The following is a 46,838-nucleotide window of genomic DNA, read 5'->3' as shown; positions in this document are numbered from 1 at the left end:
CCCTCTCCCCTTGTGGGAGAGGGTGGCTCGCCGCGCAGCGGCGAGACGGGTGAGGGGTAGCCACGAACTCCGACCTCGCTTGGGGCTACCCCTCACCCCAACCCTCTCCCACAAGGGGAGAGGGGGCGCAGTAGAGTGCGCGGCACCACCTCGGATACATTCAACGCGCGCGAGGAGCTCCCCATGCTGACCATGATCGGCAAGCGCCTGATGTTCGCGATTCCCTCGCTGATCGGCGTCGTCATCGTCACCTTCCTGCTGACGCGCGCGCTGCCCGGTGATCCCGCGGCGTATTTCGCCGGCCCCGCCGCCACCAAGGAAGCCGTCGAGCAGATCCGGAAAAAGCTCGGCCTCGACAAGCCGCTGATCGAGCAGTTCTTCCGCTACACCAACGACCTCGCCCACGGTGATTTCGGCAACTCGCTCACCACGGGCCAGCCGGTCGCCGCCGAAATCCGCAATCGCCTGCCGGCCTCGGCCGAGCTGACGCTGCTCGGCCTGATCGTCTCCATCGTCATCGCCATTCCACTCGGCGTGCTCGCCGCGACGCGGCCGGGATCATGGATCGACCATCTCTGTCGCATCACGACGACGGCCGGTGTCTCGCTGCCGGTGTTCTTCACCGGCCTCGTGCTGGTCTATGTCTTCTATTTCAGGCTCGGCTGGTCGCCCGCGCCGCTCGGCCGCCTCGACGTGTTCTACAGCGCGCCGCCGACGGTCACCGGCTTCTACCTGATCGACACCCTGATTGCGCGCGACTTCGAGGCGTTCCGTTCGGCGCTGAGCCAGCTGATATTGCCGGCGACGACGCTCGCGATCTTCTCGCTGGCGCCGATCGCGCGCATGACGCGCGCCTCGATGCTGGCGGTGCTGTCGTCGGAGTTCGTGCGCACCGCGCGCGCCAGCGGCCTGTCGCCCGCGACCGTCATCGTCACCTACGCCTTCCGCAATGCGATGCTCCCCGTCATCACCACGCTCAGCATGGTGTTCTCCTTCCTGCTCGGCGCCAACGTGCTGGTCGAAAAAGTGTTCGCCTGGCCGGGCATCGGCTCCTACGCGGTGGAAGCGCTGATTTCGTCCGACTTCGCGCCGGTGCAGGGTTTTGTCCTCACCATGGCGGTGATGTACGTGCTGCTCAATCTGATCATCGACATTCTCTACGGCGTGATTGATCCACGCGTGCGGTTGGAGGGCTGAACCATGAGCTCCGTTGCGCCTGCCGTTGAACCCGTCGGTCCCGCGCGGACGTCGGGACTGACTGCGATCCTTGAGCAAACGCGCTATGTGCTGAGCGAGAACAAGGTCACGGGCTTTTCCTTCGCCCTGTTGATCGTCATTCTCCTTGCCGCGATCTTCGGCCCCTATGTAGTGCCATATGATCCGCTGGCCTCCGACACCGCCGCGTCGCTGAAGCCGCCTTCGGCCGCGCACTGGTTCGGCACTGACCAATTGGGCCGCGATATCTTCAGCCGCGTCGTCGTGGCCACGCGTCTCGATACCTTCATCGCGGTCGCCTCCGTCGTGCTGGTGTTTTTGATGGGCGGCCTCGCCGGCATCGCGGCCGGCTATTTCGGCGGCTGGACCGACCGCATCGTCGGCCGCATCGCCGACACCATCATGGCCTTCCCGCTGTTCGTGCTGGCGATGGGCATCGTCGCAGCCCTCGGCAACACCGTGCAGAACATCATCCTGGCCACGGCCATCGTCAACTTCCCGCTCTATGCCCGCGTCGCGCGTGCCGAGGCCAATGTCCGCCGCAACGCCGGCTTCGTGCAGGCCGCGCGCCTGTCCGGCAACGGCGAATTCCGCATCCTGCTGGTGCACATCCTGCCGAACATCATGCCGATCATGATCGTGCAGATGTCGCTGACCATGGGCTACGCCATCCTCAACGCCGCCGGCCTGTCCTTCATCGGCCTCGGCGTCCGCCCGCCGACCGCCGAATGGGGCATCATGGTCGCCGAAGGCGCGGGCTTCATGGTGTCAGGGGAATGGTGGATCGCACTATTCCCGGGCCTTGCGCTGATGATCGCCGTGTTCTGCTTCAACCTCCTCGGCGACGGCCTGCGCGACATCGTCGATCCCCAGCGGAGGACGTGATGGCAAGGGTGCGGCAGGAATTCTCCAATGATTTCAGTGGAGCTTCTACTGTGCATGGGGTTGTTTTCGCGCTTTTGAGTGACCGGAGCCGTCCATGACCGCCCAGCCCCTGCTCGACGTCCAGGATCTCACCGTCGAATTCACCACCCGCCGCGGCATCGTCAAAGCCGTCCAGCACGTCAACATCTCCGTCGCCAAGGGCGAGACGCTCGCCATCGTGGGCGAGTCCGGCTCGGGCAAGTCGGTGACCTCCTACGCGGTGATGCGCATCCTCGACCGCGCCGGCCGGATCGCCGAAGGCTCGGTGATGTTCTCCGGCATCGACGTCAAGGCCGCGAGCGAAGACCAGATGCGCGACCTGCGCGGCCGCGAAGTCTCGATGATCTTTCAGAACCCGCGTGCGGCACTGAACCCGATCCGGAAAGTCGGCGACCAGATCGAGGACGTGCTGCGCACCCATGTGCAGCAGGCCACGGTTTCGGACCACGGCGAAAAGGCGATCGAGGCGCTGGAGCAGGTCAAGATCGCCCGCCCGCGCGAGCGCTACCACGCCTATCCGTTCGAGCTGTCGGGCGGCATGTGCCAGCGCGTCGTCATCGCGCTCGCGCTCGCCTGCAATCCGCAATTGCTGATCGCCGACGAGCCGACCACCGGCCTCGACGTCACCACCCAGAAGGCGGTGATGGATCTGATCGTCGAGCTCACAAAACGCAAGGCGATGTCGACCATCCTGATCACCCATGACCTCGGCCTCGCAGCCGCCTATTGCGACCGCGTCGTGGTGATGGAGAAGGGAAGGGTGGTGGAGACCGCCAAGGCCGCCGACATCTTCGCCAACCCGCAGCACCCGTATACGAAAAAGCTGATGCGCGCGACGCCGCGGCTCGGCGTGTCCTTGCGGGACCTGCTGCCGGAAGAGGAGGGCGCTTCCTTCGCCTCTCCCAGCACCGTGCTCGCGCAGACTTCCCCTCACCCCGACCCTCTCAGCGCGAGCGAAGCTCATCGCGACCCCGCAAGCGGGGAGAGGGAGAAGAAGCCCCTTCTCCTCATCGAGAAGCTGGTCAAGGAATATCCCCGCCAGGGCGCCACCGCCGTGCTCGGAAAACTGTTCGGCCGCAAGCCTGCGCCGGAGCCGGATGTGTTCCGCGCCGTCGACGGCATCAGCTTCTCGATCGGCCATGGCGAGAGCGTCGGCCTGGTCGGCGAATCCGGCTGCGGCAAATCGACCACGTCGATGATGGTGATGCGCCTGCTCGACCAGACCTCGGGCCTGATCCAGTTCGACGGCGAGGACATCGGCGCCATCCCGCCGGCCGGCTTCGCGCGCCTGCCGCAGCGCAGCCGGATCCAGATGGTGTTCCAGGACCCGACCGACAGCCTCAACCCGCGCTTCACCGCGGTGCGCGCCATCGCCGACCCCATCATGCAGCTCGGCGACGTCAGGGGCCGCGATGCCCTTCGCTTCCGCTGCGAGGAGCTGGCCACGATGGTCGGGCTGCCGCACAATCTGCTCGACCGGTTTCCGCACCAGCTATCCGGCGGGCAGAAGGCCCGCGTCGGCATCGCCCGCGCCATCGCGCTGCATCCCAAGCTGGTCATCCTGGACGAGCCGACCGCGGCCCTCGACGTCTCGGTCCAGGCGGTGGTCCTGAACCTGCTCCAGGACCTCAAGGCGCGGCTAGGTATGAGCTATCTGTTCGTCTCGCATGATTTGAACGTAGTGCGCTTGTTGTGCGATCGTGTCATTGTGATGCGGACGGGTCGAATCGTCGAGGAAGGTTCTTCCGAGAGGGTTTTGAGCGATCCGCAGGACGACTACACCAAGGAGCTGCTGACGGCGATCCCGCATCCGCCGTTGCCGGTTCACTAAGAGCGCATTGATTGTTTGGGAGCGTGATGGCCGAGCCGCTGGACGATTATATCGACGCCGTATCGAAAGCGCTGGCATTGCCGATCGAGGAGGCCTGGAGGCCGGCGGTTCGCGCCAATCTCGAAGTCTCGCTGCGGCTTGGCCGGCTCGTCGATGAATTCGCGCTGCCGGACGAGACCGAGCCGGCGCCCATCTTCACCGTCTGACGCCGCCATGACCACCACGCCAGAGATGAGTGCTGCCGACATCGCGAAAGCGGTGGCCGGCGGCCGATTGTCCGCGCTCGATGCCACTGAAGCTGCGCTCGCGCGCGTCAAGCAGCACGACACCACCCTCAATTCCTTCACCGACGTCACTGTAGAGCGCGCCCGCGCCAAAGCGCGCGCCATCGACGCCGACATCGCCGCCGGCAAGACGGTCGGCCCGCTCGCCGGTGTGCCCTTCGCGGTGAAGAACCTGTTCGACGTTGCGGGTCTGCCAACGCGTGCCGGCTCGAAGATCAATCGCGACCTCGCACCCGCCAAGCGCGACGCGACGCTGATCGAGCGCATGGAAGCGGCCGGCGCCGTTCTCGTCGGCGCGCTCAACATGGGCGAATACGCCTACGACTTCACCGGCGAAAACGTTCACGATGGCCCCTCGCGCAACCCGCACGATACCACGCGGATGAGCGGCGGCTCCTCCGGCGGTTCGGGAAGTGCCGTTGGCGGCGCGCTTGTGCCGATCGCGCTGGGCTCGGACACCAATGGCTCGATCCGCGTGCCGTCCTCGTTCTGCGGCATCTTCGGTTTGAAGCCGACCTATGGCCGGCTGTCGCGGGCGCGCTCGTTCCCATTCGTGGCGAGCTTCGATCATCTCGGCCCGTTCGCGCGCTCCGTCACCGATCTCGCGCTCGCCTATGATGCGATGCAGGGCCCGGATGCGGATGATGCCGCCTGCACCACGCGCGGTCTGGAGCCGACCGTGCCCCTGCTCGCCAATCCGGTGTCGGATCTGCGCATCGCCATCGCCGGCGGTTACTTCCAGAAGAACGTGTTCCCCGAAGCTGTCGAAGCCGTCGGCCGTGTCGCCAAGGCGCTTGGCGCGACGCGCGTCGTCGAAGTGCCCGAAGCCGCGCGCGCCCGCGCGGCGGCTTACGTGATCAGCACCACCGAAGGCGCCTCGCTGCATCTCGATCGCCTGCGCAGGCGCCCGAACGACTTCGATCCCGCCGTGCGCGACCGGCTGATTGCCGGCGCGATGGTGCCGGCGCCGCTGGTCGACCGCGCGCAAAAATTCCGCCGCTGGTACCGCGCGCAGCTCGCCGAGATCTTCAAGACGGTCGATGTGCTGATTGCGCCCGCCACGCCATGCACCGCGCCAAAACTCGGCCAGGTCAATTTCAACCTCGACGGCGTCGAATTGCCGGTGCGCGCCAATATCGGCATCCATACTCAGCCGATCTCGTTCATCGGCCTGCCTGTCGTCGCCGTGCCGGTGCCGCTCGAGCCGCTGCCGATCGGCGTGCAGATCATCGCCGCGCCCTGGCGCGAGGACATCGCGTTGCGCGTCGCGCATGCATTGGAGAAGATGGGCGTGGTATCTGCGCCGTCGCCGAGAGGATTCTGAGATGGAGATCGATCTTCCCGAGGTGATCGCGGAAGTCAAAGCCGCGTTCGATCGCTATGAGCAGGCCCTCGTCAGCAACGACGTCGCCGTGCTCGGCGAGCTGTTTCGCAACGATCCCCGCACGCTGCGCTACGGCATCGGCGAGAACCTCTACGGCTATGAGGCGATCTCCGGCTTCCGCGCCGGCCGCTCGCCGGTCGGGCTGAACCGCCGCACCGCGAAAACCGTCATCTCCAGCTATGGCCGCGACACGGCGGTCGCCTCCACCCTGTTCTATCGCGACACGGCTCCCGGCAAGGTCGGCCGGCAGATGCAGACCTGGATTCGCTTCCCGGAGGGCTGGCGCGTCGTCGCGGCCCATGTCAGCATCATCGACGAGTCGAAAGAGACCTGACCGTATGACGCTTGACGATTTTCCGCCCGGGACGCTGCCGGCCGAGCCGGTGGTGCCACGGGTCGACCGGGCGCAGCCCAGCGTGCACAAGGTCACGCGCGCCGAGGAGCTGCGGCTTCAGCTTGCCGACGAGATCGTGCGCGGAACCCTGGCGCCCGGCGCGCCGCTGGACGAAACCGACATCGCGCGCCGCTTCAGCGTGTCGCGGACGCCGGTGCGCGAGGCTCTGCGGCAGCTGGTGGCGAGCGGCCTGGTCGAGGCAAGGCCCCATCGCGGCGCGGTGGTGGCACAGCCGTCGATCGAGCGGCTGACCGGCATGTTCGAGGCGATGGCGGAGCTCGAGGCGCTATGCGCCGGCCTTGCCGCCGAGCGCATGTCGGCCGCCGAGCGCCACGGCCTCGAGGCGGTCCACGAAGAGCTGCGCGTGCTCAGCTACGCCGGCAATCCCGACCGCTTCCACGAGGTCAACGAACGCTTTCACAACGCGATCTATGCGGGCTCGCAGAACGGCTACATCGCCGAGATCACGCTGGCGACGCGCGTGCGCGTGCAGCCGTTCCGGCGCGCCCAGTTCCGCAACCTCGGCCGGTTGGCCAAGTCGCAAGCCGAGCACGACCGCGTCGTCGTCGCCATCATGCGCGGTGACAAGCAGGGTGCGGCCGCCGCGATGCGCGCCCACATCGAGCTGGTACGCGGGGAGTACGAGATCTACGCGGTGTCGGTGTGATGTCGTAAGGTGGGTTAGCCGAAGGCGTAACCCACCACTTCTGTCTCTGCGGAAATTAACGAGGTGGGTTACGCTACGCTAACCCACCCTACGGCACCTACGCCGTCGCAGCGTCCGCCATGAACTTTCGCCAGCCGCCATAGCTCGTGATGTCGCGCGCTTCGCCCAGCACTTCGGGCTCCACGAGAAAACCCTTCACGCTGCGGCCGTCGGCCAAGCGAACAGTGCCGATCGCCATCGGCGCCGGAATCGCATTGACGAATTTGCCGAACGCCGCCGACGACAAAGACCAGATCTCCAGCTCGATCGCCGCGCCCTTGCCGGCTTCGACGCGCAGCATGCCGGGCTTCGGCGGCGTGGTTTGAAGCGCGTAGAGCTTGTAGTCGGCAGCCGTCCTGGTCGCCTCGACCAGCTTGCCGTTCAGCGCGGTCAATTCACCGTTCAGCGCCATGCCGGACAGATGCGCGCCGACCACGGCGACCGGAATCTCGTCGCCCCCGTTTGCAGGCAGCGGCGCGAGCGGTGCTTGCGGCACGCCTCTCGCGCCAACGGTCAGCTTCGTGTCCGCATGGAAGGCGCGGCCGATGCTGGCCAGCATCGCATCGCGGCCGGCAGGTGCAAGCAGCGTGATGCCGAACGGAATGCCGTCGGCGCGCATCGCTGCCGGCACGGCGAGGCCGCAGAGGTCGAGCAGGTTGACGAAATTGGTGTAGGTGCCGAGCCGGCTGTTGAGCTCGACCGGGTTGGCCAGCACCTGTGCGGTCGTGTAGGCCGTCGGCGCTGTCGGCAGCACCAGCGCGTCGATATTGGCAAAGGTGCGCTCGGCGATCTTGCGCAGGCCCTGCAGGCGATAGAGTGCGGAGAAGGTGTCCGCCGCCGTCAGCCGCGCACCGGCCGCGGTGATCTCCCGCGTCACGGGATGGATCGTGTCAGGCGCGGACGCCAGCAAATTCTTGATCACGAGGTAGCGCTCGGCGACCCAGGGCCCTTCGTAGAGCAGCCGCGCCGTCTCGTAGAACGGCTCGAGATCGAACTCGACCAGCGTGGCGCCGAGCGCGGTCCAGCGCTTCAGCGCGTCGGCGTAAGCGGCTTCCGATTTCTTGTCGCCGAAGAAGATCAGCTGCCCGTTGCGCGGCACGCCGAGGCGCAGATTGGTGGGGAACGGCGTGATCGCGCCAAGCGGCCGGTCGCGCGAGAACGGATCGGCCTGGTCGGGGCCCGCCATCACGGACAGCGCCAGCGCGGCATCGTCAACCGTCAGAGCGAATACCGAGATGCAATCGAGCGTGCGGCAGGCCGGCACCAGACCCGCGGTCGAGATCATGCCGAGGCTCGGCTTCAGCCCGACGATGTTGTTGAGCATCGCCGGCACGCGCCCGCTGCCCGCGGTGTCGGTGCCGAGCGACAGCGGCACCAGCCCGGCGCCGACGGCGGTCGCCGAGCCCGAGCTGGAGCCACCGGGAATGAGGTCGTCGCGGATCGAATTTCTGGGAATGCCGTAGGGCGAGCGCACGCCGACGAGGCCGGTCGCGAACTGGTCGAGATTGGTCTTGCCGATGATGATGGCGCCGGCCGCACGCAGGCGTTCCACCGCGGTCGAATCGTGCGTCGGCGTATAGGCGAAGGCCGGACAGGCCGCGGTGGTCGGAAAGCCCAGTGCGTCGATATTGTCCTTCACCGCCACCGGCACGCCGTAGAGCGGCAGGCTGGCGGCATCTTTCGCGGCAAGCTTTTCGGCCTCCGCCATTGCGTCCTTTTCGTCGCGCAGGCTGATGAAGACCGCGGGATCATTGTGGTCGCGGATGCGCCGATAGGTCCGCGCGACCGTCTGCGCAGGCGTGACGGTGCCCGCGCGATGCGCGGCCACAATCGCGGCGATCGTTTCAGGCTGCTCAGCCCCCATCTCAGCCCTCATGGCGACAAAACTCCGGCAACAGGTCTTACCCCGGATTGAAGCAAGCGATGTGCCATTGTGTACAGAATCCGGGCACGGTGATTGCTCCGGATGTTATCGCAGGATCAGTAGGTTGGGTGATATTTCGATGGCCGGGAGGGTCGCCTTGCCAGCGCCCTGTTACGGGCATGTGCACAAATCGCAGGCAGACGGGGTCAGGTGAAGCCGGCGAGGATCTCAAGCAGCCGCTCCCGGTTCGCCTTGCCGATCTTCTCCTCGACGTGCCGCTCGTGCTCGGCGGCGAGCCGCTTGAATTTGGCCAGCGCCGTCTCGCCCGGCGCGGTGAGATGAAGCGCGTGCGACCGCCGGTCCGCCTTCGACTTGATCCGCTTCACCAGCTTGCGCTGCTCGAGGCTGTCGAGCAGGTGCACCAGCCGGGCGCGCTCGATGCCGAGGCGCTTGGCCACCGCCATCTGCGACAGGCCGGGATTGGCGCCGATCACCGTCAGCACCGAATATTGCGTCGGCCGGATATCGACCGCGCGAAGCGTCCTGACGAAGTCCTGGAAAATCCAGATCTGGAAGCGCCGCACCGCGTAGCCGGCGTGCCCGACCAGGGCGTCGAGCCCGATCTCGTCCGCGTCGATCCGCCGCGCGGCGTCGTTACCGGCGTGTTTGCGCGGGGAGGGGCGGGTGTCGGCTCGGGCTGCGCTGGCTGTCACGTCGTGTCTCCTGCCGGTCAACCCTAGCGCCACGACGGCCAAAGTGGAAGATTGTTGTTGACGACAACAATTGTCGTGCCCAACATTATGGCCAGAGCAGCCCGGAACGAGGCTGCGGCCGATCCCGGCTTCCGGGCGAGGAGGAAACACATGACAGCCGCCCCACGCGGTGACGCGTCAAGTCTGTTCGCAGCGCCAAGGACGATCGCCGAGCATCGCGCCGACGGCAGCATCGTGCTGCGCTCGGCAGAGCCCCTGGGCGACAGCGCGCGCTGTGTCGGCGACTGGCTGGAGCATTGGGCGCGGCAGACGCCGGACACGATCTTCCTCGCCGAGCGCGACAGCGCCGATACGCCGTGGGCCACCATGACCTACGCAGGTGCCCTGCGGCGGGTCCGCGCGGCGGCGTCCTGGATCCTGGCGCAGGAACTCAGCGCCGAGCGCCCCGTGGTCATACTCTCCGACAACAGCATCGACCATGCGCTGCTCGCGCTGGCCGCCCAGCATGTCGGCGTCCCCTCGGCCGGGATCTCGCCGGCCTATTCGCTGATGTCGAGGGATTTCGACAAGCTCAAGAGCATGATTGCGCTGCTTCAGCCGGGCGCGATCTATGTCTCCGCGACCAAGCCGTTTGCCGCGGCGCTGGCCGCGATCAGGCCGCTGCACAGCGCGCAGATCATCAGCGGCAATGCCGGCGATGCCGATGCGCTCGCCTTCCGTGACATCGCGGCGACGCCTGAAACGGACGATGTCGAAACGGCCTTCGCCGCAGTAACGCCTGACACGATCGCGAAATTTCTGTTCACCTCGGGCTCGACCGGCACGCCCAAGGCCGTCATCAACACCCAGCGCATGCTGACCACGAGCCAGCAGGCCAAGGCGCAGACCTGGACCTTTCTCGAACAGGGCCACGATGATCTCGTCATTCTCGACTGGCTGCCCTGGAGTCACACCTTTGGCGCCAACCACAATTTCAATCTCGTGCTGCGCAACGGCGGTTCGCTCTATATCGACGGCGGCAAGCCTGCACCCGGCCTGTTTGCGACCTCCCTTGCGAATCTGAAAAGCGTGATGCCCACGGTCTATTTCAACGTGCCGCGCGGCTTCGATATGCTGATCGCGGCCCTGCGCGGCGACGAGGCGCTGCGCCGCCGTTTCTTCGCCGAGGTGAAGTTCGCGTTCTATGCGGGCGCCGCGCTGCCGCAGAACCTCTGGGACGCGCTCGAAGAACTTTCGATCAAGACTGTCGGCCGTGCACTGCCGATGGTCTCGGCCTGGGGTTCGACCGAGACCTCACCGCTCGCCACCGACTGCCATTTCCTCGCCGAACGCTCCGGCAATATCGGCGTGCCGATTCCCGGGACGGAGCTGAAGCTCGTCGCGTCGGGCGACAAGCTGGAAGTGCGGGTGCGCGGCCACAACGTCACGCCGGGGTACTGGAAAGCGCCGGAGCTGACGAAGCAGGCTTTCGACGAGGAGGGCTTCTATCTCATCGGCGACGCCGTGAAGCTTGCCGACCCCGAGCGCCCCGAGCGCGGCCTGTTCTTCGACGGCCGCGTTGCCGAAGACTTCAAGCTCAATTCCGGCACCTGGGTCAGCGTCGGCACGCTCCGCGTCGCCGGCATCGCCGCGCTGGCGCCGCTCGCGCAGGACATCGTCGTCACGGGGCACGGCGGTGACGAGGTACGGTTTCTGGTGTTCCCGAATATTGCGGCGTGCCGTGCCCATGCCGGTTTGCCAGAGACGGCAGATGTGAGTGACGTGCTGGCGCATGACAAGGTCCGGGCCGCGACTGCGCAGGGCCTGGCAAAACTGAAGCAGCAGGGCGCCAATTCCTCCGGCCACGCCACGCGCGCGCTGTTGCTGGCCGAACCGCCTTCGGTCGATGGCGGCGAGATCACCGACAAGGGCTACATCAACCAGCGCGCCGTGCTGACGCGGCGGGCGGATGCGGTGGCGCGGCTGGACGATGATGCGTCGGCGGAGTGGATTGGTCTGTAGCCACCCGCTGATCAAGCCGGAGTGAGGTCACGCTCTCTCCACATCGCTCGCAATGACGGGGATGGGCCCGGCAGCTCGCAAAATAAGCCAGCCAACCTGCCGCATTATCCCCGCATGATTCTTTTGTTGCTTAAGCAACTAATTCGTGCGAACCGTTTCGAACAAGGATGACGGCGGGGGAACCGCTGCGCCTGATCTCGGAGGAAACGATGCTCGGCAGGAACGGTGCCGCGGGCAAATGCCTGCGCATGCCTGAAGGTGGCAACACGGCGCGCCTCACGCCCATCGCGTCAGCTGGTGCTGCTGCCCGTCACCGCGCCGAGATTTTCGTGAAGCCGCCGCAGCAAATCGATCAGCACCTCGCGCTCGTCCTTGCTCAGACACGACAGCAGCCGCCGCTCGCGCTCGAACGCGGCGACGATCACCTTGTCATGGGTGGCACGGCCCCTTGCCGTCAGCGAGATCGAATGGGTGCGGCCGTCGTTCGGGTCGGTGCGGATCGACACCAGTCCGCGCTTCTCCAGGCCCGCGAGCGTGCGGCTCACCGGTCCCTTGTCGAAGCCGATGACGTGGCAGATGCGCGAGGCCGGAATGCCGGGCTCGATCGCCAGCAGCGACATGATCCGCCATTCCGTGACGTTGACGCCGAACTGCTTCTGGTAGAACGCCGTCGCGCTGTTCGAGAGCTTGTTGGCGATGAAGGTGATGAACGCCGGAACGTAACGGTCGAGATCGAGCGTCGGCCCCGTTTCGACGGGGGCGGGCTTCTGGCGGGCTCTGGTCGAAGACGGCGGCATATCGGACTTCTTCATCGCGGCGTGTCAGCAGACCTAAGGATAAGCGCGGCCCTTTCACAAGATCAAAATGAGGGAGGACCTTTATGAGCGCACCCGACTCGACTGTATCGGGCGTCCCGCATCTCGACGTCGACCCCTTCGACATGAAGTTTTTTGTCGATCCCTATCCCACCCATGAGAAGCTGCGGGAGGCGGGGCCGGTGGTCTATCTCGACAAATGGAACGTCTATGGCGTGGCGCGCTATGCCGAGGTCCATGCCGTGCTGAACGATCCCGCGACGTTCTGCTCCGGTCGCGGTGTCGGTCTGTCCGATTTCAAGAAGGAGACGCCATGGCGGCCGCCGAGCCTGATCCTCGAGGCCGATCCGCCCGCGCACAGCCGCACCCGCGCCGTGCTGTCAAAGGTGCTGTCGCCGACCGTGATGAAAGGGCTCCGCGAGCGCTTCGCCGCGGCGGCCGAGGCGCGGGTCGACGTCCTGCTGGAGATGCGCAGCTTTGACGCCATCACGGATCTTGCGGAAGCCTATCCGCTCTCGATCTTTCCGGATGCGCTGGGGCTGAAGCCGGAGGGCCGCGAGCATCTCATTCCCTATGCGAGCGTGGTGTTCAACGCGTTCGGTCCGCCGAACCAGCTGCGCCAGGAGGCGATCGCGCGCGCGGCGCCGCACCAGGCCTATGTCACCGATCAATGCCAGCGCGACAATCTCACGCCCGGCGGCATCGGCGCCTGCATTCACGCCCATGTCGACGAGGGCGCGATCACGGCGCCCGAGGCGCCGCTTCTGGTGCGCTCGCTGCTCTCCGCCGGCCTCGACACCACCGTCAACGGCATCGGCGCCGCCGTCTATTGCCTCGCGCGTTTCCCGGACCAATGGCAGCGTTTGCGCGGCGATCTCACGCTGGCGCGCAACGCGTTCGAGGAAGCGATCCGGTTTGAAAGCCCGGTGCAGACCTTCTTCCGCACCACGACGCGTGAGGTCGAGCTGTCAGGCGCGACGATCGGCGAAGGCGAGAAAGTCCTGATGTTCCTCGCCGCCGCCAATCGCGATCCCAGGCGCTGGGACAAGCCTGACAGCTACGACATCACCCGCCGCACCTCCGGCCATGTCGGCTACGGCTCCGGCATCCACATGTGCGTCGGCCAGCTCGTCGCGCGGCTCGAAGGCGAGACGATGCTCTCGGCGCTGGCGCGTCGCGTCGCCGGCATCGAGATCACGGGCGAACCAAAGCGCCGCTTCAACAACACGCTGCGCGGGCTCGACAGCCTGCCGGTGACGATCATTCCGGCCTGACGCGACCGGAAACGAAACAAGAGGGGAGGGACCAATGAAGAACCTGAAATGGACGCTCGCGCTCGCCGCAAGCCTGATCGGCGGCGCGGCCCATGCCGAGATCTCCGACAACGTCGTGCGCATCGGCGTGCTCAACGACATCTCCGGCATCTTCCAGGACACCAACGGCATGGGCTCGGTGGAGGCCGCGCGCATGGCGGCCGAGGATTTCAACGGCGGCGGGAAGAACATCAAGGTCGAGATCGTCTATGCCGACCACCAGAACAAGGCCGATGTCGGCAACGCCATCGCGCGCAAATGGCTCGACGTCGAAGGCGTCGACGCCATCGTCGACGTGCCGAATTCGGCCGTCGGCCTCTCCATCAACACGCTGCTGCGCGACAGCCGCATGACCTTCCTGGCGTCCTCGACCGCGAGCTCCGATCTCACCGGCAAGGCCTGCTCGCCCAACACCATCCAGTGGGTGAACGACACCTGGGCGACCGGCAACACCACCGCGGCCGCGATGATGTCGCGCGGCGGCAAGGACTGGTATTTCCTCACGGTCGACTATGCGCTCGGCAAGGGCATCGAGGCGGAAGCGCAGAAGTACATCGAGGGGCACGGCGGCAAGGTGCTGGGCTCGTCAAAACATCCGCTCGGCACCTCCGATTTCGCCTCGTTCCTGTTGCAGGCGCAGGGATCGAAGGCGCAGGTGATCGGGCTTGCCAATGCCGGCGGCGACACCATCAACGCGGTGAAGCAGGCCGCCGAGTTCGGCATCCAGCAGGGCGGCCAGAAGCTCGTCGCCTTCCTGCTCTTCATCAACGACGTCCACGGCATGGGCATCAAGGTCGCGCAGGGCCTCCAGCTCATGGAAGCCTTCTATTGGGACATGAACGACGACACCCGCGCCTTTGCAAAACGCTTCGCCGCGCGGCCCGGCATGAACGGCAAGATGCCGAGCGGCAACCAGGCCGGCGTCTATGCTTCCACGCTCGCCTATCTCAACGCGGTCGCGGCCACCGGCAGCGACAACGCAAAGCAGGCCGTGCCCGAGATGAAGAAGTTCAGGGGCAAGGACAAGCTGTTCGGCGACACCACCATCCGCCAGGACGGCCGCGTCGTGCATCCCATGTACCTGTTCGAGGTGAAGAAGCCGGAGGAGTCGAAATATCCCTACGACTATTACAGACTGGTCTCGACGATCCCGGCCGAGCAGGCGTTCCGGCCGATCGCGGACGGCGGCTGCGAGCTGGTGAAATAGGGGTTTTGCCTCGCCTGGCATGTTTCTGGCGGGAAGCGCGCCTGCATCGCACGCTCAGGTCGCGCTTCCTCACGCATCCGTAACTCACCTTACCTTCCACCCCTCGCCAAACTGGCCTAACCTCGTCGCGTTCAACGGAGGCCGGCCATGCGGTTTCGTGTTCGCAAAGCAGCCCATGTGTTCGAGCGCGTCGGCCTGGCGATGGCAGGCGCGGCGTGCGGGCTGTTCGTCGGCGCCTATGTCGGCTCGGCGATCCCGTCGCTGACCACGCAAGGTTTCCTGATCCTGATGATGGGCCTCGGCGCCATCGGCTTCTATCTTGGCATCGACACGCCGCAACTTCCCTTCGACGAGGCGCACAGCGCCATCGACGCCGCGGAGCTGCTGAGCTCGGCCGGCACGCTCTGCGCCACGCTGATCGCGCTCGGCTCCGTCGCCGTGATCGTGCTCAGGCTCGAGCCGCATATCCTCTGGACCTGGCTCGCTCTGCTCGGCTGGATCGCCGGCGTCGCCATGCAGATCGTCGCAGGCGCCAAGGCCAGGCTGCGGACGTCGGTCGGCGGGAGAGATCACGCGCCCTAAAACACCACGCCGACCCGCGTGCCGCGCTTCCAGGCGATGCGGCAGCGCTTCCTGGTGTTGACGTGCAGCAGCTCGAACCGCTCGGGAATGCTCACCTGGCCGCCGAGATCGACGCAGGCGCCGCCGGGCGAATAGTCGATCAGCGTGCAGGGGATTACGGCCGCGCGCGGATCGGTGATGATCTTGGCCTGGCGGGACACCAGGCCGGCGGGTTTCACGCGGGCGAACTTTCGCGGATGCATTGGCACATCTCCTCCAACTCCGCAGATATCGCGGCGGGCTTGGCGGGGATGATGCGGAGCAGATGATGCGATCCGGCTAAAGCGGGCGCGAGAATTTTAATGAAAAGTAGCGGTGATGGGGGAAAGCGGAGGTAGTGGGATGCTCCGCCGCCGCTCCAACCTGCGCAATGACGAGCGCCCGTCGCCAGCTTCACCCCGTCACGATCTCATCCGCTTCCGCACCCGCGCCCACATGCGGCGGCACCGGCATCGGCACGGTCTCGTACCGCGCCGGCAAATTCACCGGCTTGTACGTCGGATCCGCCTCCTTCCGCTTCAACACGCTCTCATGCACATGCGCGCCCTCGGGGATGAGGCGCGGCTCGCAGCAGGGGATGTATAGGCCGAGAAACACCTTCCGCTCCGGCCATTCCCGGTACTTCGCGCTTTTCGGGATGACCTCCAGCACGCGCCAGAGCGCCGTCATCGAATTGTGCAGCTCGCCAACCTTGCCGGTGTAGGCGGGGGCTACGTATTTGAACGGCGAGTTCTTGCGCTGGATGCCCCAGGCGAGCTGGTTCACGGTGCGCTTGTTGAAGTTCAGCCCGGCCTTTTCGGCCTCGTCGATCATCCAGATCAGCGGATATTTGGACTCGCCGCTCTCGGCCTCGGCATAGCCGCCCCCGACGTCGCTGTGCACGCCGGCGAACCACACCTGCATGATGTCCTGCGGCACCTTCTTCTCGTCGGGCACGTAGCGGTTGCTCCAATAGTCCTGCGGCTCCTCGTATTTGTTGAGGCGGAACATGCGCCGCCGCTCGTCGATCGCGATCGCCTGCCGAAAGATGGCGACGCTCGGATTGCGCCGCGTGAAGGCGAGCTCCTCCAGGCTGAACACGAAGAATAAATTGTCGCGCCGCGGCACGATCACGCTCGCCACCGTGTCCCACACGCCGATGAAATGGATGGTCGCCCAGCGCGTCGAGGTGATGCGCGCGAACTGGGCGGCGAGGTCGAACTCGTCCTTCGGCAGTGGCCCCTGCTCGTCGACGGCGACGTCCTTGAGGTCCTCGACGTCGTTGCCGCGCCCGGTGCCGGAATATTGCTTGTAGGCGACCATGCCGGAGCCGGCGAGGTTCGACTGCTCCGGCGAGATCAGTCCGATCTTGTGGATCAGCCCCGCCAGCACGCGCACCGTGTAGGCGCCGCGCGAAAAGCCGAACAGATAGATCTTGTCGCCGGGCGCGTAGTGCTCGACCAGGAAGCAATAGGCCGACAGCACGTTGTCATCGAGCCCGTAGCCCGTGGCGAGCCCCAGCACCAGGTTTACGTCCGCCTTGATCTGGTGCCACGTCGTCGGCTCCGTCACCGTGCCGACGCCGGGATCGTAGAACACCATCTGCCGCGGCTGCGTCTTGTCGGTCTTGCGCAGGCAGCGATACAGCTTCAGGACGTTGGAGATGTTCTCCGAGATCTCGTTGCCGGTGCCGTCGCAGCAGATGACGAGGTTTTTCGGTTCGGTTCTGGCGTCGGTCTTGTGCTCGTGCTCCACGGTATGCCCCTCCCGGTGATGCTACCGGAACGAGTATAGCCGAAAAGCGCGACGGACAAGAGACGATGGTGGTTCTTGCCCTCTCCCCTTGCGGGAGAGGGTGGATCAATCGCGCCACGCGCGATTGAGACGGGTGAGGGGTCTCTCTCCGCGCATTCATCTCTCTATTTGAATTCCCGGAGAGAGACCCCTCATCCGGCGCTTCGCGACACCTTCTCCCGCAAGGGGAGAAGGGAAGGCAGAACCGCAGCCCTACTTCTTCTTGCCCGGTCCGAAATCCGGCTGCCATGCCGCGTCCTTGCGGCTCGGTGCCGCGGCGATGACCTTGGCCTTGTCCTTCTTCGGCTTCTTGGTCTCGCGATTGCCCTTTTGCTGTCCCTTGGCCATGGTGTCGGTCTCCTGTGGGGGTTTGAGTTCGTCCAGTTCGTCCGATTGCAGCACGCGGCCGCGCGGCGTGCAGACGCGCACGTCCATGTAGCCCTCGCGCAGCAACTTGCGCGCCAGCCGCAGCGCCACGGTCGCGCTGCCGCGACCGACATTGGCGCAGCCATATTCGTTCGTGCCGCTGACGAGATAAGCCACGCGCACCGCCCTAGCCATTTAAGATCGCCGCCGCGCAGACGAGCAGCAGCAGGAACAGCGGAACGACGATTGGCGGAACGATCCATTCCGAAGCGCGAAAACGCGACATCGCATGCCCCCGCAAGAGCATGACGAGGTCATGCCCTGATGACTGGTTTCTCGGCGGGAGCGCGCGTGACCCTCAGTCACCGGTCGATGCCGTAGCGGAAGATGCGGTGATGCCGGCGAGCCTACGCCTGCCTCCCGCCGATAGCGAGGACTAATACGCCGCGCGCGGCCTGGAGCGATAGTGCTGGCTATTGCGGCGGGATGGGCGCATGCTTGGGGGAAGCAGCGTCGGTTGGGGCCGCTCTCGCAGGAAGGCAGGCATGCATGACCATCCGCTCGCGGCGCGAAACCGTCACGTTCAGGCATCCGTTCTACATCCGCGGCGTCGATCGCGAATTGCCGCCGGGCTGTTATGAGATCGTCACCGACGAGGAGGCGATCGAGGGCCTCACCTTTTCCGCCTATCGCCGCATCGCCACCTCGATCATGGTGCCCGCGGAAGGCGCGCACCACGCCATGGAGACGGTGTCGATCGGCTCGGTCGATCTCGCCAACGCGCAGGCCATCGACGCGTGCGCCGGCCCATGAGCGACCATCCCGTTGATCTGGACAAGCACCGCGGCATGGCTGCGCAGAAGGCGACCGATCTGCGCCGCGCGCTGGCCGACGTCGAGACCCATGTCAGGGAGCTGCGCGAGCGCGAGGCCGATCTCGAAAACCGCATGATGACGGTGCCGGCGATGTCGTGGCCGGAGGCCGCGGTGAAGGCGCGCCATCTGCTCAACCTCTATGCCGCGAGCCTGCCCGTCGAGGACACCCGCCACCGCGCGCTGGTGGCGGCGCTGCTGGATGATTTCGCCCGGCTGTCGGGGGAGAGCTGAGGCGACCCACGGCCGCTCGCGTCCCGCCCCGCGCGTGCCGCGGACGGCACGCGGGCGGCCGGCCAAGGGGCTGCCATGATGTTTGACGGCGATCGCCCTGGAAGCAATCGCGTAAGGAGTAAGCCATGACACTGACCAGCAGCCGCTTCGTCGGCTACGAACAGGACCGGGGCATCGTCCAGTTCCTGATGCAGGACGGATCGAAGGAGATCGCTTGCGCGATCTCCACCTCCGCGATGGACTATCTTGAGCGCGGTCCGCAGACGAAGCCCGAGCAGCGCGAAGCCCAGTTCACCCGCCTGCGCGACCGCATCGAGGCGCAAGCCGCGAGCAAGTATCGCGCGACGGAGTTCGAGGGGACACCGCCGGGGATCGTGCTGCGGAGCATTGATTTTCGGGGGTAGGGGGGAGGGCGCTCTTTGTCGACTTGGCGCAAGCAGCGCCCCCAAAAAAAATTACGCCAGATTGTGGGAGATTTCCTCTCCTGTTGCCGGCGCGGAAGCGCAGATGAGAAACGCGCCGTTCCTATGCCGCTTTCCTGACCTTCCGATCGGCCGCCCGAAGAGCCTCGATGAATCCCGCCGGAACGCGGAGTCCTCCAGCAAGAACTCGCTCAATGAAGCCGTCCAAGGCACGATCGGACAATCGTGACCAATCGCCATTTCGAAATTCTGCAATTGATCTCGGTGGAAGGGCTACCGGCCAGTCACTCGCAATAACCGCAATACGCTCGCCAGCGACATTCCAAGCCGCGCTGGGCCATTTCCCTGAAACGATCTTTTCTTGCCGAAAATTGAGAACGTCTCCGGGATGCACGATGCGCTTCGCGATCCATTCGGCAACGGGCACCGAGATGGCATTGCCGAGCATCCTCCACTCAGGCCGTCGACTATGGTTTAGCTCGATGTCTGTCCATCCCTTTGGAAAGCCTTGAAGCGCTTCGCAAGCCCCCAAACCCGGAGTCAGCACTTCCCCGTCGGGGAAGAGAACAGCTGGGGCGGAAGGAATTCCGAGAGCCGATCCAACCTTCAGAGGAGGGATGCCATCTACAGTCAAGCCGATGCCCGAACGACCTTCGGTCCAATAAAACCCAAGCGGTTTCGACAAAGTCGGCTCTTCCTGCGCCGGGGCCCCGTGCTCATCGGCAAACAGAACAGAGCGGGGATCGATCGTCCGACTCGCGATCATGTACACTCGGCGCCGCCGCTGGGGCAATCCAAATGCTGCAGAATTCAGGATTCTATAGGCCCATTTGTAGCCCAGCGCTTCAAATCGATCAGCCAGCCATCGCATGCCATTTCCGCGGTCTAGCTGAAGCATAAAGTAGACGTTCTCGATTACGACTGTCTGGATATGGGATGTCTCGATCAAATCGAACATCTTTTCCACAACCCCGGACTTGGTGCCCGCAATCCCGGACTTGTCGCCGGCCATGCTAAGATTTTGGCATGGGAACCCCGCGGTCATGATGTCGGCATCTTCTGGAAGTTTTCCGAGTGTGGCGACATCTCCCCGAAGTTCAATCTCTGGGAACCTCTCTCTTAAGACGGCGGAGGCTGCTGGCTCTATCTCAGCCATTAAGCTTGTCTTAAAGCCGGCTCGGGCGAACGCCAATTCGAAGCCGCCGATCCCGGAAAAAAGTCCTACCACTGACATTGTGTTAATAAGATCAAGAGGGGCAATGCACCATCATTGTGGCGGTTCGCGCTCAGTAACCCTATATTAAGGTTTGGCCGCCGGCACTATGACTGAAATTGCCTTTCGACAGATATCTCGCGCTCCCGGCTCCTCTGCGAGAAAGAGGAAGCTGGAGATCGAGGCGCTACACGGCCGTTGCGGGATCTACACCAGGCCTGACGTTGTGGCCCGCATTCTGGATGCGGTCGGTTGGTTAGATTCCGCAAAGATCTATCAGGGGCGCCTTCTTGAGCCCGCCGCGGGCGACGGGGAGTTCGTTCTTCAGGCGGCCCAGCGCCTAGTAAGATCTTGTCGGAATCACGGCGTCTCTCCTGGCCTTAGGTTGCTGCGGAATTCAATTTGCGCGTTTGAAATTCATCCGCGCGAAGCCCAAAAGGCGCGGCGCCGCGTATCCGATGCGCTTCAAGCCGATGGATTGCGGCGTCAAACCGCGACCGAGTTAGCCCGTTCATGGATAAGGACGTCGGACTTTTTGCTGGCAGCCGAGTTTGCCGCGAATTTCACGCATGCTGTTGGAAATCCGCCCTATGTGCGTTGGTCGCGAATACCTCGGGGTCTGGAGAGCGAGTACCGGCGCGTTCTTCCAAAGCGGATGACCGGGGGTGACATATTCATACCCTTTCTCGATCGAGCCTTGGAGGCTCTTCAACCTGGCGGTAAGTGCGGGTTCGTTTGCTCTGACCGTTGGCGCTATACGGCGTTCGCCGAGGGTTTTCGGGCGAAGTGGCTCAGCCGAATCGAAGTCTCATCCGAAGAAGAGTTGCTTGCCACGCAGGCCTTCAAGAAGGAGGTTGACGTTTATCCTACAATTCTGATTGCAGTGGTCTCTAAATTCTCAAGATCAGCTCCCAAGTCACCCGTCGTTCACGCGCGAAAGACGTTGTTGGAGCGTGGGTATCAAATCAAGGTCGGCCCAGCTCTTGGTTGCACCCCTGCCTATGTGCTTGAACCAGGGGAACCACAGGTTGAGGAGAGCTTGTTGTGGCCATGGGTAGATGGATCAGAAATAGTGGATGGTCGCGTAGATTGGCGCGGACGGCGGATAGCTGCTCTTTATGATGATGCCGGCGCTCTTCTTAAGCTCGGTCGATTTCCTCTGCTGGCCAAGCGATTGAGACGGTTCAAGCCAAAATTGGTGCAGCGTTCGATCGTCAAAAGCGGTGGTGCGCAATGGTTTCAGCCGATCGATCGAGTGAAGCCTTCGGATTGGGCCAAGCCCAAGTTGTTGATTCCCGAGATTGCCAAGGTCCCGCGCGTTGCGCTGGACTTTTCGGGGGCAATTCCGTCCCACGGGGTTTATGCTATCTTTGCTCCTCAGAACGAGATCGGTTCGGTCTACGGACAGTTGTCCGCGGGGGGGCTGGCTAGGGCTCTAGAAGGCATCGCTCCCAAAATCAAAGGCGGATACGTACGTTGCTATAAGCGGTTCTTAGCTCAAATCAGGCTATGAGTGTCCAGAGTTCGGACACCAACATCTTTCTCGTGGTCCACAGATGATCGCGCAGCTCTTGGTGGAGTAGGATGGCTACATTTGAAGTCGATACCAAGCTGTTTGGTGAGCTAGGCGAATTGTTGGTAGGACGAGATTCTACCGCGCTTGTTGAGTTGATAAAGAACGCTTACGACGCCGACGCGAGTAAGGTCGAGATTTTGGGACGGAATCTTTCTGAGCCCGAAAAGGGAGAGATTATCATTGCAGACGACGGCGTCGGAATGGATGCGGAGGATTTTTCTCGGGGCTTCTTGCGAATCGCTGGTCGGACCAAAACGGAGGCTGATCGACGTTCTCCATGGTTCAAACGTCGATACACCGGTGAGAAAGGCATAGGACGGCTTGCCGCTCATAAGCTGGCAAGGCAGTTGAGCGTTGTCTCCAGGAAGTGGGATGGGCGCGGGCGCGACAAGGTCAAGAGCTTTGTAGCTGGGAGCGGTGTGAAGGCGACTATTGATTGGGAGCGCATCGAGAAGCTCGAAACGCTCGCTGATGTTGCCAAATCTCGCGCTATTCAGGTTGACCCACTCCCGAGATCCGAGCTCACCAATCGATCATCTGGAACGCGTCTGAATCTGAGCAGGCTCAGAAAGCCGTGGACCCAACAGACGTTGAACTCATTCTTCGAGGAGGTGGCAACCCTGACGCCGCCTCCGTTGGTTACGGCTCCGCTGCCGCCGGGACTTATCAAGGAGCGGAGCATACTGCCCGAGATTACTATTCGTGATGCACGGAAGGAGGCAGGATTCGAGATCGTTTTCGCTGGAGATCTTTCGCTTCATGAGCTTGAGTTGGCTGCTGTCCCACAGAGCGCAAACTGGATCATTGAAATTGATTGCGACGCAGATGCGAGATACTTGACGATACTCGTGGCCCCAACCAAAGCTGGGTTGGCGGAAACCCCTAACGCCGAAGCATTCAAGTTGAAGAAAAAGTTGCCGGAAGCTATGGCAATAGTCGGTTTCCAGGCGAGAATCTTTCAGAAGCAGAACAGCGCCTGGCCAAGGTCGCTTATCGGTGTCCGCGTATACTACGAAGGATTCCGTGTGCTTCCATACGGTGACATATCATCCTACGATGATTGGCTTGAGCTTGATCGAGATTACCGTTCTCGCGGTAAAGGCGAGCTGGGGCGTTTGCGTCAGTACGCGAAGTGGAATCTTCCGGAGGGGACTGATCGCGAAGGTTTAGTGCTGCAAGGAAATAGGCAGTTTAGCGGTGCTGTATTCTTAACGCGCGAGAACGCGCAAGACCTAAAAATCCTGGTTAACCGCGAGGGCTTCCTGCCTGGACCGCAGTTTTCCTTCATTCGAGAGATGACGCGTCTCGGAATTGATTTGCAGATACGCCAAAATTCGGCAGCGCGCGGAGAAGTTCAGCATGCGCGTAAAGTCGATCAGCTTCGACAGCAGCGTGCAGTTGAGCGCGCTGACGCTTCGGCGCCGCCGTCGGCGTTTCTGCTTACTTCGCTTCAAGACAGTGCCTTGGATTCACTTAAGGACGTTAGGGCAGCTATCTCGCGAGGCGATGTCAGGGCGGCGCGGGCAACATTAGACAATGTAGAAAAGAGCCTACAATCGGCGAAGGAGTTCTCTGAAGAGACGGCTTCGGAAGCAACGATGTATCGTGTGCTCGCTTCGATGGGTCTAGAGCAGGCCGCTTTTGTCCACGAGGTAAACGCAATCGCTATTCTTGCGCAGGGAGTTGCTCAGGCTCTTGACGCAATCGTTAAAGAACTAAAAGATCAGAAATTGTCTCGTAGGCTGAGTGGAATCGCTGCCGAAGCGCGATCTATCCGTGAGCGGTTGCGCCGAAATGCCATCTATCTTACCGATATGACGGGGGTCGAGGGGCGCCGAAGACGATCTCGACAAGATCTATTGGAGCGATTTTCGAAGGTTGCGGAATTCTATCAACCGTCCATTCTGAAGCAGCGGATAGAGCTCGTTGTAGATATACCCAAGGGGCTGCGCACATCGCCGATGTTTCCGGCTGAAGTCTCCGCCATTTTTACGAATTTGCTCAGCAACGCGATCAAGTTTGCCGGTGCAGGAGGGGCGATCAGGGCGGCGGGGGAGAAGAGAGATGGCGAGCTCATTTTTAAGCTGGAGAATACCGGCGAGCCTGTGGATCTGTCGTCCGCGAACAGATGGTTCGAGCCCTTTCGTTCCACTACCGTCGAAATCGATGAGGCTCTTGGGCAAGGTATGGGGCTTGGGCTCACTGTAACGAGAAGTCTGCTTGACGAGTATGGTTCGACGATCGAGTTCGTCCGCCCTTCGAAAAGCTTTGCGACGGCTTTGGAAATAAGGATGCCAAGCAAATGACCGGATTTGTTTTGAGCATTGATGATGCGGAAGAGGAGGTGGCGCCTCTAGTGTCGGGGGAGCACACTCTTGAAGTGGTTGATCCGGGCGACGAGGACTTGGCTCAAAAATTGGCGGAGAAGCTTCCGCTGGCTTCGGTGATACTGCTGGATCAAAAGTTCTTTGCTGATATGGACCCGCTGTCCTTGAAAGCAGCGGATGGGGCGAGCTTCGTAGCGCACTTGCGATCGTGGTCGCGAAAAGGCGCCATAGCACTGGCACCCCTTATTTTGCTGACGAATGAGGAGCAGGCGTTCGCAAATGAGGTCCCTGCCGTGGGAGCGGCCTTGCCCCTCGGGGGTACATTTGTAGGCAGGGAATTTCGAATCGCGCCAGCGCTAGACGTAGAATGGGTGCAGCTGAAGAGCGCCGACGGGACCAAAAGTCGAATTGATCAGCTAGTTCGGGCGTCGGACAACGCGGCAAGTCTTGTCGGCGATGATGGTGTCAGCCTTGCTGAGCTAGAGGACTTGCTATGCCTTCCAAGTGACCGAATCTGGACTGAAAAGGCGAGGCTGGAACTCAGAGCCGCTCGGCCTCCCGTCTCTCAGACTAGCGACGAGGCTTCTGATCCGTTTGGAGCCTCTCAGATTATTCGTTGGCTTTGTCATCGTGCTCTTCCATTCCCGGGTATGCTGTTTTCAGACATTCATGCAGCTTGGGCCTTAGGAGTAAGTGTTGAGGACTTTCGTTCGATAAGATCTTCGAGTGCGGAAACACCTTGGATGGACGATTTAATCGAGGCGGAATATTGCGGTCCTCTCGATGAATTTATGGGCCGACGGTGGTGGAAGAGTGGCATCGACTACCTTGTTTGGAAGTTGGATCAGGAGGCCGTAAGACAGGGAGACCGTGCGAGCGCAATCAAAGTGTTGGCGCCGGGGGCGCAAGTCAAAGAGTTCTTTTCTGTTTCAGCGCACGTGGTGACGTGGACGCCTGATTTGCAGGAAGAAACCATCTCTTCCATAGATGATTCGGCGCAGTTGCGGCCTCCGGGATGGCCGGTAGAGGCATTGGAGCCATGGATCCAAAAGTGCGATCTGGATAACGATGCGATTTTGACATCGATGGTTGCGGAGGATGACTAGGCGTTGGGGGATAAAAATTGGCGATAGTGTTTGATGTCCAATCCTTGGGTGCCGACCTGAAAGCGTTCTCGCAGGCTGCTCGAGGTTTTCTCAGCAACCATCAGCGTTTGGTAGCGTTAGAGGCGCAGCTGTCTAATGCCGCTTCGGAAGCTAAGCTCGGAAATCGTACGCTTGAATGGACAACGAATGTTGGCGAAGGGCCGATTTGCTCTCTGCCTAGCTCCAGCTACCGCAATGGTCCGACTGGTACCAAAAGTCTCTTGGCGGAGGTGTCTTTCGATTTTCGCGGAGCCCTTGATCCGCAAAGCGACAACAGATTTGTTGTGACGGCAGGCGGAACGAACGTCAAACTTCGATGGAATGATGAAGGCGGCGGCGAGGCATCTTATCATTTCGATATCCATCCTGGCCAAGCTGGCCATCCTATGATGCACATTCAGTTCGCCGGTGCTGTTAAGGATATTCCCCGACTGCATTCGGTCCTTGCACATCCGTTGGATGTTCTTGAGTTCACGCTCATGGAGGTATTTCAAGAAAACTGGCGCAAATCGCGTGTTACGACTACCTTCCGCGATAGAATTCGAAAATATCCCGCCAATCAGAGAAGACGAATTCTTAGATTGCTTGAGACCTACAAGAGCTGGGTCGAGTCTCCAGATCCCGCATTGATGTCTCTTCTGCGGTCGCCGACGACGCCAATCGATATGTACCCAGCTGGATGAGTCGATTACCTAAGCCTAAGAAACTTGATGGTGTAACGCCCTCGCGCTCGGCTCTGATGGGCAGGATAAGAGGTTCAAATACGAAGCCTGAGATCGCTGTGCGTTCGATGGCTCACAAATTGGGATTTAGATTTCGCCTAAATCGCAGGAGTCTGCCCGGAAGTCCTGATTTGGTGTTCCCGAGGTTACAAAAAATCGTATTTGTACACGGCTGCTTTTGGCATAGGCACCCCGGTTGCTCGCGTACTACAAACCCGAAGACAAGAGAGAGCTTCTGGCGCGCAAAGTTCGAGAGGAATGTGGAACGCGATAAACAAATTCTAGAACAACTGCATTCTACAGGATGGGATTGTCTCGTCATTTGGGAATGCGAGACATTCGATCGTTCCTCCTTAAGAAAGAAGCTCAAACAGTTTTTGTCCCGCCCCCAAAAACAAAAACGGCCGGATCTTCCGATCCGGCCGAAACGCAAAACTCTACTTGGCTAAGCCTACGCCACGCGACGCAACTTAGCCCCCGCCCAATTTGAAAATTCGCTTAGCTCGCCTTCTTCTCCGGCGCAGGCGTCGGGCCGACCTTCTTCTGGATGGCGCGCTTCAGCTCGAGGGCGCGCGGCGACAGGACGTCGGCCTTGGCCTTGAGCAGGAAGGCGTCGAGGCCGCCATTGTGGTCGACGCTCTTGACCGCGTTGGTCGAGACGCGCAGGCGCACGTTGCGCTCCAGGGCTTCGCTGATGAACGTCACGTTGACGAGGTTCGGCAGGAAGCGGCGCTTGGTCTTGATGTTGGAGTGGCTGACCTTGTGGCCGACGAGGGGGCCCTTGGCCGTCAGTTCGCAGCGGCGAGACATGTCACAAATCCTTGTTTCGAACCCCCAACGAGTGCGGCCGCCATCCGGGGCGCCACGGGGGCTAATTGTCTGTCCTTGCAGGGAGCGGGCGGACGTATAGGGGGGAAGGGGCGGGACGTCAAGGTGACGGGCCGTTTTTGGCCCGTCGTCCCGGGGCGCGCGGGAGCGCCGAACCCGGGATCTCGAGCCTCATAACAGGTGTCATCGCCCGGCTCGCCGCCTTCGCCGAGGCTTCGGCGGCCGAGCGCCTCTGTGGGCCCGGCGTAGCCGAGCGGAGCCGGGACCGGGCGATCCAATACGCCGAGGCGCCTGTTCGTGACCAGAGAGGCCGCGCCGTACTGGATACCCCGCTTTCGCGGGGCATGACAGCGGAGAGGGCCGGGAGAGGTGCGCGCCCCCTGACACACCCCCGATATCACCAAAACGGCAATGATTGTCGCGCCTTACCATCACATAAAGGGCGTAATCGCGCCCGAAGAGTCCGTCTGAGTTCCGCAGCTGACATGCCGGGACGCATTGTTTGCCGCGGCTTTTGGCTTAAGTAACAACCGTCGCGCCCCGATTGGATTGTTTCGTGCCCACATCCTCCCGATTTTTGCCCAAGGGCCTGCCCAGTCCCCGTGCCGGCCGGCTGGCCTTCGCGGCGCTTTGCGGGCTCGTCGTGGCGTGGGGCGCGGAGCCCGTGGCGGCGCAGGGCAAGCTCGAGGCGCAGTATGAGGCGACGCTGGCGGGCATTCCCGTCGGCAAGGGCGCCTGGAATATCGACATCCAGGACGACGTGTTCGCGGCCGCAGCCAGCGGCGGCACCTCGGGGCTGCTGAAATCCTTCGCGGGCGGGTCCGGCACCGGCGCCTCGCAGGGCCGGGTGGTCAACGGCGCGCTGGTTGCGACCGGCTACCAGGCCTCCACCACGACGTCGAAGAAGACCGAAGAGATCCACATCACGCTCGACAAGGGCAATGTGAAGGAGTTCGGCATCGTGCCGGAGCCGCCGGTCGATGCCGACCGCATCCTCGTCACCGACGCGCATCGCCGCGGCGTCTGGGACCCGATGACGGCCTCGCTGCTGCGCGTGCCCGGCACCGGCGACCCCGTGACCCCGGAGGCCTGCCACAACGCCGCCCCCGTGTTCGACGGCCGCATGCGCTACGACCTCAAGCTCGATTTCAAGCGTATGGAGACCGTGAAGGCGGAGAAGGGCTACAAGGGCCCGGTGGTGGTCTGCGCGCTCTATTTCGTCCCCGTCGCCGGCTACATCCCCGACCGGCCCGTGATCAAATACCTCGCCGCCCAGCGCAACATCGAGATCGCCTTCGCGCCGGTGGCGGGCACGCGCATCCTGGTCCCGTTCTGGCTGAAAGTGCCGACGCCGCTGGGCCCCGCCATGCTGGAAGCGACCAGCTTCCTGACCTCGGCCCAGCCGCCGAAGGTCGCCAAGACGCAGTAGGCTGCGGCCCGCCCCTGAGCCGGAATTGAAGTTCAACGAATTCAACGACATGCCTACTGTGCATGGGGTTGTTTTCGCAAAAATGAGCCGGGACGCCCTGGATCGGGGAATCCATTTGACTCCTTGCCCATTCTGATTCGACTCCGCGCCGTCCCCAATTTTAAGGAACCTGCCCTTAAATCGTCGCTTGTACGGCGGGGCGAAACTCCATCTAGTGCGAGCTCAAGACTGGCCCCGCGACATGTTGCGTGAACGTAACGGGACTCATCGGGGAGTCAGCGATTCGGCCGCGATTCGTTCTAGAGTCGTTCCGAAGCTTAAAGAGAACGGGAAAAGCGTCGCAAAGTGAGACAGTTGCGCGGGGAATTTGGAAGCCGCCCCCACACGCAGGGTGTCGCCTCCCGTCATCCTGAGGTGCCGGAGCGCAGCGGAGGCCTCGAAGGACGACGGGCCCGGCTGGTGCCGCGAGCACGCGCCCGCCTGGCAGACCGGGCCGCTCATCCTTCGAGGCTCTCCGCCCGGAGCTCCGCGCCGCGCGGCTCGCACCTCAGGATGACGGATCTGGCACAAGCCGCCGGCACGCCTCATCCGGCACTGACATTCGCCCAAATCGCCACTACCTAATCCCCAGATGCCCTTTTCCTCCTCCCCCTTCGCTTCCGAGCGCGCCCTTTCCGGTCGTGTCCCCGGCGCCGGCGTCACCGCGGTGCTCGGGCCGACCAACACCGGCAAGACCCATCTCGCCATCGAGCGGATGCTCGCGCATCCCTCGGGGCTGATCGGCCTGCCGCTGCGCCTGCTCGCGCGCGAGGTCTATAACAAGATCGCAGCCAGGGTCGGCAGCGAGGCGGTCGCGCTCGTCACCGGCGAGGAGAAGATCAAGCCGAAGAACCCGCGCTATTGGGTCTCCACGGTCGAAGCGATGCCGCGCGACCTCGACGTCTCCTTCCTCGCCGTCGACGAGGTCCAGATCGCCTCGGATCTCGAACGCGGCCACGTCTTCACCGACCGCATCCTCAACCGCCGCGGCCGCGACGAGACGCTGCTGCTGGGCGCGGCGACGATGCGTCCGATCATCGAGCGGCTGCTGCCCGGCGTGTCCATGATCACGCGCCCGCGGCTGTCGCAGCTGGAATTCGCCGGCGACCGCAAGATCACGCGCCAGCCGCGCCGCACCGCCATCGTCGCGTTCTCCGCCGACGAGGTCTACGCCATCGCCGAGCTGATCAAGCGCCAGCATGGCGGCGCCGCCGTGGTGCTGGGCTCGCTCTCGCCCCGCACGCGCAATGCGCAGGTCGAGATGTTCCAGAACGGCGACGTCGACTATCTCGTCGCCACCGACGCCGTCGGCATGGGCCTCAATCTCGACGTCGACCACGTTGCCTTCGCCTCCGACCGCAAATTCGACGGCTACCAGTTCCGCCGCCTGACGCCGTCCGAATTCGCGCAGATCGCCGGCCGCGCCGGCCGCGCCACGCGCAACGGCACCTTCGGGACGACAGGGCGCTGTGCGCCGTTCGAGCCCGAGCTGGTCAACGCGCTCCAGAACCACACCTTCGAAAACGTGAAGATGCTGCAATGGCGCAATTCGAAGCTGGATTTCTCCTCCCTCGGCGCGCTCCAGGTGTCGCTGAACCAGTCGCCCGGCCATGAGGCGCTGACCCGCGCCCCGATCGCCGAGGACATGCGCGTGCTGGATCATGCCGCCCGCGACGCCGATGTGCGCGATACCGCACATGGCAAGGCCGCCGTGGAGCGTCTCTGGGAGGCCTGCCAGGTCCCGGACTACCGAAAACTGTCACCCGCGGCCCATGCGGAGCTGGTGACGACGCTGTATGGCTTCCTGATGCAGAAGGGCTGCATCCCCGATTCCTGGTTCGCGGCCCAAATCGACCAGGCCGACCGCGTCGACGGCGACATCGACACGCTGTCGGCCCGGATCGCGCAAATCCGCACCTGGACCTTCGTCGCCAACCGCCCGGACTGGCTGAGAGACCCCGAACGCTGGCAGGGGATCGCCCGCGAGGTCGAAAATAAATTATCGGATGCGCTCCATGAACGCTTGACTGAGCGTTTCGTTGATCGCCGGACCAGTGTATTGATGCGCCGCCTGCGGGAGAACACGAGCTTGAATACTGAAATCGGCAAGACCGGCGAAGTCATCGTCGAAGGCCATGTCATCGGCCGTCTCGATGGCTTCACCTTTGCACCGGATGCTGCGGAAGCAGGCTCCGATGCGAAAGCCTTGCAGGCTGCGGCCCAAGCGGTGCTCGCCGGCGAGATCAACGCGCGCGCCGAGAAACTGGGCAATGCACCGGACGACCAGTTCGTGCTGACCTCGGAAGGCACCATCCGCTGGACCGGCGATGCCGTGGCGCGACTGTCCGCCGCAGAGGAGGCGCTGCATCCGCGCATCCGCATCATCTCCGACGAGCGCCTGACCGGCGCACCGCGGGAGAAGGTGCAGGCCCGCCTCGAGCTCTGGCTCAAGACCCATATCGAAAAGCTGCTCGGGCCGCTGTTCGAGCTGTCCAAGGCCGAGGACGTCACCGGCATTGCCCGCGGCATCGCCTATCAGCTGGTCGAGGCGCTCGGCGTGCTCGAGCGGCCGAAGATCGCCAGCGAGCTGAAGGATCTCGACCAGCCCTCGCGTGCCGTGCTGCGGAAGTACGGCGTGCGCTTCGGCGCCTATCACATCTATTTCCCCGGGCTGCTCAAGCCCGCCGGCCGCGCGCTGGCCGCGCTGCTCTGGGCGCTGAAGCAGGACAATGTCGATCTGTCCTCGCTGTCGGGCGCGCAGCATCTGGCGTCGTCCGGCCGCACCTCGTTCCCGGTCGACAAGCAGCTGCCGCGCGATGCCTATCGCGTGCTCGGCTACAAGCAGGCCGGCGAGCGCGCCGTGCGCGTCGACATCCTGGAGCGCCTTGCCGATCTGATCCGCCCGGCGCTGGCCTGGCGCGAGAACGCGCCCGGCGAAAAGCCCGCCGGCGCGTTCGACGGCCGCAGCTTCGTGGTGACGCAGGCGATGACCTCGCTCACCGGTTCGGCCGGCGAGGACTTTGCCTCCGTGCTGCGCGCGCTCGGCTACCGCATGGAGAAGCGTGCGCCGCTGCCGGTGAAGCCGGCCGCGCCTGTCGCGGAGACGCCGGCTGCGGAGACGTCTGCTGCGGAGACCCCTGCGGCAGAAGCTTCTGCCGAGGCGCCCGCGACCGAGGACGCCGCAGCACCGGTTGATACAACGATCGAAGCCGCGGCCGAGCCGGTCACCGTCGAAGACGCGCCCGGCATGGAGCAGCACGACGAGCCCGCCCACGAGGAGCCGGCGCTCGAGGCCTCTGCTGAAGCACCCGTCACGCCCGAGGATGCCCCCGGCATCGCGCCGCCGGCCGAGGAAGAAGCCGCTGCGCCCGCGGAGGCCGTGGCTGACGCCGCTCCGGCCGAGACCGCCGCGACGGAAGCCGCCGCATCGGCCGATGCCGCCGCACCCGTCGAGGCCGCAGCCACGCCCGCCGAGCCGGAGCTCGTCGAGGTCTGGCGCCCCGGCGGCCGTCACGAGGACCGCAAGCCGCGTCACGAGCGTCATCGCCACCAGCGTCACAACAACAACCAGCGTCCGCAGGCCGGTGCCGAAGCGGGTGCCGCGCCCGCAGAGGGCGAGGCCGCGCCGGCTGCCGACGGCGAGAAGCGCAACGAGCGTCATCGTCATGGCGGACATCGCCGCGATGGCGGCCGAGACTTCCGCAAGCCGCGCGAAGGTGGTGCTGAAGGTGCGCCGCGTCCCGAGGGGCGCGGTGACGGAAACCGCCGTTTCGAGGGCAAGGATCGCGACAACAAGGATCGCAACCGCGACAACAAGAAATTCGGCGGCGATCGCGACAAGGGCCGCGACAATCGTGGCCGGGACCGCGACAAGGGGCGCGACCGCCAGGGCGGTCCGTCGCTGCGTCCGTACGCATCGAGCGCCAACCCACGCGAGCGCGACCGTCCCGCCGATCCGAACTCGCCCTTCGCAAAGCTCGCCGCGCTGAAGGAGCAGCTGTCCGGCCGCAAGGAGTGATCCCACGACCGAGCGGCAGCGCATCGACAAATGGCTGTGGCACGCGCGGGTGGTGAAAGCGCGCACCTCCGCGGCCGAGCTCGTCGAGTCCGGCCACGTCCGCGTCAACGGCTCACGCGAGAAATCGCCCGGCCACGCGATCAAGATCGGCGACGTGATCACCGTCGCGCTCGATCGCACCGTGCGTGTGCTGAAGGTGGTCGCCTTCAACGAGAAGCGCGGCGATGCGGCCTCTGCGCGCGTGCTCTACGAGGAGCTGAGCGAAGGGAATCAAAGTTCTTGGCGCAATTAATTGCGCTTTGAATTCATTTCTTGGTCGATCAAACACATAAAGCCGTCATGATCGGGGCTTCCCGACCTTGCAGCGCCGGGCCATCCGCGCTACGCAAGCCGCGACTTTTAGAAGAGCTTTTCGGAGCGTTGGATGACTTACGTCGTCACTGAAAACTGCATCAAGTGCAAGTACACCGACTGCGTCGAGGTCTGCCCGGTCGATTGTTTCTACGAGGGCGACAACATGCTCGTCATCCATCCTGACGAGTGCATCGACTGCGGCGTGTGCGAGCCGGAATGCCCCGCCGACGCCATCAAGCCGGACACGGAACCGGGCCTGGAAAAGTGGCTCCAGGTCAACGCCGACTACGCCAAGAGCTGGCCGAACATCACCCAGAAGAAAGAATCGCCCGAAGACGCGAAGGAATTCGACGGGCAGGAAGGCAAGTTCGAGAAATATTTTTCTCCGAACCCCGGCTCCGGAGACTGAATTCCGGCGCAAACTTAACCCTAATACCTTCGTCAGCGTCGAAAACCAGCCCTGAAGACCCCTAAATCATTGATTTTTGCGGGAAATGTGCTATATTGGGCACATTAAGCTGAACCCCCGGTCAGCCCAGTTGGCCCCGTTGGGTTCCCGTGAAACCAAATGTCGAACAGGGGCGTGGCAGTTTCCGCGCGCAGGCTGTGTCACAGAAAACGCGTAAAAAGAGTACTTCAGCGAGGGCTTCCCATAAGGAGGCCAAAAAAGTCGCCGCGGCCAGCCGTAGCGCATCCAAGGGTCGGACCGCGACGAAGGCGCCGGCTGCAAAGTCCTCGAAGAACAAAAGAAGCGCAATGCCTAACAAGACTGCCAAACCGGCCGCGAAAGCGACCGCTGCAAAGCCTGCTGTTGCCAAGCCCGCTGCCGTCAAGGCTCCCGCTGCCAAGCCCGTCGCGCCGAAGGCCCCCGTTGCCGCTGCTCCCGCCAAGGCACCTGTCGCCGCTGCGAAGCCGGCTGTGAAGGCCGCTGCACCTGCGCCGAAGGTCGAGGAAAAGAAGGTCGTGACCCAGCGTCAGGGCTTCAAGGCCAACGAATTCGTGGTCTATCCCGCTCACGGCGTCGGCCAGATCCTGGCCATCGAGGAGCAGGAGATCGCCGGCGCGAAGCTCGAGCTGTTCGTCATCAACTTCATCAAGGACAAGATGACGCTCCGCGTGCCGACCGCCAAGGTCGCCAATGTCGGCATGCGCAAGCTGTCCGAGCCTGCCCTCGTCAAGAAGGCGCTCGAGACGCTGAAGGGCCGTGCCCGCGTCAAGCGCACCATGTGGTCGCGCCGCGCCCAGGAGTACGAAGCAAAGATCAACTCGGGCGACATCGTCGCGATCGCGGAAGTCGTGCGCGACCTCTATCGCTCGGAGTCGCAGCCGGAGCAGTCCTACAGCGAACGCCAGCTCTATGAAGCGGCGCTCGACCGTCTGTCCCGCGAGATCGCGGTGGTGCAGCACTCGACCGAGACCGAAGCGGTCAAGGAAATCGAGTCCCAGCTCGCCAAGAGCCCGCGCCGCAACGCCAAGGCAGAAGCCGCCGAGGGCGAAGGTGAGGCGGATGCCGAGGGTGCCGACGATGCCGATGGCGACGACACCACCGTCGCCGACGAGGCTGCGTAAGCCCAGGTCGATCGCAACAGATCGAAAGCCCGGCCCGTTTGGCCGGGCTTTTTGTTTGGGGCGTCGCGTCGTGGTCGCTTCGCAGGGCGTAATCCACCCTGCGTCAGAGAATGACGAACGAAGTTGGTGGGTTACGCTTCGCTAACCCACCCTACGTGCTCGCAGAACTACTTCACCGGCCGCTTCTCGAGTTTCCGAGCGAGAGTCCTGCGGTGCATCCCGAGCCGCCGCGCCGCTTCCGAGATATTGAAATCGGTCTCGATCAAGGTCTGGTGAATGCGCTCCCATTCCAGTGTCTTGATCGAGGTCGGCCGTGCATCGAGCGCGACCTCGGCGTTGCCCTCGGCCTTGTTGAAGGCGGCCTCGATGTCGTCGGTGTTCGACGGCTTTGCCAGGTAGTGGCAGGCGCCGAGCTTGATCGCCTCGACGGCGGTGGAGATGCTGGCAAAGCCCGTCAGCACCACGATCAGCATGTCGGGATCATGCGTGTGCAGCAGCTCGACGCAGGCAAGGCCGGAGGCGCCGCCAAGCTTGAGGTCGACCACGGCATGGCCGAAGGAGCGCTCCTCCAGCACCTTGCGCACCTCTTCGATCGAGGCGGCCAGCACGACCTCGTAGCCGCGGCGCTCGAACGAGCGCTTCAGCGTGCGCGCAAAACCTTCGTCGTCCTCGACGACGATGAGCGAACGGTCAGGCGTCAAAGCTGCCTCCAATCGCGAGCGTTGCGAGCGGCAGCGTCAGGCGCACGGTGGCACCGCGCTTCCGGTGGTTCTCGGCGGTCACGCTGCCGCCCAGCTTGCGCACCACGTTCACCACCAGGAACAAGCCGAGCCCGCCGCCGGCGCGGCCCTTGCTCGACTGGTAGGGCTTTCCGAGCTGTACCAGCATCTCCGGCGCAAAGCCGGGGCCACGGTCGCTGATCGACAGCACCAGATTGTCGCCCTCGCGCTCGGCCAGCAGTTCGACCCAGTCGCGCGAGACCTCGTAGGCGTTGTCGAGCACGTTGAAAATCACCTGCTTCAGCGCGATGTCCGAGACGATCGCGACGTCTTCGCCGAAGGTGTTGACGAAATACAGCGTGCGCGCCGAGCGCGCGTCGCGCCACTCCTCCACCAGCGCGGTGACGAAGGCCGTCACCGTGGTCGGCGAGGAGCCTTCGCCGCGCGCTTCGCCCGCCGAGACCAGGATGCCCGTCACGATCGACTTGCAGCGTTGCAGCGAGGTCTCCATCTCGGAGAGGTCCTCGGCGAGTTCCTGATCGGCCGCGAGGTCGGGCATGCGGCGCCAGTCGCTCAGGATGACCGAGAGCGAGGCGAGCGGCGTGCCGAGCTCGTGCGCGGCACCGGAGGCGAGCAGGCCCATGCGGACGATGTGGTCCTGCTCGGCGGCATGCTGGCGCAGCGCGGCCAGATGCGCATCGCGCTCGCGCAAATTCCTGTTGATGCGGGTGACGAACACGACCAGCAGCACGGCGTTGAGGGCAAAGCCCAGCAGCATGCCGGCGACGGTCAGCGTGTAGGTCTCGCTGAGCGGGTTCGGCGGCAGGTCGAGCGGGCGGTAGGCCAGCGTCAGCCAGATGAAGCATGCGCAGGTCAGTGCCACCAGCGACCAGGTCGAGCGGGCGTCGAGCAGCACGGCGGCGAGCGTCACCTGGAGCAGGAACAGCGAGGTGAAGGGATTGGTGGCGCCGCCGCTGAGGTAAAGCTGCGCGGTCAGCGCGGCGACGTCGAGCATCAAGGCGACCAGCAGCTCGTTGCTGGAGACGGCGGCGCGATGGCGCACCCAGACCAGGCTGGAGACATTGAGCAGCACCAGCGCGCCGATCACCGCGCCCATTCGCTCCAGGGGCAGGGGAATGCCGAGCCAGAAATGCACGCCGCCGATGGTCACGATCTGGCCGACCACGGCGGTCCAGCGCAGCTGGATAAGCAGCGCCATGTTCTTGCGGTTGGTCTCGTCGTCGGTGGGCGCAGCGCCGATCAGCTCGCTGCGCGCGTCCGCCTGCGATTGCAGTGTAACGGCCAGTTCGCCAAGCGGTCGGGGAGGCGTTCTTCCGTCGTCAGGTCTGTTCGACGATCGTTCCAGCATCTGATCCCGTCCTGCGGGCGGAGGCATCGGGGCCGCCGGCCGGTTCGTGGACGAAGCGCTTGCGGCGGAATAGCCCGCCGCCGAATGTAACGAAAAGCCCGCCGGCCAGCATGAAAGCCAGGGCAAACCACGTCAGCGCATAGATCAGGTGGTTATTGGGAAAGCGGATCACGGTCAATCCGCCGATTGGGCCGCCAGCGGTTTGTGATCCGGCGTCGGTATCGATGAAGAACGGCGCGACCTTGTCGAGGCCGCGGGCCGCCGCAATCGCGGCAACATCCCGCGAGTACCAGCGGTTGTGCTGGGGCACGTTGTTCCGCAAGAATCCGCCCTTCGGCTCCGTGATCCGCAAGAGGCCGGTGATCTCGACCCGGCCGTCCGGATTGCCGGTCTGGCGGGTCGATGCGTCGCGCCGCTCGGACGGCACGAAGCCGCGATTGACCAGGACCATCGTGCCGTCGTCGCGCAGGAGCGGCGTCAGCACCCAATAGCCGCCGCCTTCCTCGGTGACGGCCTGAACCAGCGTCTCGCGGTCATGCAGGAAGCGGCCGGCGACGTTGACGTGCCTGTATTCGTCGTTTGCGGTGGAGACCGCGGGCCAGGACGCCGGCGAGGGGATCGGCTGGGCCGGAGCGTGGACGCGCTGTTCGACGCGGTCGATCAGCGCCAGCTTCCAGGCGCGGCGCTCGATCTGCCAGACGCCGAGCGCAATCAGAACGGCAAAGGCCGCAAGCGAGAGGACCGCGAGCCACAGGGCGGGGCGCGCGGCCTTGCGGCGCGTGCCCTTTGCCCTGCTCGTCACGGTCCGGATCTCGCTCACTTCATTCCCGTCATCTCGTGCATCGGCATCATGTTGCTGTTGAGGTGGTTCATCACCCACAGCGAACCCGACAGCGCGATCACCACCATGACGATGGTGAAGATCAGCGCCATCATGGTCCAGCCATTCTCGGACTTGGGGCTCATGTGCAGGAAGTAGATCATGTGCACGACGATCTGCACGATCGCGAAGGCCATGATGACCAGCGCGGTGATCTGCTTGCTCGGCAGCGTGCCGCTCATCACCAGCCAGAACGGGATCGCGGTCAGCACCACCGAGAGCACGAAGCCGAGCATGTAGCCCGAGAACGTGCTGTGGGCGTGGCCGTCGTCGTGGTGATGGTCGTGCGCGCCGGCTGCGTGGGTATCGGTGTTCATCGCAGAACTCCCAGGAGATAGACGAAGGTGAAGACGCCGATCCAGACCACGTCGAGGAAGTGCCAGAACATCGACAAGCACATCAGGCGGCGGCGGTTGGCTTCGATCAGGCCGAACTTCTGGACCTGCACCATCAGCGTGACCAGCCAGATCAGGCCGCAGGAGACGTGCAGGCCGTGGGTGCCGACCAGGGTGAAGAAGGCGGACAGGAAGGCGCTGCGCTGGGGCGTGGCGCCTTCGTGGATCATGTGGGCGAACTCGGTGAGCTCGATGCCGATGAAGGCGAGGCCGAACAGGCCGGTGATCGCCAGCCACATCTGCGTCTGCGCGACCTTGTTCTGCTGCATGGTCAGCATGGCGAAGCCATAGGTGATCGAGGACAGCAGCAGCATCGAGGTGTTCACCGCGACCAGGTCGAGGTCGAACAAATCCTTCGGCGCGGGCCCGGCGGCGTAGTTGGCGCCGAGCACGCCGAAGGCGGCGAACAGCATCGCGAAGATGAGGCAGTCGCTCATCAGGTAGATCCAGAAGCCCAGCGAGGTGCTGTAGCCTTCCGGATGCGGGTGTTCGTCGGCGAGATAGAAGACCGGCTCGCCGGCCTGCGAGGAATTGACAGCGACAGTCATTTACTTGGCTCCGGCGAGCAGTTTGGTGCGCGCGTCCTCGGTCCGGATGACGTCGTCAGCCGGAATGTCGAAGTCGCGGTGATAGTTGAAGGTGTGACCGATCCCGACGACGAGCATCGCGATGAAGCTCGCTGCCGCCAGCCACCAGATGTACCAGATCAGGCCGAAGCCCATCGCGGTGGCGAAGCCGGCGAGAATGATGCCGGTGCCGGTGCTGGAGGGCATGTGGATCGGCTTGAACCCGGTGAGCGGACGCTGGTAGCCGCGCCTCTTCATGTCCCACCACGCGTCATTGTCGTGAACGACGGGGGTGAAGGCGAAGTTGTAGTCCGGCGGCGGCGAGGATGTCGCCCATTCCAGCGTGCGCGCATCCCAGGGATCGCCGGTGACGTCCTTGAGCTGCTCGCGCTTGAGGAAGGAGACCGCGAACTGCATCAGCATGCTGAGGATGCCGAGGAAGACCAGGAAAGCACCGATCGCGGCGATGACGAACCATATCTGCAAGGACGGATCGTCGAACACGCGCAGGCGGCGGGTCACGCCCATCAGGCCGAGCACGTAGAGCGGCATGAAGGCGAGGTAGAAGCCGACGACCCAGAACCAGAACGACAGCTTGCCCCAGAACACATCGAGCTTGAAGCCGAACGCCTTCGGGAACCAGTAGTTGATGCCGGCGAACGCGCCGAACACCACGCCGCCGATGATCACGTTGTGGAAGTGAGCGATCAGGAACAGGCTGTTGTGCAGGACGAAGTCGGCCGGCGGCACCGCGAGCAGAACGCCGGTCATGCCGCCGAGCACGAAGGTCAGCATGAAGGCGATCGTCCACATCATCGGCAGCTCGTAGCGGATACGGCCGCGATACATCGTGAACAGCCAGTTGAACATCTTCGCGCCCGTCGGGATCGAGATGATCATCGTGGTGATGCCGAAGAACGAGTTGACGCTGGCGCCCGACCCCATCGTGAAGAAGTGGTGCAGCCACACCAGGTACGACAGGATGGTGATGACCACGGTGGCGTAGACCATCGAGGTGTAGCCGAACAGGCGCTTGCCGGAGAAGGTCGAGGTGACTTCCGAGAAGATGCCGAAGGCCGGGAGAACCAGGATGTAGACTTCAGGATGGCCCCAGATCCAGATCAGGTTCACGTACATCATCGGGCTGCCGCCGAAATCGTTCGTGAAGAAGTTGGTGCCGACGTAGCGGTCGAGCGAGAGCAGCGCGAGCACGACGGTCAGAACCGGGAAGGAGGCGACGATCAGGATGTTGGTGCAGAGCGAGGTCCAGGTGAATACCGGCATCTTCATCATGGTCATGCCGGGGCAGCGCAGCTTGACGATGGTGCAGATCAGGTTGATGCCGGACAGCGTCGTGCCGACGCCGGCGACCTGCAGCGCCCAGATGTAATAGTCGACGCCGACGTCGGGACTGTAGCCGATGTTCGACAGCGGCGGATAAGCCAGCCACCCGGTGCGGGCGAATTCGCCGATGAACAGCGAGGCCATCACCAGCACCGCGCCGCCGACCGTCATCCAGAAGCTGAAATTGTTCAGGAACGGGAACGACACGTCGCGTGCGCCGATCTGGAGCGGCACGACGTAGTTCATCAGGCCTGTCACCAGCGGCATCGCCACGAAGAAGATCATGATCACGCCGTGGGCGGTGAAAACCTGGTCGTAGTGATGGGCGTTGAGATAGCCTTCGGAGCCGCCAAAGGCGAGCATCTGCTGGCCGCGCATCATCAGCGCGTCGGCGAAGCCGCGCAGCAGCATCACGATGCCGAGGATCATGTACATGATGCCGATGCGCTTGTGGTCCACCGTGGTGAACCATTCGCGCCAGAGGTAGCCCCAGAGACGGAAATAGGTGAGGCCGGCGAGCAGCGTGGCGCCGCCGAGCGCGACCATCACGAAGGTGCCGACGACGATCGGCTCGTGCAGCGGCAGCGATTCGATGCCGAGCCGGCCGAAGATGAGCTTGAGAAGATCAGGAGACATGCGAGCTCTCTTTAGGAGTCTGACTTCGGACGCTGTCCGAGGAAGAAGGACGAGGACTTCAGCGGCGTGAAGGTCGGCCGCTTCAGGCCGGCGCCCGTAAGCGGCGCGGTGTCGACGGGAGCCGTGATGGAGGCCGTCGTCCTGCCCTGCGGCGCATCGGGCGTGCAGGTGCCGGCGACGAAGGTCGGCTCCGGCCCGAGCGGGCTGCTGCCGCGGCGGGCATACTTGTCGTAAGCGAGCGGCAGCGTGTTGTTCAGGCCCTCATGGCCGCGGCCGCCCTTGGCGTCGATCGCCATCATCTCGCTCTGGCACATCTTGCCGGTCTCGACGCACATGTTGAGGATCAGGCGGTAGAGATCGGAATCGATGGTGCCGTAGCGCCGCACCGGCTCGTTCTGGCTGGGCTTTTCCAGCTGGAGATATTCGGCGCGGCCGAGCGAGCCGCCGGCGGACTTGGCGCTGGCGATCCAGGCGTCAAAGCCCTTGTCGTCCAGGCCCTGGAAGTTGAAGTGCATGCCGGAGAAGCCGGCGCCACTGTAATTCGCCGAAAAGCCCTTGTAGGTGCCGGGATGGTTCACCACCGCGTGGAGCTTGGTCTCCATGCCCGGCATCGCATAGATCTGGCCGGCCAGCGCGGGGATGTAGAACGAGTTCATCACCGAGGAGGCGGTGATGCGGAAATTGATCGGACGATCGACGGGGGCGGCAAGATCGTTGACGGTGGCGATGCCGTAGTCCGGATAGATGAAGAGCCATTTCCAGTCGAGCGCGACGACGTCGACCTCGAGCGGGGCCTTGGACTGGTCCACGGCGCGGTCGGCATGGATGCGGCCCAGCGTGCGGTAGGGGTCGAGCAGATGCGTGCCCATCCAGGTCAAGGCGCCGAGGCAAATGATGATCAGCAGCGGCGCCGACCAGATCACCAGCTCGAGCTTGGTCGAGTGATCCCATTCCGGCTCGTAGCGGGCCGAGGTGTTGGACTGGCGGTAGCGCCAGGCGAACACCACCGTCAGCGCCATCACGGGGACGACGATCAGGAGCATCAGGACGGTGGAGATGATGACGAGGTCGCGCTGCTGGGCAGCGATGTCGCCGGCTGGCGCCAGCACGACGTAGTTGCAGCCACTGAGCGCGACTGCCAGGGGTAGCAGCGCCAGGATCTTGAGACGGGACACGGGCCGAGCCTTTGAGAATGAGTTTCCGTTGCGGGGCCAACGGGTAGCTGCGGCGCAGCAATCGGGACATTGGACAATTTGTCCAATGTTGCAGTGCGGAATGTTGCGCCAGACAGGGCCGGATTGCCTGGCGCCCCGCCGGGCGGTCGGCTTTGGTTTTCAGGACGTTAAGGGCGCACGAATGGCGACGGCACAGACCCCCGCACTGGCAGAAATCCCCTCGGGCGAGCACGGCCACGACCTGGCCAGTCCCGGCGAGATCGCCATCGGCGTCATCATCGGCCGGACCTCGGAATTCTTCGACTTCTTCGTCTACGCGATCGCCTCGGTGATCGTGTTCCCGCGCCTGGTGTTCCCGTTCACCAGCGAGCTGACCGGCACCTTCTATTCCTTCATGATCTTCGCGCTGGCCTTCATGGCCCGGCCGATCGGCACCGTCATTTTCATGACGGTCGACCGTGAGTACGGCAAGACGGCCAAGCTGGTCTCGGCGCTGTTCCTGCTCGGCACCGCCACCGTGGCGCTCGCCTTCCTGCCCGGCTATCACGAGATCGGCAGTGCCGCGATCTGGCTGCTGGCGCTGGCGCGTATCGCGCAGGGTCTGGCCTGGGGCGGCGCCTGGGACGGTATGGCCTCGCTGCTGGCGCTGAACGCGCCGCCTTCCCAGCGCGGCTGGTACGCGATGGTGCCGCAACTCGGCGCGCCGCTCGGGCTGATCGTGGCGAGCGCGCTGTTCGCCTATTTCGCCGGCAACCTCTCGGCAGACGATTTCTTCGACTGGGGCTGGCGCTATCCGTTCTTCGTCGCCTTCGCCATCAACGTCGTGGCGCTGTTCGCGCGGCTGCGCATGGTGACGACGGAAGAATACGCCACGCTGTTCGAGACCCGCGAATTGCAGCCCGCGCGCATCTCCGAGACGGTCGCGCGCGAAGGCCAGAACATCATGCTCGGTGCGTTCGCGCCGCTGGCGAGCTTCGCGCTGTTCCACATGGTCACGGTGTTTCCGCTGTCCTGGGTGTTCCTGTTCACCCGCGAAAGCCCGGTGCGCTTTTTGATCATCGAGATCGTCGCCGCCGTGTTCGGTGTCGCCGCGATCGTGGCCTCAGGCATCATCGCCGACCGCGTCGGCCGCAAATCGCTGCTGATGGGATCGGCGATCGCGATCGCGATCTACAGCGGTTTCGCTCCGCAGCTGCTCGATGCCGGCGCGTTCGGCGAGACCATCTACATGGTGATCGGCTTCATCCTGCTGGGTCTCTCGTTTGGCCAGTCCTCCGGCGCGATCGCCTCGAACTTCCGGCAGGCCTACCGTTACACGGCTTCGGCGCTGACCTCCGATATGGCCTGGCTGTTCGGCGCCGGCTTCGCGCCGCTGGTCGCGCTGCTGCTTGCGACCAATCTCGGCGTCATCGCCTCGGGTGCGTACCTGCTGTCCGGCGCGTTCTGGACCCTGCTCGCGCTCTGGCTCAGCGGCCAGCGCGAGGCCGGCGATATGGACGCGGGCGGTTAGATCCCCGGCACGCAACCCGTAGCCCGGATGAAGCGCAGCGCAATCCGGGTAAGCTTATCCGCGAGGAGAGAATCCCGGATTTCGCTGCGCTTCATCCGGGCTACGACGCGCGCTTGGCGCAGCGTCAATCCGCGACGATCTTCACGCGGTCCCGCACCTTCACCTGCGCATTGCGGTCGAGGCCGTTGAGCACGCGAAAACGCTCGGCGGGATGATCGACGCCGGCCATGCGGTGCGAGAGCGATTCCACGGTGTCGCCGGGCTGCACGGTGATGACCTTGATGCGCAGCGGGCGCGCGGCCTGGATCTCGTCGAGCGTCAGGCGGCGGAACGAATTGACGGTCTCGCGCGCGTTGCGCTCGCTCTCGGTCGACTTCTGCCTGGCGGCGAAGATGAAGCGGTAGACGTCGCTGCCGAAGCGCAGCGCGTAGACCTTGAACTGCCACTGATCGCCCTTGGCGGTGGCGGATGCGGCCGGAAAACCGTTGATGGTGATGTCCTCGGTGGACGCCTTCTCGACGCCCTCCATCCAGCCGGAATTCAGGTAGTCGCCGAGCGACTGCTCGGCCGGCACGCGCACCACGTCGAAGCGCATCGCCTGCGAGCCGCCGTCGCGCACGCCGATCACGGCCTGCGCGGTGTTGTCGAGCGTAAAGTTGTCAGGCGCCTGGAAGGTGAAGCCGAGTTTTGGATGCAGGAAACGCCGCCCGCGCACAAAACCTTCGCTGGGGTCTTCGCCATAGACGAGGTTGTCGATCGCGGCGAGATAGGTTTCGCGGTCACGCTCGCCGCCTTCCGGAGCCACGTATTGCCGCGCGATGGTCTGCGCGTTCTGCACGCGCTCCGGGGTTGCCGGATGCGACGAGGTGAAATCCTGCGCGCGCGGATCGAGCGAGGTCTTGCCGGCCTTCAGCTCGGCATTGCGCTCCATCGCGGAGAGAAAGCGGGCGGCGCCATACGGGTCGAAATGGGCCTTGGCGGAGATGCCGACGCCGATGCCGTCGGCCTCGAACTCCTGGTTGCGCGAAAAGCTCGCCATGGTGAGCTTGGTCTTGGCGAGCGCGAGCGCGGTGAGATCGGGGTCGTTGCTCATGTCGGTGACGACACGGGTGACGATCGCGGCCTGGCGCGCCTGGTCCTCGCGCATCGCCGCGTGCTTGGACAGCACATGCGCCATCTCGTGGCTGAGCACGGAGGACAATTCCGACGTATCGCTTGCAAGCGCGAGCAGCCCGCGCGTGACATAGAGCTGGCCGTTCGGCAGCGCGAAGGCGTTCACCGCGCCGGAATTGAGGATGGTGACCCTGTAGCCCTGGTCGGGGCGGTCGGAGGCGGCGACGAGCCGGTCGACCGTCTTGCTGACGAGCGATTCGAGCCGGGGATCGTCATACGTCCCGCCATAGCTCGCCAGGATGCGCTCGTGCTCTTTCTCGGTGGCGGGGGTCTGCGCGACGGCCGGTTTCGGCTTGGGCATGGCGACCGTCGGCGGCGCCGTCGCGGTCTGGAACCGGTTCATGTCGCCGCAGCCGGCGAGAAGACCGCTCAGCACGAGGCATAGCGCGGCCGGCGCAGCCCGAAGGCGGCGGCCTTCACCCGTCCAGTGCTGTTCTAGCACCCCATTCACGTCGATTAACCCGTGCCTGGCCCTTTTAGGGCCTTACCCCTGTCGGCTCGTTTGCGCCCAGCAACTCGACCTGCCCCGCGAGGCGCGCATCAATGCGCGGCCCCGTATTCCCCTCGACCCAGCCCCGGACGCGAACACGCTTGTTTTCCAGGGACTTAAGGGAAGTCCCGGCGTTTTCGAACGCCGGTAACGCACGCCTTGAAATAGTCACGGCAAAGCCGCGTGTCCAGTTCCGTCCGAAGTTGAGGTAGGTCATTGCCCCAGCTTGCCGGACCGACAGGACTTTGCCCTCGACCACCATAAAGAGCCCGATCCCGGCCAAAATATCGTCCGGACTTTCCGCGTTTTTTATGGCCGACGGGTCAGCCCAGTTGCCCTTTTTTTGGCGCCGCGCCTCGGCCTCCGTCGCCATCAGGGCCGCCGCGCAGTCCTTGTCGGCGATTTCGGCGGAGACGATGGCTTCGCCCTGGGCGAGGAGGCTGGCCTGGACCGAGACGTCGCTTTCGCCAATGAACAGGATCGCGCCTTGCCGGCCGTAGCGGTCGGGCGTGTCGTCTGCGCTTCGCAGCGTGACGTCGCGGCCGACGAGCAGCGAGGCCAGCGCCTGCTTCGTCGTCGCGCTCGCCTCGATCCCGGCGAGACGGATTTCGCGACCGTCGTCGAGACGCACGCTGCGGGCATCGACCATCGCCGCGACGTGGCCTTCGCCCAGCGTGTCGAATTGGCACGGCGTTGCGACCGCAGTGCGACCCGCGACGAGAAGAAGTGCGGCGATGAGATGAAGCAGTCGCGTCACGTTGCCCGGGGAGGTTGCGTTATGTTCTAGCTTTAACCCAAGCGTAGCGGATCGCGAAGAGGCTTCCTCACACGTCGTCATTGCGAGCGCAGCGAAGCAATCCAGAATCTCTCCGCGGAGACAGTCTGGATTGCTTCGCTGCGCTCGCAATGACGATGTGGAAACATTTGGGGCGCATCTCACCATTCCGCTTTGCGGAAAACATGCGCGGCAATCGTGCGCTCGCAACGCCCTCGCGCTTGCTGCGCTGTCGCGCATGCGGCATGATTGTGGCAACACCAATAACCAAGCCGCCATCAGAGACAGGCGATCAAGGGAGGTCTTTTTCAATGAAGAGAATTTTGTCGGGCATTTTTGCTGCGTCGTTTGCTTTGAGCGCAGGCGCCGCGCAGGCCCAGGACAAGCCCCCGCTGAAGATCGGCGGCATCCTCGACATGTCGAGTCTTTACGCCGACATCACCGGCCCCGGCAGCGAGACGGCGGCCAAGATGGCCGTGGAAGACTTCGGCGGCGAGGTGCTCGGCCGCAAGATCCAGGTGCTGGCGGCCGACCATCAGAACAAGGCGGATCTCTCCGCCAACATCGCGCGCGACATGCTCGACAACCAGGGTGTCGAGATGATCTACGACGTCGCGGCCTCCGCGACCGCGCTTGCCGCCGGCGAGATCGCGAAAGCGCGCAACAAGATCATCATGTTCAACGGTCCGGGCTCGATCCGTCTCACCAACGAAGCCTGCGGTCCCTACACCATCCACTACGTGTTCGACACCTACGGCCAGGCCAACGTGACCGGCCTTGCAGCCGTGAAGACCGGTCTCGACAGCTGGTTCTTCCTCACCGCCGACTACGCCTTCGGCCAGGATCTGGAGAAGGACACCAGCGCCGTCGTGACGAAGACCGGCGGCAAGGTGCTCGGCGCCGTGCGTCATCCGCTCAACACGTCGGACTTCTCGTCGTTCCTGCTCCAGGCCCAGGCCTCCAAAGCCAAGGTTATCGGCCTTGCCAACGCCGGCGGCGACACCGTCAACGCCATCAAGCAGGCGGCCGAGTTCGGCATCACCAAGGGCGGCCAGAAGGTCTCGCCGCTGCTCGCTTTCGTCACCGATATCGACTCGATCGGGCTGGAGACGGCACAGGGGCTGTTGCTGGCAGAGGCCTTCTACTGGGACCTCAACGACGACACGCGCGCCTTCTCGAAGCGCTTCACCGAGCGCATGAAGCGGCCCCCGACCTCGGCGCAGGCCGGGGTCTATTCCTCCATCACGCACTATCTGAAGGCCGTGAAGGCCGCCGGCACGACGGATGCGGCCGCGGTCATCAAGGTGATGAAGGAGACGCCGATCAACGACTTCTTCGCCAAGAACGGCAAGATCCGCGAGGACGGCCGCATGATCCACGACATGTACCTGTTCGAGGTGAAGAAGCCGTCGGAATCCAAGGGGCGCTGGGACGATTACAAGCTGCTCGCCACCGTGCCCGGCAGCGAGGCGTTCCAGTCGCTGGAGCAGTCGCGCTGCCCGCTGGTGAAGAAGTGACGGCGTGACCAGCGAGCCAAATAACCGGTTGTCATCCCTGGGCGCGACGAAGTCGCGAGCCCGGGATCCATAACCACCATCGTGAGTATGGATTCCGGGCTCGCGCCAAGAGGCGCGCCTCGGAATGACG

At 63.9% G+C, this 46,838-nt stretch carries 43 protein-coding genes; 26 read left to right on the top strand and 17 right to left on the bottom strand.

What is annotated here, in order from left to right; genetic code table 11:
* The first annotated feature begins 183 nt into the window (after positions 1 to 183).
* From PMI42_RS27425 to PMI42_RS27395, 7 genes are all read left to right on the top strand, one after another.
* A complete protein-coding gene (locus PMI42_RS27425; RefSeq protein WP_008140254.1) occupies positions 184 to 1,197 on the top strand; it encodes an ABC transporter permease in 1,014 nt (337 codons plus the stop codon).
* A gap of 3 nt (positions 1,198 to 1,200) precedes the next feature.
* Positions 1,201 to 2,100, top strand: a complete 900-nt coding sequence (locus PMI42_RS27420) for an ABC transporter permease (protein WP_008140253.1) — start codon at positions 1,201 to 1,203, stop codon at positions 2,098 to 2,100.
* Positions 2,101 to 2,194: 94 nt separating this feature from the next.
* Positions 2,195 to 3,970: a dipeptide ABC transporter ATP-binding protein gene (locus PMI42_RS27415; RefSeq protein ID WP_008140251.1), complete on the top strand. Its 1,776-nt coding sequence runs from the start codon at positions 2,195 to 2,197 to the stop codon at positions 3,968 to 3,970.
* A gap of 26 nt (positions 3,971 to 3,996) precedes the next feature.
* Positions 3,997 to 4,176 carry a DUF4089 domain-containing protein gene (locus PMI42_RS27410; RefSeq protein ID WP_008140250.1) on the top strand — a complete coding sequence of 60 codons (180 nt, stop codon included), beginning with the start codon at positions 3,997 to 3,999 and terminating at the stop codon, positions 4,174 to 4,176.
* Positions 4,177 to 4,183: 7 nt separating this feature from the next.
* On the top strand, positions 4,184 to 5,578 hold the full coding sequence (locus PMI42_RS27405) for an AtzE family amidohydrolase (protein WP_008140247.1): 1,395 nt from the start codon (positions 4,184 to 4,186) through the stop codon (positions 5,576 to 5,578).
* Between the two features lies 1 nt (position 5,579).
* Entirely contained in the window at positions 5,580 to 5,972 is a 393-nt protein-coding gene (gene hpxZ / locus PMI42_RS27400; protein WP_008140245.1) for an oxalurate catabolism protein HpxZ, read from the top strand.
* A gap of 4 nt (positions 5,973 to 5,976) precedes the next feature.
* Positions 5,977 to 6,699, top strand: a complete 723-nt coding sequence (locus PMI42_RS27395) for a GntR family transcriptional regulator (protein ID WP_008140243.1) — start codon at positions 5,977 to 5,979, stop codon at positions 6,697 to 6,699.
* A gap of 97 nt (positions 6,700 to 6,796) precedes the next feature.
* Here the strand turns inward: PMI42_RS27395 and atzF are convergent, their stop codons facing one another.
* Positions 6,797 to 8,602, bottom strand: a complete 1,806-nt coding sequence (gene atzF, locus PMI42_RS27390; RefSeq protein ID WP_085969811.1) for an allophanate hydrolase — start codon at positions 8,600 to 8,602, stop codon at positions 6,797 to 6,799.
* 206 nt (positions 8,603 to 8,808) lie between these two features.
* Complete coding sequence (locus PMI42_RS27385; RefSeq protein WP_008140240.1) at positions 8,809 to 9,315, bottom strand: MarR family winged helix-turn-helix transcriptional regulator; 507 nt, start codon at positions 9,313 to 9,315, stop codon at positions 8,809 to 8,811.
* 150 nt (positions 9,316 to 9,465) lie between these two features.
* Here PMI42_RS27385 and PMI42_RS27380 point away from each other — a divergent pair, with 150 nt between their 5' ends.
* Positions 9,466 to 11,316 carry a feruloyl-CoA synthase gene (locus PMI42_RS27380; RefSeq protein ID WP_008140237.1) on the top strand — a complete coding sequence of 617 codons (1,851 nt, stop codon included), beginning with the start codon at positions 9,466 to 9,468 and terminating at the stop codon, positions 11,314 to 11,316.
* A gap of 290 nt (positions 11,317 to 11,606) precedes the next feature.
* Here PMI42_RS27380 and PMI42_RS27375 read toward each other — a convergent pair whose 3' ends face one another.
* Positions 11,607 to 12,113, bottom strand: a complete 507-nt coding sequence (locus tag PMI42_RS27375) for a MarR family winged helix-turn-helix transcriptional regulator (RefSeq protein WP_008140235.1) — start codon at positions 12,111 to 12,113, stop codon at positions 11,607 to 11,609.
* Between the two features lie 83 nt (positions 12,114 to 12,196).
* Between PMI42_RS27375 and PMI42_RS27370 the strand changes: the two genes are divergently transcribed.
* The 3 genes from PMI42_RS27370 to PMI42_RS27360 all read left to right on the top strand — a co-directional run bounded on the left by PMI42_RS27370 (position 12,197) and on the right by PMI42_RS27360 (position 15,233).
* Entirely contained in the window at positions 12,197 to 13,405 is a 1,209-nt protein-coding gene (locus tag PMI42_RS27370; RefSeq protein ID WP_008140233.1) for a cytochrome P450, read from the top strand.
* Positions 13,406 to 13,439: 34 nt separating this feature from the next.
* Positions 13,440 to 14,651: an ABC transporter substrate-binding protein gene (locus PMI42_RS27365; protein WP_008140231.1), complete on the top strand. Its 1,212-nt coding sequence runs from the start codon at positions 13,440 to 13,442 to the stop codon at positions 14,649 to 14,651.
* Positions 14,652 to 14,798: 147 nt separating this feature from the next.
* Positions 14,799 to 15,233: a hypothetical protein gene (locus PMI42_RS27360; RefSeq protein WP_008140230.1), complete on the top strand. Its 435-nt coding sequence runs from the start codon at positions 14,799 to 14,801 to the stop codon at positions 15,231 to 15,233.
* Here the strand turns inward: PMI42_RS27360 and PMI42_RS27355 are convergent.
* From PMI42_RS27355 to PMI42_RS40145, 3 genes are all read right to left on the bottom strand, one after another.
* Entirely contained in the window at positions 15,230 to 15,475 is a 246-nt protein-coding gene (locus PMI42_RS27355; protein ID WP_008140228.1) for a pilus assembly protein PilZ, read from the bottom strand. The genes PMI42_RS27360 and PMI42_RS27355 overlap by 4 nt on opposite strands.
* Before the next feature lie 190 nt (positions 15,476 to 15,665).
* Complete coding sequence (locus PMI42_RS27350) at positions 15,666 to 17,006, bottom strand: T6SS phospholipase effector Tle1-like catalytic domain-containing protein (RefSeq protein WP_008140226.1); 1,341 nt, start codon at positions 17,004 to 17,006, stop codon at positions 15,666 to 15,668.
* 252 nt (positions 17,007 to 17,258) lie between these two features.
* The gene (locus PMI42_RS40145) at positions 17,259 to 17,606 is read right to left on the bottom strand and encodes a hypothetical protein (RefSeq protein ID WP_008140225.1); all 348 of its coding nucleotides are present in this window, start codon (positions 17,604 to 17,606) and stop codon (positions 17,259 to 17,261) included.
* Between the two features lie 354 nt (positions 17,607 to 17,960).
* Here PMI42_RS40145 and PMI42_RS27340 point away from each other — a divergent pair, with 354 nt between their 5' ends.
* From PMI42_RS27340 to PMI42_RS27330, 3 genes are all read left to right on the top strand, one after another.
* Entirely contained in the window at positions 17,961 to 18,224 is a 264-nt protein-coding gene (locus PMI42_RS27340) for a hypothetical protein (RefSeq protein ID WP_008140222.1), read from the top strand.
* A complete protein-coding gene (locus tag PMI42_RS27335) occupies positions 18,221 to 18,517 on the top strand; it encodes a hypothetical protein (protein WP_008140220.1) in 297 nt (98 codons plus the stop codon). The genes PMI42_RS27340 and PMI42_RS27335 overlap by 4 nt, the downstream gene beginning before the upstream one ends.
* A gap of 125 nt (positions 18,518 to 18,642) precedes the next feature.
* Positions 18,643 to 18,921 carry a DUF1488 family protein gene (locus PMI42_RS27330; RefSeq protein ID WP_008140218.1) on the top strand — a complete coding sequence of 93 codons (279 nt, stop codon included), beginning with the start codon at positions 18,643 to 18,645 and terminating at the stop codon, positions 18,919 to 18,921.
* A 121-nt stretch (positions 18,922 to 19,042) separates the two neighbouring features.
* Here PMI42_RS27330 and PMI42_RS27325 read toward each other — a convergent pair whose 3' ends face one another.
* A complete protein-coding gene (locus tag PMI42_RS27325; protein WP_008140216.1) occupies positions 19,043 to 20,173 on the bottom strand; it encodes a DNA cytosine methyltransferase in 1,131 nt (376 codons plus the stop codon).
* Between the two features lie 364 nt (positions 20,174 to 20,537).
* On the opposite strand from PMI42_RS27325, the gene PMI42_RS39420 reads away from it, so the two are divergent.
* The 5 genes from PMI42_RS39420 to PMI42_RS38150 all read left to right on the top strand — a co-directional run bounded on the left by PMI42_RS39420 (position 20,538) and on the right by PMI42_RS38150 (position 26,371).
* Positions 20,538 to 21,665, top strand: coding sequence for an Eco57I restriction-modification methylase domain-containing protein (locus PMI42_RS39420; protein WP_157195833.1), 1,128 nt, complete (start codon positions 20,538 to 20,540; stop codon positions 21,663 to 21,665).
* A gap of 71 nt (positions 21,666 to 21,736) precedes the next feature.
* Positions 21,737 to 24,034 carry a sensor histidine kinase gene (locus PMI42_RS27320; RefSeq protein WP_008140214.1) on the top strand — a complete coding sequence of 766 codons (2,298 nt, stop codon included), beginning with the start codon at positions 21,737 to 21,739 and terminating at the stop codon, positions 24,032 to 24,034.
* On the top strand, positions 24,031 to 25,161 hold the full coding sequence (locus tag PMI42_RS27315; protein WP_008140213.1) for a hypothetical protein: 1,131 nt from the start codon (positions 24,031 to 24,033) through the stop codon (positions 25,159 to 25,161). Before PMI42_RS27320 ends, PMI42_RS27315 begins: the two co-directional genes overlap by 4 nt.
* A 17-nt stretch (positions 25,162 to 25,178) precedes the next feature.
* Entirely contained in the window at positions 25,179 to 25,883 is a 705-nt protein-coding gene (locus PMI42_RS39415) for a hypothetical protein (protein WP_008140210.1), read from the top strand.
* Positions 25,880 to 26,371 carry a very short patch repair endonuclease gene (locus PMI42_RS38150; protein WP_283805806.1) on the top strand — a complete coding sequence of 164 codons (492 nt, stop codon included), beginning with the start codon at positions 25,880 to 25,882 and terminating at the stop codon, positions 26,369 to 26,371. The genes PMI42_RS39415 and PMI42_RS38150 overlap by 4 nt, the downstream gene beginning before the upstream one ends.
* 49 nt (positions 26,372 to 26,420) lie before the next feature.
* Here PMI42_RS38150 and rpmB read toward each other — a convergent pair whose 3' ends face one another.
* The gene (rpmB, locus tag PMI42_RS27305; protein ID WP_008140208.1) at positions 26,421 to 26,732 is read right to left on the bottom strand and encodes a 50S ribosomal protein L28; all 312 of its coding nucleotides are present in this window, start codon (positions 26,730 to 26,732) and stop codon (positions 26,421 to 26,423) included.
* A gap of 574 nt (positions 26,733 to 27,306) precedes the next feature.
* Here rpmB and PMI42_RS27300 point away from each other — a divergent pair.
* The 5 genes from PMI42_RS27300 (at position 27,307) to PMI42_RS27280 (ending at position 34,159) form a co-directional block, all read left to right on the top strand.
* Entirely contained in the window at positions 27,307 to 28,179 is an 873-nt protein-coding gene (locus PMI42_RS27300; protein ID WP_008140207.1) for a DUF3108 domain-containing protein, read from the top strand.
* Between the two features lie 631 nt (positions 28,180 to 28,810).
* On the top strand, positions 28,811 to 32,236 hold the full coding sequence (locus PMI42_RS27295) for a helicase-related protein (RefSeq protein WP_008140205.1): 3,426 nt from the start codon (positions 28,811 to 28,813) through the stop codon (positions 32,234 to 32,236).
* 22 nt (positions 32,237 to 32,258) lie between these two features.
* Complete coding sequence (locus tag PMI42_RS27290; RefSeq protein WP_081502952.1) at positions 32,259 to 32,528, top strand: RNA-binding S4 domain-containing protein; 270 nt, start codon at positions 32,259 to 32,261, stop codon at positions 32,526 to 32,528.
* 132 nt (positions 32,529 to 32,660) lie between these two features.
* Positions 32,661 to 32,999: a ferredoxin FdxA gene (fdxA, locus tag PMI42_RS27285; protein WP_008140202.1), complete on the top strand. Its 339-nt coding sequence runs from the start codon at positions 32,661 to 32,663 to the stop codon at positions 32,997 to 32,999.
* Positions 33,000 to 33,346: 347 nt separating this feature from the next.
* A complete protein-coding gene (locus PMI42_RS27280; protein ID WP_008140198.1) occupies positions 33,347 to 34,159 on the top strand; it encodes a CarD family transcriptional regulator in 813 nt (270 codons plus the stop codon).
* A 167-nt stretch (positions 34,160 to 34,326) separates the two neighbouring features.
* On the opposite strand, the gene PMI42_RS27275 is transcribed toward PMI42_RS27280, so the two are convergent.
* From PMI42_RS27275 to cyoA, 7 genes are read right to left on the bottom strand one after another with little or no spacing between them, the layout of a single operon-like run.
* Positions 34,327 to 34,860: a response regulator transcription factor gene (locus PMI42_RS27275; RefSeq protein ID WP_008140196.1), complete on the bottom strand. Its 534-nt coding sequence runs from the start codon at positions 34,858 to 34,860 to the stop codon at positions 34,327 to 34,329.
* On the bottom strand, positions 34,850 to 36,247 hold the full coding sequence (locus tag PMI42_RS27270; RefSeq protein WP_008140195.1) for an ATP-binding protein: 1,398 nt from the start codon (positions 36,245 to 36,247) through the stop codon (positions 34,850 to 34,852). Before PMI42_RS27270 ends, PMI42_RS27275 begins: the two co-directional genes overlap by 11 nt.
* A complete protein-coding gene (locus PMI42_RS27265) occupies positions 36,219 to 37,067 on the bottom strand; it encodes an SURF1 family protein (protein WP_008140192.1) in 849 nt (282 codons plus the stop codon). The genes PMI42_RS27270 and PMI42_RS27265 overlap by 29 nt, the downstream gene beginning before the upstream one ends.
* Positions 37,064 to 37,444: a cytochrome o ubiquinol oxidase subunit IV gene (gene cyoD / locus PMI42_RS27260; protein ID WP_008140189.1), complete on the bottom strand. Its 381-nt coding sequence runs from the start codon at positions 37,442 to 37,444 to the stop codon at positions 37,064 to 37,066. The genes PMI42_RS27265 and cyoD overlap by 4 nt, the downstream gene beginning before the upstream one ends.
* Complete coding sequence (gene cyoC / locus PMI42_RS27255; protein ID WP_008140187.1) at positions 37,441 to 38,070, bottom strand: cytochrome o ubiquinol oxidase subunit III; 630 nt, start codon at positions 38,068 to 38,070, stop codon at positions 37,441 to 37,443. The genes cyoD and cyoC overlap by 4 nt, the downstream gene beginning before the upstream one ends.
* On the bottom strand, positions 38,071 to 40,068 hold the full coding sequence (cyoB, locus tag PMI42_RS27250; protein WP_008140185.1) for a cytochrome o ubiquinol oxidase subunit I: 1,998 nt from the start codon (positions 40,066 to 40,068) through the stop codon (positions 38,071 to 38,073).
* A gap of 11 nt (positions 40,069 to 40,079) precedes the next feature.
* On the bottom strand, positions 40,080 to 41,243 hold the full coding sequence (gene cyoA / locus PMI42_RS27245; protein WP_008140183.1) for a ubiquinol oxidase subunit II: 1,164 nt from the start codon (positions 41,241 to 41,243) through the stop codon (positions 40,080 to 40,082).
* Positions 41,244 to 41,424: 181 nt separating this feature from the next.
* Here cyoA and PMI42_RS27240 point away from each other — a divergent pair, with 181 nt between their 5' ends.
* Positions 41,425 to 42,753 (top strand): MFS transporter, encoded by a 1,329-nt coding sequence (locus PMI42_RS27240; protein WP_008140181.1) that lies wholly within the window; start codon positions 41,425 to 41,427, stop codon positions 42,751 to 42,753.
* 124 nt (positions 42,754 to 42,877) lie between these two features.
* Here the strand turns inward: PMI42_RS27240 and PMI42_RS27235 are convergent, their stop codons facing one another.
* Positions 42,878 to 44,377, bottom strand: coding sequence for a M48 family metalloprotease (locus PMI42_RS27235; protein WP_502692725.1), 1,500 nt, complete (start codon positions 44,375 to 44,377; stop codon positions 42,878 to 42,880).
* Positions 44,378 to 44,402: 25 nt separating this feature from the next.
* Entirely contained in the window at positions 44,403 to 45,254 is an 852-nt protein-coding gene (locus tag PMI42_RS27230; protein ID WP_008140177.1) for a thermonuclease family protein, read from the bottom strand.
* 248 nt (positions 45,255 to 45,502) lie between these two features.
* Here PMI42_RS27230 and PMI42_RS27225 point away from each other — a divergent pair, with 248 nt between their 5' ends.
* Positions 45,503 to 46,708, top strand: coding sequence for an ABC transporter substrate-binding protein (locus tag PMI42_RS27225; RefSeq protein ID WP_008140173.1), 1,206 nt, complete (start codon positions 45,503 to 45,505; stop codon positions 46,706 to 46,708).
* Positions 46,709 to 46,838 lie beyond the last annotated feature (130 nt).

The sequence above is a fragment of the Bradyrhizobium sp. YR681 genome, from assembly GCF_000282615.1.
Classification (GTDB): domain Bacteria; phylum Pseudomonadota; class Alphaproteobacteria; order Rhizobiales; family Xanthobacteraceae; genus Bradyrhizobium.
The sequence above is the reverse complement of the archived record's forward strand: the minus strand, read 5'-3'. Positions and strand labels throughout refer to the sequence as shown.

Excerpts from the sequence above, each read along its gene's own strand:
- cyoC (WP_008140187.1), bottom strand. The coding sequence starts at position 38,070 with ATGACTGTCGCTGTCAATTCCTCGCAGGCCGGCGAGCCGGTCTTCTAT.
- PMI42_RS27325 (WP_008140216.1), bottom strand. The coding sequence starts at position 20,173 with ATGTCAGTGGTAGGACTTTTTTCCGGGATCGGCGGCTTCGAATTGGCG.
- cyoD (WP_008140189.1), bottom strand. The coding sequence starts at position 37,444 with ATGAACACCGATACCCACGCAGCCGGCGCGCACGACCATCACCACGAC.
- atzF (WP_085969811.1), bottom strand. The coding sequence starts at position 8,602 with ATGGGGGCTGAGCAGCCTGAAACGATCGCCGCGATTGTGGCCGCGCAT.
- PMI42_RS27395 (WP_008140243.1), top strand. The coding sequence starts at position 5,977 with ATGACGCTTGACGATTTTCCGCCCGGGACGCTGCCGGCCGAGCCGGTG.
- PMI42_RS27335 (WP_008140220.1), top strand. The coding sequence starts at position 18,221 with ATGAGCGACCATCCCGTTGATCTGGACAAGCACCGCGGCATGGCTGCG.
- PMI42_RS27410 (WP_008140250.1), top strand. The coding sequence starts at position 3,997 with ATGGCCGAGCCGCTGGACGATTATATCGACGCCGTATCGAAAGCGCTG.
- PMI42_RS27340 (WP_008140222.1), top strand. The coding sequence starts at position 17,961 with ATGACCATCCGCTCGCGGCGCGAAACCGTCACGTTCAGGCATCCGTTC.
- PMI42_RS27405 (WP_008140247.1), top strand. The coding sequence starts at position 4,184 with ATGACCACCACGCCAGAGATGAGTGCTGCCGACATCGCGAAAGCGGTG.
- PMI42_RS27270 (WP_008140195.1), bottom strand. The coding sequence starts at position 36,247 with ATGCTGGAACGATCGTCGAACAGACCTGACGACGGAAGAACGCCTCCC.
- PMI42_RS27295 (WP_008140205.1), top strand. The coding sequence starts at position 28,811 with ATGCCCTTTTCCTCCTCCCCCTTCGCTTCCGAGCGCGCCCTTTCCGGT.
- fdxA (WP_008140202.1), top strand. The coding sequence starts at position 32,661 with ATGACTTACGTCGTCACTGAAAACTGCATCAAGTGCAAGTACACCGAC.
- PMI42_RS27365 (WP_008140231.1), top strand. The coding sequence starts at position 13,440 with ATGAAGAACCTGAAATGGACGCTCGCGCTCGCCGCAAGCCTGATCGGC.
- PMI42_RS27360 (WP_008140230.1), top strand. The coding sequence starts at position 14,799 with ATGCGGTTTCGTGTTCGCAAAGCAGCCCATGTGTTCGAGCGCGTCGGC.
- PMI42_RS27240 (WP_008140181.1), top strand. The coding sequence starts at position 41,425 with ATGGCGACGGCACAGACCCCCGCACTGGCAGAAATCCCCTCGGGCGAG.
- PMI42_RS27415 (WP_008140251.1), top strand. The coding sequence starts at position 2,195 with ATGACCGCCCAGCCCCTGCTCGACGTCCAGGATCTCACCGTCGAATTC.
- cyoB (WP_008140185.1), bottom strand. The coding sequence starts at position 40,068 with ATGTCTCCTGATCTTCTCAAGCTCATCTTCGGCCGGCTCGGCATCGAA.
- PMI42_RS27230 (WP_008140177.1), bottom strand. The coding sequence starts at position 45,254 with ATGACGACGTGTGAGGAAGCCTCTTCGCGATCCGCTACGCTTGGGTTA.
- PMI42_RS38150 (WP_283805806.1), top strand. The coding sequence starts at position 25,880 with ATGAGTCGATTACCTAAGCCTAAGAAACTTGATGGTGTAACGCCCTCG.
- PMI42_RS27375 (WP_008140235.1), bottom strand. The coding sequence starts at position 12,113 with ATGCCGCCGTCTTCGACCAGAGCCCGCCAGAAGCCCGCCCCCGTCGAA.
- PMI42_RS27425 (WP_008140254.1), top strand. The coding sequence starts at position 184 with ATGCTGACCATGATCGGCAAGCGCCTGATGTTCGCGATTCCCTCGCTG.
- PMI42_RS27330 (WP_008140218.1), top strand. The coding sequence starts at position 18,643 with ATGACACTGACCAGCAGCCGCTTCGTCGGCTACGAACAGGACCGGGGC.
- PMI42_RS27315 (WP_008140213.1), top strand. The coding sequence starts at position 24,031 with ATGACCGGATTTGTTTTGAGCATTGATGATGCGGAAGAGGAGGTGGCG.
- PMI42_RS27320 (WP_008140214.1), top strand. The coding sequence starts at position 21,737 with ATGGCTACATTTGAAGTCGATACCAAGCTGTTTGGTGAGCTAGGCGAA.
- PMI42_RS40145 (WP_008140225.1), bottom strand. The coding sequence starts at position 17,606 with ATGGCTAGGGCGGTGCGCGTGGCTTATCTCGTCAGCGGCACGAACGAA.
- hpxZ (WP_008140245.1), top strand. The coding sequence starts at position 5,580 with ATGGAGATCGATCTTCCCGAGGTGATCGCGGAAGTCAAAGCCGCGTTC.
- PMI42_RS27370 (WP_008140233.1), top strand. The coding sequence starts at position 12,197 with ATGAGCGCACCCGACTCGACTGTATCGGGCGTCCCGCATCTCGACGTC.
- PMI42_RS27225 (WP_008140173.1), top strand. The coding sequence starts at position 45,503 with ATGAAGAGAATTTTGTCGGGCATTTTTGCTGCGTCGTTTGCTTTGAGC.
- PMI42_RS27420 (WP_008140253.1), top strand. The coding sequence starts at position 1,201 with ATGAGCTCCGTTGCGCCTGCCGTTGAACCCGTCGGTCCCGCGCGGACG.
- PMI42_RS27380 (WP_008140237.1), top strand. The coding sequence starts at position 9,466 with ATGACAGCCGCCCCACGCGGTGACGCGTCAAGTCTGTTCGCAGCGCCA.
- PMI42_RS27355 (WP_008140228.1), bottom strand. The coding sequence starts at position 15,475 with ATGCATCCGCGAAAGTTCGCCCGCGTGAAACCCGCCGGCCTGGTGTCC.
- rpmB (WP_008140208.1), bottom strand. The coding sequence starts at position 26,732 with ATGTCTCGCCGCTGCGAACTGACGGCCAAGGGCCCCCTCGTCGGCCAC.
- PMI42_RS27280 (WP_008140198.1), top strand. The coding sequence starts at position 33,347 with ATGCCTAACAAGACTGCCAAACCGGCCGCGAAAGCGACCGCTGCAAAG.